Genomic DNA, 53244 nt, shown 5'->3' with positions numbered 1-53244 from the left:
CTCCGGCAACGCCAGCGGTGCGGTCCTGCGTGTCGATCAGCGCATACACCGCGCCCGCCGACATCCGCTCCGACAGCCGCGTGCCCAACTCAAGCTCCACGCCCTGCGCCCGCGCCCGCCCGATGTTGAAATAGCCGCCGTTCGGGCGATCATCGGTGAAGGCGAAATCGATAAGGGCCTCGCTGTTCCGGCGAAACGCGGTCAGCGCAAAGTGCAGCGGCCCGCCACGGGAACCTCGCTCCACGCCGATATCGAAGCTGGTGGAACGTTCCGGCTGCAACGCTTCATTGCCGAAGTCGGAAAACAGCTGGAACAGGGTGGGCGCCTTGAATCCCTCGCCAACGCTGGCCTTCACACGCCAGTCACGCGCCACGACATAGCTGACGTCCCCGCCAAAACTCCACTCGCTGCCGAACCGTTCGTGCGCGTCGATCCGCGCTCCGGCATGGACCGCCAGTCCTCCCAGCACCCAGCCGAGCTGGGTGTAAGCACCGGTGATGGCTGTCTCTGCCCGCTGGGTGAAGGTGGTGCGGTAGTCAGTCCACTCCCGCTCCGCTCCGAAGGAGAGGGCCAGCCCGCCGATCAGCCGGTACTCGCCCCGCAGGCTGAGCCTCTCGGAGTGACCGTCGCTGGCAAAGTCGGGCTGCGGCGCGGCCGGCGATGCGAAGTTCTCGCGTGCGGTATCGGCCAGCGACCAGAAGCCGCGCAGGGTCAGGTCCGTTCCGTAATAGGCAGCACCGACCGCACCGGAATACTGCCGCGTCACCTGCCGCTCGCTGGTGTCCACCGGCAGGAACGGTGGTGCGAACGAAAACCCGTCGATGTCGAGATTGCCGCGCGCGTAGCGGCCGGTTGCGAACACCTCTATCTGGTCGGTCGCGTCAAAGAACACGGCGCCGCCCAGCGAACCCTGCCGAAAACCGTCGCGTTCGGTTCCGCCCGCGGCGGCGGAGAAGCCGCCGGTCCGCAGCCACCCGCCCGTCACGCTGGCGAAGTAGCGGTCGCCTTCCAGGCCGGCGGCCGCGTTGCCGAACAACGTGCCCCGCGAACCATATTCCACCGCCGCTTCCGCGCCCGATGTGCGCCGGGTGGTCACGTCGACTACCCCGCCCACTGCGTCGGAGCCCCAGATCGTGCTGTTCGAACCGCGCAGGATGTCGAGCTTGTCCATCGTACCGGTCAGCAGGTTGCCGAAATCGAACCCGCCCGCCGGAGCCGCCGGGTCCGCAACGCGCACCCCGTCAACCAGCACCAGCAACTGATCACCCGAAGCGCCGCGCAGCGACAGCGAGGTGAACGCCCCGACAGGCCCGCTGCGGGTGAGGGTGGCGGACGGAACGCGGCGCAGAACCCTCTCCACATCGGCGCCCTGGACCTGCTCGATCTCGGCCCGCCCGATCAGCGTGATCGCCTGCCCGGTGTTCGCAATGTCGGTGCGAACGCCCGTGGCGGTCACGGTGATCGTGTCCGGCGAAACTCGGTCCAAGGCAAAGATTATGGGTTCGCCATCTTGCGCCCAGGCAGGCGCGGCCAACGCGGATGATACCGCCAGCAGGCAGGCAAGTTTTCGCATTTCCAATCTCCATCACACGCGCGAAAGTCGCCCATGACGAAGACCCGCCGCGTCAGGCGGGCAATCGCTGCCTCCGGTACACCCCGCCCGGCAAGCGGTACGACAGTCACGGGCAGGTCTCCTGACTCGCCGGGTCAACGCATCCGCCCCGCCTTCCCGTCCCGGCTGCGGCGCAGGAACAGTGGCATGATGAGACGGTGCTCGCCGGTCACAGTTGCGGGGGCAGCGCGGGTCTCGCACCCGCTTCCCTCTTCGGCCCGCGTAGCCGCAGGCAACCCATGACGTGCCTCTCCTTAGCTCTGCCTCCGGCAACGGGCAAGTGGCCCGGAATGGCCGCTTAACCTTCTCGAAACCTCTTTGCGGAACAGGAAATTAGCACCGATGCGCCTACAACCCGCCGGACGCCCGCACTGCAACAAAAGGTATCCCCCTCTTTATGTCGAAGCGTAGTGACTCCGCACCTTTTGGCGGAGCCAGTTCCCCGCACTCCGCATTTCGACGCACAGCGCGCCCGCATGCTGCCAATGACAACGATGCCGGCGTGTGGCCGGCATCCCTGACAGAAGCGCTGCGCCTGTTCGCGCGCTATGGCGCGGCGGCCGGCAACATCGCCCGGCTGGCGTGCTGGCAGGCGGAACGGCACGGCGACCGGCCGGCAGAAGAACGATGGCTGGCGATCCGCGAACACTTCGATGCGCCGGCCCGCCACAACCGTTCAGACCGGCAAAGATACGATAATGACGCCGCCCCCGCAGGAGAGCGGCAATTGTAGTAAGAGCCGTTATTGCAACCGCGTCGCAACAGCAACCACTCTGCTTCGAGCGGCTTGGATTGGCGGTTGCAATCCCCACTTCACCCGCCTAGTCCGCTACGGCATTCAGCTATCGCGATGCCACGTGCGGGGGCGTCGCTTGCGGACATAGCCCGGCGATCCCGCCCGCCGGACGCAGACGGATCGAAGATATGGCTCGCAAGAAAATCGCCCTGGTCGGCGCCGGCATGATCGGCGGCACCCTTGCCCATCTCGCCGCGAAGAAGGAAATGGGCGACATCGTCCTGTTCGACATCGCGGAAGGTATTCCTCAGGGCAAGGCGCTGGACCTGGCGCAGTGCGGCCCGGTCGAAGGGTTCGACGCGAAGATGACCGGCACCAACGATTACGCCGACATTGCAGGCGCGGACGTGGTGATCGTCACCGCTGGCGTCCCCCGCAAGCCGGGGATGAGCCGGGACGACCTGCTTGGCGTCAACCTCAAGGTGATGAAGGCGGTGGGCGAGGGCATCCGCGACAATTGCCCCGACGCCTTCGTGATCTGCATCACCAATCCGCTGGACGCGATGGTCTGGGCGCTGCGCGAATTCTCCGGGTTGCCGCACAACAAGGTGGTCGGCATGGCCGGCGTGCTCGACAGCGCGCGCTTCGCGACGTTCCTCGCCTGGGAGTTCGGTGTCAGCGTCAAGGATGTGAACGCCTTCGTGCTGGGTGGGCATGGCGACACGATGGTGCCGGTGCTGTCCTACTCCACCATCAGCGGCATCCCGGTGGGCGACCTCGTCAAGCAGGGCCGCTCTTCGCAGGAGAAGCTCGACGAGATCGTCAAGCGCACCCGCAATGGCGGCGGCGAGATCGTCGGCCTGCTAAAAACCGGCAGCGCCTATTACGCCCCCGCGACCAGCGCCATCGCCATGGCCGAAGCGTATCTGGGCGACCAGAAGCGGATCCTGCCCGTGGCGGCCTTTGTCGATGGCAAGTACGGTCTCGACGGCCTCTATGTCGGCGTGCCGGCTGTGATCGGCGCGAACGGCATCGAGGAGGTGGTGGAGATCGCCCTGTCGGACGAGGAGAAGGCGAACCTCAAGGTGTCGACCGACGCGGTGGAGGAACTCCTGGAGGCGTGCCGGGGGATGGACAGCTCGTTGTGATGCCGCGAAGGTGCGCCTTGATGTTCCTTTCCCCGCTCGTGGCGATCGGATGCGATGATGTCGGCAGCAACCGTCCCACAGATCTTCAGGTGATCGAGGCGTGTCTTGCAGCGGCGCACGAGCAGGAAACAGGCATTGACTTAAACGCGTCTGCCTGGGTCGAGCGCGATACCACTGTCAACTTTGACGCGAAATTGCTCGTCGCTCGTTGGCCCACGTCCGGTGAGACGGATTTACCTTTTACTTGCGAGTATCGTTTCGGGCGAAGCACGCCCGACGTTTTGGTCACTTTTACGGGAAATCGTTAATGTCTATCCTCGTCGACAAGAACACGAAGGTAATCACCCAGGGGATGACCGGCGAAACCGGCACTTTCCACACGCAACAGGCGCTCGGTTACAGGACGCAGATGGTGGCCGGGGTGACGCCGGGCAAAGGCGGCACCACGCATATCGGCCTGCCGGTGTTCAACACCGTGGCCGAGGCGAAGGCGGAAACCGGCGCGACGGCATCCGTGATCTACGTCCCGCCGCCGTTCGCCGCGGACTCGATCCTGGAAGCGATCGACGCGGAAATCCCGCTGATCGTGACCATCACCGAAGGCATCCCGGTGCTCGACATGGTTCGGGTGAAGCGGGCGCTGACCGGCTCCAGCTCGCGGCTGATCGGCCCGAACTGCCCCGGCGTGCTGACGCCGGGCGAGTGCAAGATCGGGATCATGCCCGGCTCCATCTTCAAGAAGGGCAGCGTGGGCGTCGTCTCGCGTTCCGGCACCCTGACCTACGAAGCGGTGCACCAGACCACCGCCGTGGGTCTTGGCCAGACGACGGCGGTCGGCATCGGCGGCGATCCGGTGAACGGCACCAATTTTATCGACGTGCTCGACCTGTTCCTGTCGGACGACGAAACCAAGTCGATCATCATGATCGGCGAGATCGGCGGCTCCGCGGAAGAAGAGGCAGCCGCCTTCATCAAGGAACAGCGCGCCAAGGGCCGCTCCAAGCCGATGGTCGGCTTCATCGCCGGGCGCACCGCACCTCCGGGACGCCGCATGGGTCATGCCGGCGCGATCGTCTCGGGCGGCCAGGGCGGTGCGGAGGACAAGATCGCCGCGATGGAGGATGCCGGCATCCGCGTTGCGCAATCGCCGTCGGAACTGGGCACCACGCTGGACGCTCTGTTGAAAGAGCTGGCCTGAGGGCTGGCGCAGCCGGCGAACGATCGCCGGAGACGGCGGTTGAAAAGGTATGACCATGGGTAACGAAGCGCACGATTTCCTCCCCGCCCTGACCGATCAGGAAGCGGCGCAGGCCGGCCCTTCGTGGGGCAATCCGCGCTGGCCGCTGACCGGCGCCGACGCGGCCGACGATCTGACGGCGGCGCTTGACCCCACCGCCATGAAGCTGGCGGTCGCGAAGGCGGCCGCCAAGGCGGGCAAGACGGTTGATCCCAAGGCTATCGAGCAGGCGGCGGACGACAGCATCCGCGCCATGCTGATGATCCGCACCTACCGCGTGCGCGGTCATCTCGCGGCCGATCTCGACCCGCTGGGCCTCGCACGGCGCGAGTTGCCTGACGACCTCAAGCTGGAATGGCACTTTCCCAAGCATGCGCTGGACCGCGACGTGTATGTCGGTGGCAACCTCGGGCGCGAGTGGGTGACTCCGCGCGAGTTGTGCGAACTGCTGCACCGGGATTACTGCGGAAAAGTCGGCCTTGAATATATGCACATCGCCGATGTGGAGGAACGACGTTTCCTGCAAGAGCGCTTCGAAAGCCCCGAAGACACCATTCAGTTCACGCCGGAAGGCAAGAAGGCCATACTGGCCGCGGTGATCCGGGGCGAGGAGTTCGAGAACTTCCTTGGCCGCAAGTACGTTGGCACCAAGCGGTTCGGCCTCGACGGCGGGGAAAGCATGATCCCGGCGCTGGAGGCGGTGATCAAATACGGTGGCCAGCTGGGCGTACGCGAGATCATCTACGGCATGGCGCACCGGGGCCGCCTGAACGTGCTCGCTAATGTCATGGGCAAGCCGTACCGGGTCATCTTCCACGAATTCCAGGGCGGCAGCGCAAACCCCGATGATGTCGGCGGGTCGGGTGACGTGAAATACCACCTCGGCACGAGCACCGACCGCGAATTCGACGGCATCTCGGTGCACATGAGCCTGGTTCCCAACCCGTCCCACCTGGAGGCCGTGAACCCTGTGGTGCTGGGCAAGGCGCGCGCGCAGCAGGCGATCCGCGACGATCTGACCCGCCATCAGCAGGTACTGCCCGTTCTCATCCATGGGGACGCCGCCTTCGCCGGACAGGGCATCGTCTGGGAATGCCTCGGTTTCTCGGGCGTGCCTGGTTACGATACGGGCGGTTGCATCCACTTTATCATCAACAACCAGATCGGCTTTACCACCTCCCCGCAGTTCGCCCGTTCGTCCCCTTACCCCAGTGACGTGGCCAAAGGCGTGCAGGCGCCGATCCTGCACGTTAACGGCGACGATCCCGAAGCCGTCACTTTCGCCTGCAAGCTGGCCGTCGAGTACCGGCAGAAGTTCGGGCGCGACATCGTGATCGACATGTGGTGTTACCGCCGGTTCGGCCATAACGAAGGCGACGAGCCGAGCTTCACCCAGCCGGTAATGTACGATGCCATCCGCAAACACCCCAAGGTCAGCGTTCTGTACAATGAGCGGCTGGTCGAACAGGGCGTCGTTGACGAACAGTTCGCCGCCGCCGCCGCGGCAGACTTCACCGGGCGCCTGAACGAGGAGTTCGCCGCATCGCCCGATTACCGCGCCAACGCGGCGGATTGGTTTGGGGGACGCTGGGCCGGCCTAAACAAGCCGGCGGATCCGGAAACCTCGCGCCGGAACGTCGACACCGCCATCGAGAAGAAGTTGTTCGACAGCCTCGGCAGGACGCTCGCAACCGTGCCGGACGATCTGGACGTCCACCGCACGTTGCGCCGGGTTCTCGATGCCAAGCGGGAGATGTTTTCGACCGGAGAGGGTATCGACTGGGCCACTGCCGAAGCGCTCGCCTTCGGTAGCCTGGTTGCCGAAGGATACGGTGTGCGCCTGTCGGGCCAGGACAGCGGCCGGGGCACCTTCAGCCAGCGGCACGCCGTCTGGGTGGACCAGCGGGGCGAGCGCAAGCACGTGCCTCTTGCCACCCTGCCCCACGGCAAGTTCGAGGTTTATGACAGCCCGCTGTCGGAATACGGCGTGCTGGGATTCGACTACGGATTTGCGCTGGCCGATCCAAAGACACTGGTTCTGTGGGAAGCGCAGTTCGGCGACTTCGCCAATGGCGCCCAGATCATGATCGATCAGTTTATCGCCAGCGGCGAATCGAAGTGGCTGCGCGCGAACGGCCTCGTGATGCTGTTGCCCCACGGGTACGAGGGGCAAGGGCCGGAACACTCGTCGGCGCGGCTTGAACGGTTCCTGCAACTGTGCGCAAGCGACAATATCCAGGTGTGCAACATCACCGTACCGTCGAACTACTTCCATGTATTGCGGCGGCAGATGTTGCGACCCTTTCGAAAGCCGCTGATCATCATGACGCCGAAGTCGCTGCTGCGTCACCCCATGGCGAAGTCGGCGGCGGCGGAGTTCATGGGGCAGAGCCACTTCCGCCGCATTGTCAGCGATACGAAAGAAATGGCTGACGACAAGGTTCGCCGCCTGGTGCTGTGTTCCGGAAAGGTCGCCTATGACCTGCTGGAACGGCGCGACAAGGAGGAACTGGAGGATGTGTCCGTCGTCCGCATCGAACAGCTCTACCCCTGGCCCGGCGAACCGCTGGCCAAGCGGCTGGCGCGGATGACGAACCTGCGCGAAATCGTCTGGTGTCAGGAAGAACCGAAGAACAACGGTGCCTGGTTCTTCGTCGATCGTCTGCTCGAGGACGCAGCCACACAGGCCGGGCACATCGGACTGCGACCGATCTATGCCGGGCGCGAAGCCGCTGCCTCCCCCGCCACCGGTTATGCCAAGCGGCACCAGGTTGAACAGGACGCGCTCGTGACCGCGGCCTTGGGTCTGGGTGAGGACAACGCGCCGCGCGAACTGCAGACAAATCCCGAACGGGCTTGAGGAAACATCATGGCAACTGAGATCAAGGTGCCCGCGCTGGGCGAATCCGTCACCGAAGGAACGATCGCCGAATGGCTCAAGCAGCCCGGCGATGCGGTGGCGGTCGACGAACCGATCGCCAGCCTTGAAACCGACAAGGTTGCCGTGGAAGTGCCCTCCCCCGTGGCTGGCGTGCTGCAAGAACATCGGGTCGAGGTCGGCGCAACCGTCGAAGTCGGCGCGGTGATCGCGAGTGTCGAGGAAGGCGCGACGGCTGGAACGAAGGGCGGCGACACCGCCAAGGCGAAGAGCGGCGACAGCGCGCAGACCACGGCAACGGCGCCATCGGCCCCTCCAGCCGAACCGGCGGGTGGCCAAGGCGATAGTGCGCAGGGCATGTCGCCAGCGGTTCGGCGTGCGGTGATCGAACATGGGATTGATCCCACCACCATCAAGGGCACTGGCCGCGACGGTCGGCTGACCAAGGAAGACGTGCTCGCCGCCGCCGAAGCGAAAAGGCAGGGTGGTGACGCGGAAGCCGCTCAGGCTCAGGCTTCAGCCCAGGCTCCGTCCGTCGCGGGCGGGCGGCGCGAGGAGCGGGTGAAGATGACCCGCATGCGCCAGACGATCGCCAAGCGGCTCAAGGCGGCACAGGACAATGCTGCCCTGCTGACCACCTTCAACGACTGCGACATGAGCGCGGTCATCGAAGCCCGCGCGAAGTACAAGGACCTGTTTGCCAAGAAACATGACATCCGCCTCGGCTTCATGGGCTTCTTCGCCAAGGCAGCCTGCCTTGCCCTCAAGGATGTTCCGGCGGCAAATGCCTACATCGAAGGCGACGAGATCGTGTACCACGATTACGTCGACATTTCCGTCGCGGTCAGCGCGCCGGGCGGTCTGGTGGTGCCGGTGGTCCGCGATGCCGACAAAAAGGGTTTCGCGCAGATCGAAAAGGATATTGCCGACTTCGGCGCGCGCGCCAAGGAAGGCACGCTGACGATGGACGATATGCGCGGTGGCACGTTCACCATTTCCAACGGCGGCGTGTTCGGCTCCCTGATGTCGACACCCATCATCAACCCGCCGCAGTCGGCGGTGCTGGGCCTCCACCGGATCGAGGACCGGCCGGTGGCGGTGAATGGGCAGGTCGTGATACGGCCGATGATGTACCTGGCGCTGTCGTACGACCATCGCCTGATCGACGGGCGCGAAGCGGTGACTGCGCTCAAGATCATCAAGGAGGCGATCGAGGATCCCACGCGCTTGCTGATCGACCTGTGATAACCCATTTACCTCACACGATGAAATCACCCGCTCTCTTCACCGCTGCGGCTCTCGCGCTGGCCGGCTGCGAAGCGGCTGGGCCGGCGGTGGAAGCGCAGGCGCGGCAAAGCTTCATTGCCCAGTGCCAGCAGTTCGCCGCCGACTACGGGATCGCGCCCGCCCTGGTGCAGCCGGTTTGCGAGTGCGGCGCGGATGAGGTTATCGAAGGCGGTGCGGCGGGCATCGTCCAGTTCAGCACGGCACGGGTTCAGGACATTGTGAACTCCTGTGCCCGGCGCTTCGGGCAGACGGATTCCGCGCCCTTGACGGAGAACGAGATTGGCTGACCAACCTTACGACTATGACGTCCTCTTCATCGGCGGCGGCCCCGGCGGATATGTCGCGGCGATCCGCGCGGCGCAGCTTGGCCTGAAGACCGCCTGCGCCGAAAGTCGCGGCACGCTTGGGGGCACGTGTCTCAACGTCGGCTGCATCCCTTCCAAGGCGCTGCTGCACGGGTCCGAACTGTTCGACGAAGCGGCAAACGGCCACTTCGCCACCTGGGGTATAACGGCCAAGGTGGAACTCGACCTTGATCGCATGATGGCGGAAAAGGTGAAGGCCGTGGGCGAGCTGACCGGCGGGATCGAGTTCCTGTTCAAGAAGAACAAGGTCACATGGCTGAAAGGTCATGCCAGCTTCGAGGACGCGCATACCGTCAAGGTGGGCGACACCACTGTTACCGCGAAGGACGTGGTAATCGCCACCGGCTCTTCCGTGACGCCGCTGCCGGGCATCGCGATCGACAACGAGGGTGGCCGCATTGTGGATTCGACTGGCGCGTTGAAGCTCGACCGCGTTCCGGAACATCTGGTGGTGATCGGCGGCGGGGTGATCGGGCTTGAACTGGGCAGCGTATGGCGCCGGCTTGGCGCAAAGGTCACCGTGGTTGAATACCTCGACCAGTTGCTGCCCGGCATGGACGGCGACGTGCGCAAGGAAGCGGCCAAGATATTCAAGAAGCAGGGCATGGAATTGCGCCTGAAAAGCAAGGTCACTGGCGCCAGCGACAATGGCGAAGGCGTTACCGTGACCATCGAGCCTGCCGACGGAGGCGAGCCGCAGGCGCTGGAGGCGAGCCACGTTCTTGTCGCCATCGGACGGCGGCCAAACACAGAAGGGCTCGGCTTGGAAAAGATCGGCCTTCAGACCAACAACCGCGGTCAGATAGAAACGGGCCACGATTTCCGCACGAAAGTGGAAAATGTGTGGGCGATCGGCGACGTCATTCCCGGCCCCATGCTGGCGCACAAGGCGGAAGATGAAGGCATTGCCGTTGCGGAAAACATCGCCGGACAGACCGGCATCGTCAACCACGCTGTCATCCCGAGCGTCGTTTACACCAACCCGGAGTTCGCTGGCGTTGGGCTGACGGAAGAAGAGGCAAAGGACAAGGGCCACAGCATCAAGGTCGGCAAGTTTCCCATGATGGCTAACAGCCGGGCCAAGACCAACCGCGAAACCGACGGCTTCGTCAAGGTGGTGGCCGACGCTGAGACCGACCGCGTCTTAGGCGTCTGGATGGTGAACACGCTGGCCGGCACGATGATCGCTCAGGCCGCGCAGGCGATGGAATTCGGCGCGACGAGCGAGGATATCGCCTATACCTGTCACGCCCACCCAACTCATTCCGAAGCTTTGAAGGAAGCGGCAATGGCGGTGCAGGGCAAACCGATCCACGCCTGACCGGCTGGCAGCCTGTCCCGGCAGCAGCGGGGAATCGGATCGGTGCACGGTGAACCCGCTCGCGCCGTGCACTTCCCGCGGCATGAGGTGGGCTTCAAGCTGCCATGCCGCTATCCTGCCGCTGGAGACGTTATGACCTTGCCGCCATTTCACCTTGCCTTCCCCGTCGATGACCTTGCCGCCGCGCGCCGCTTCTGGGGCGAGGTGATGGGCTGCGCCGAAGGTCGGTCGTCCGCTGAGTGGATCGATTTCGACTTCTACGGCCACCAGATCGTCGCCCATCTGTCGGCGAACCGCGGCGCGGAAGCGGCCAACCCGGTGGACGGCCATGCCGTGCCCGTACCGCACTTTGGCGTGGTACTGAGCATGGCAGAGTGGGAGGCGCTGGTGCAGCGCCTCACCGCACGCGGAGTTGCCTTTGTCATCGAACCCCACATCCGCTTCAAAGGCCAGGCAGGAGAGCAGGCGACCATGTTCTTCCGCGACCCTGCCGGCAACGCGCTGGAGATCAAAGCGTTTGCCAACCCCGCCCAGTTGTTCGCCACTGACTGAACCGCGCCCGCTGTGATGGCCCCTGCCCTTCCGCCTCTGCTGGACCTTGGCGGCACCGCGGTGTTCGCGCTGACGGGCGCGCTCCTGGCGGCGCGGCTGCGGCAAACCTTTGTCACGATGAGCTTCTTTGCGCTCGTCACCGGCGTCGGCGGCGGAACGGTCCGCGACATGCTGCTCGGCGTGCCGGCGTTCTGGCTGCACAGCCCGCTGATCGCGCCAGTGATCCTGGCGACCGCTCTCATTGCCTGGTTCACGCCGGCACGGTGGTGGGAAGGTCGTCTGCTGGAATGGGGCGATGCCGCCGGCCTCGCCGCGTTTTCGGTGCTGGGGACTGCCAAGGCGCTGGCATTCGGCGTGCCTCCCCTGCCCTCCGCGATACTAGGCGTTGTGACCGGTTGCGTCGGCGGCATCATTCGCGATGTGCTGGCCGGTCAACCATCGATCCTGATGCGGCCGGAACTGTATGTCACTGCCGCGGCATTATCGGCAGGCCTCTGCGCGATCGGCACACTGGCTGGTCTGCCCGACGCGCTTGTCTGGAGCGTTGCGGCCACCGCCGGCTTCGCGTTGCGCGGAGCGGCGATCACATGGCACATCAACCTGCCGTCTTATGAGAAAGAGAAAAGCTGATGCGGGCTCTATCACGCTGGCACGTCTGGCTGGGCTGGATCATCGGTCTGCCCCTGCTGATGTGGACACTGACCGGCCTGCTCATGGTATCGCGCCCGATCGAAGAAGTCCGGGGCGAACACCTCCGCCGCGACGCCGCGCCGGCCACCCTGCCCGCGAACCTTGCTGCCGAACTAAGGCTGCCCGGCGGAATGACCGCCGCGACTGAAGTGACCATCCGCATGGTTGACGACCGCCCGATCGTCTTCGTTAAGGATGCCGCGGCAATCCGGCGCTACGACACGCAGGGTTCGCCGCTTGCGCCGGTCAGCGAAGCGGACGCGCGCAGCATTGTAGCCCGGCAGATCGTAAACGGAGCGGCGCAGACGGATGTCCGGTTCTATCCCGCCGACGCTGCACCGCTGGATTTTCGCCGGGAGGTTCCGGCCTGGCGCGTGGCGCTGGAGGATGGAACGCATGTTTATGTGGGTCAGGAAACCGGAGCGATCGAGGCGGTGCGCACGCCGTTCTGGCGCCTGTTCGACGTAGCCTGGGGGCTGCACATCATGGACCTGAAGGGTCGGAGCGACACGCACCACCCCATTCTGATTGCCTTCGCCGCGCTGGCGGCAACAGGAACCTTGATCGGGGTGGTGCTGCTGTTCCGGCGACGTGGCAGGAAACGGTGAGCTAAACCGCTCACCATCACCCATCAACTCAGGCCACGAATGCTCCGGTAGTTCATGCTGCGGATCCGGCCATTGTCGACGTCGCACCGGAACCGCCCAGCATCGGAAAAGCCGCCGCTGTAGCGGTCATAGCGGCTGTTGCGGTCCCACCGATCACGGCCGTAATTGCCGCGCGAGGCATAGCCTGCCTGCTCGACCTGCAGCCGCCCTTCGACTCTGAACCCGCGGCGGGTGCGGTTCACGTCGGTTATCTGAGTCACGTCGGCGTATCTATACCCCGCCCGGCGGGCGTCCGTTTCAGCGGCCCTGACACAGCGTTCGACGGCAAGCCGCGGATCGTCGTAGCGGCCGTACCGCGGGTCATACCGGTCGCGATCACGCGTGGCGGAGGACAGGATTGCCGCCAGCCCGCCGAGAACGACTGCTCCGGCAATCACCTCGCCGGCGCTGATGCCCCGGTCGCGGTCATGGTCGCGCCAGCGGTCCTGCGCAGCTGCGGGTGCAACTGCGGTCATGGTCAAGGCGCCCGTTGCCAACGCGCCAAGCAGCGTATTGCCAATCTTCTTCATCTGTCTGTCTCCTCGCAGCGGTCGTCACGGCCCACCTTCCGCGATGCTGCGCCGGGTATAGCCCCGCCCCGCTGGAGCGAGGCTGAACCCGGCCGACAGATACTGTTAATTTGACCGTGCGCTTGCCTGAACGGAAGCCTGCCCGGCAGAAGGCACCTCCAAGCCGGTGAAGTGACCCAGGAATGCCAGCACGTCCGCATATTCCTCGATGATCTTGTCCGTGGGCTTGCCCGCCCCGTGCCCTGCACGCGTTTCGACACGGATCAACTGCGGATAACCGCCCGGATCGGCAGCCTGCAAGGCAGCGGTGTATTTGAAGCTGTGCCCCGGCACGACGCGATCGTCGGTGTCTGCGGTCGTGACCAGCACCGGCGGATAGTCCACATCATCGCGGATGTTGTGGAGCGGAGAATAGGCCCGCAGAACGCGGAAGTCCGCTTCCCGGTCGGGGTATCCGTAGTCATCGACCCAGTAGCGGCCTGCGGTGAACTGATCGAAGCGCAGCATGTCCATCACGCCGACCGACGGATTGGCGGCGTCGATCAGATCCGGCCGCTGATTGACAACCGCTCCGACCAGCAGGCCGCCATTCGACCCGCCCTGAATGGCCAATCCGTCAGACGGTGTGTAACCGTTGGCTTTCAGATATTCGCCTGCCGCGATGAAGTCGTCGAATACGTTCTGCTTGTTCGCCAGACGCCCGCCATCGTGCCAGGCCTTGCCGTACTCGCCGCCTCCGCGAATGTTGGCGACAACATAGGTGCCGCCAGCCTCCAGCCAGGCCATGCGCGTGGCGGCAAAGCCCGGAGTGAGCGAGATATCGAAGCCGCCATAACCATACAGCAGCGTCGGGGCCGGCCTGCCGCTGGCTGCCGATGCCTTGCTGCGTACCACAAACATCGGCACGCGGGTGCCGTCCTTGGAATTGTAGAATACCTGCTCCACCAGATACTGTTCGGGATCGAAGGTCAGCTTCGGCGCGGCGAAGGTGTCCGTCTGATTGCTGTTGACGTCGAGCCGGTAGATGGTTGGCGGACGATTGAAGCTGGAAAAGGCATAAAAGGTCTCAGGGTCGCCCGGCTCCCCGATGAAGCCGCTGGCGCTGCCCAACCCGTCCATCGCGATTTCGCGCACCGGCTGTCCTTGCAGGTCGAACACCTGCGCACGTGACGCCGCATCGCGAAGATACTGGACGATCAGCTTGTCACCGATCAGGGAAGCGCCGGCGATTGGCTGCTCTGTCTCGCTAACAACAGTCCGCCACGCCGGTGTCGGGGCGGACAGATCCGTCGCGACCAGTCGGTACCGCGGCGCATCTTTGTTGGTCACGAAATAGGCAGTTGTGCCGAGCGTCGCGATCGGGTTCCATTCGTTTTCGAAACCGCTGACGAGCGGCCTTGCCCGCCACCCCTGCGTCTCGCGTGCCATCAGATCCACGACGTGCACCTCGTATTTGGCATCGGTGCCGAGTGAGCTGATGACAAAGCCCCAGCGACCATCATCGCTGACAGCCATGCCATGACCGCGTTCGGGATGGTCCGGGGTTGCGAACACTACCTCATCCGCAGACTGCGGCGTGCCCAGCCGGTGATAGTACACCGTCTGGTTGTAATTGCGCGCCTGAAAATCCTGGCCTTCTTCGGGTTCGGGGAAGCGGGAGTAGAAAAATCCGTTATCCCCGTCCCACGAGATGCCGGTGAACTTGGCCCAGCGGATTTCGTCCCCAACCGTCTGCCCGGTTTCGGTGTCGAGCACACGGATCGTGCGCCAGTCGCTGCCGCCGTCCTGGATGGCGTAGGCAACGAAGCGGCCGGATTTCGACGGTGCCCAGTCGGCCAAGGCGGTGGCGCCGTCCTGCGCCCAGGTGTTCGGATCGATCAGGAGGCGCGGCTCGCCCGTCAGTCCTTCGCGGACGAACAACTGTGCTTGATTGAGCAGGCCGGGATTATAGGAATAGAAGTACCTGCCGCCCTTCTTGACCGGCAGACCATAGCGTTCGTAGTCGAGCAAACCCGCAAGCTTCTGTCTGTACCAGTCACGCGCCGGCAGGCTGCTTAGAAACTCCTGCGTCACTGCGTTCTGCGCTTCTACCCACTGGGCGACCTGCGGATTGGTACGCACATCGTCTTCGAGCCAGCGATAGGGGTCTTCTATGCGTTCGCCGAACCGTTCCTCCGCGACATCGCCACGGAATGTTTCGGGATACGTCGGCACGGCGATGTCCTGGGCTGAAACGGGTGCCGCGAACAGGCATGCGGCAACACCGGTGAGAAGGGCAAGGCGGTTCATGGAAGTCCTCTCGTCAAAATGCTTGGCCACCGATGTAGCCAGCTAACGACAGGATGCAACGGTCCTTCGCGTCGCAACAGGTGGGAAGGGCGGCCAGGGCATCTAGTCTGGCCCCCTTCCACTAGTCAGCTGACGATCAGGCGTCTTCCAGCTCGTCCTCGTCTGCCGTCTGCACCGGACCGCTGTCCTGCCCCTTGGCGGCGACGTCGCGATCCACGAGTTCGATTACCGCCATCTGGGCCGCGTCGCTCGCGCGGTAGCCCGCCTTGATGACGCGGGTGTAACCGCCCTCGCGGTCGCCATAACGCTCTGCGAGAGTGTCGAACAGCTTGCGCAGCTGCGCCTCGTCGCCCAGCCTGCTCATGGCCAGCCGGCGGTTGGACAAGCCCCCGCGCTTTGCCAGCGTGATCAGCTTTTCGATGTAGGGGCGCAGTTCCTTCGCCTTGGGCAGGGTCGTCAAGATCTGCTCGTGCTTGATGAGTGCGGCCGCCATGTTGCGAAACATGGCTGTGCGGTGGCCGGACTTGCGGCCCAGCTTGCGCTGAGAAATACCGTGACGCATTGTTCTACTCCGTTCGTAAAGGGGCCGTGCGAGGTACCCCGTTCCAGGTGGCCGTTCGAGGCCGCCACCCTGCGCCTTGATTGAAACCATGCATCAGCCGAACACGTCCCGCCGATGCAGGAAGCCGGGCTGGCCCGCCCGACCGCCTCCTCAGCCAAGCAGTTCCTGCTCCAGCTTCTTGGCCATGTCTTCGATGTTCTCCGGCGGCCAGCCGGGGATGTCCATGCCGAGGCGCAGACCCATGCTCGACAGCACTTCCTTGATCTCGTTAAGCGACTTGCGGCCGAAGTTCGGCGTGCGCAGCATCTCGGCTTCCGTTTTCTGGACCAGATCGCCGATGTAGATGATGTTGTCGTTCTTGAGGCAGTTGGCGCTGCGGACCGACAGCTCCAGCTCGTCGACCTTCTTGAGCAGATAACGATTGAGCTGGTTGGTGTCGGACTCTGTCGGCTCCGCCGCCTGGCCGATCATGGGCGAGCTGGCCCGTGGCACGCCCTCCTCGAAGTGGACAAAGAGGCTCAGCTGGTCCTGCAGGATGCGTGCAGCGTAAGCCACCGCGTCTTCAGGCGACACGGTTCCGTCGGTTTCGATCGTCAGCGAAAGCTTGTCATAATCGAGTTCCTGCCCAACGCGGGCGTTCTCGACCTTGTAGCTGACCTGCCGCACGGGCGAGTAGAGCGAGTCCACCGGAATAAGCCCGATCGGCGCGTCGATAGGCCGGTTCTGAACTGCCGGAACGTAACCTTTTCCGGTGTTCGCGGTCAGCTCCATGTTGAGGCTGGCACCCTCGTCGAGGTGACAGATGACCAGCTTCTTGTTCATCACCTCGATGTCGCCACTCATCGCGATATCGCCTGCGGTCACCGGGCCAGGCCCGGTGGCGGACAGCTGCAGCCGCTTTGGACCTTCGCCCTCCATCCGCAAGGCGATCTGCTTCACGTTGAGAACAATGTCCGTCACATCCTCACGTACACCGCCGAGCGAGGAAAACTCGTGCAGGACGTTCTCGATCTTGATGGACGTGATTGCAGCGCCTTGTAGCGAGGACAGGAGCGTCCGGCGCAGCGCGTTGCCGAGCGTCAGGCCAAAGCCGCGTTCCAGCGGTTGCGCGATAAAGGTCCGGCGGCGCTTGTCACCGGCGTCCTTGATCTCGAGGTTATTGGGCTTGATGAGTTCCTGCCAGTTCTTGCTGTTGATGGCCATGAAATTCCCCTGGGGTTGTTCTGGCGGATCAGGTGCGATGTGGCCGCCCTGCTCCTGTGTGGGTAAGATAGTTGGCCGACGCGTTCAGCCAACCATCCGGCAGGATCGCTTAGACGCGGCGACGCTTGGAAGGACGCACGCCGTTGTGCGGGATGGGCGTGACGTCGCGGATCGAGGTGATGGTGAACCCAACGGCCTGCAACGCGCGCAGCGCGCTTTCGCGGCCCGACCCTGGCCCCTTAACCTCGACCTCCAAGGTGCGCACACCGTGCTCGGCAGCCTTTTTCCCCGCATCGTCGGCCGCTACCTGAGCGGCGTAGGGAGTGGACTTGCGACTGCCCTTAAAACCCATCATCCCGGCGCTGGACCAGCTGATCGCGTTGCCCTGGGCATCGGTGATGGTCACCATCGTGTTGTTGAAACTGGCATTCACATGCGCGACGCCGCTGGAAATGTTCTTGCGCTCGCGCCGCTTGATGCGGCCTGGTTCGCGTGCCATGATTTTCGGTTCCTGCTACAGAAGTATGGGAACAGGGCGGCCCTGTTCCAAAGGGAAAAAGCGGGCGAGATTACTTCTTCTTGCCGGCGATCGGTTTGGCCTTGCCCTTGCGGGTGCGCGCGTTGGTATGCGTGCGCTGTCCCCGAACGGGCAGACCCGAGCGATGGCGCAGGCCGCGGTAGGAGCGCAGGTCCATCAGCCGCTTGATGTTCATCGCAGTTTCGCGGCGCAGGTCGCCTTCCACCGAATGATCGGCGTCGATCGTCTCGCGGATCTGCAGCACTTCGGCATCGGTCAGATCCTGCACCCGGCGGCTGTGGTCAATGCCGAGCTTGGTTGCGATCTGCTCCGCCGTGGTGCGGCCAATTCCGTGAATGTAGGTGAGCGCGACGATCACGCGCTTGTTGGTGGGGATGTTCACCCCGGCAATACGAGCCACTTATGCTTTCTCCATGCTCCACAGGGTCTTACGATCGGATCACCGGATCCGCCGCCCTATCTCAACGCTTGTCCGGCCAGCTGCCTGCCATACGGCAAAAAGCCCGGTCGGCTCGCCACTGCGGAGAACCTGCCGGACATGACATGAACCTGTCGGATAGAGCGCGCTTAGGCCGATTCGCTACAGGCGTCAACCGGGATCGGCCGATGTCAACCTTGTCCGCTGCTTCGGCTCGCTCTTGCCGGTCGGGCGCGCAGCTGCGCGTTCGCCAAAATCTGTTCGATATCGGCCGTCACCTGGCTGATCGGCTGCATTCCATCAACCCGGCGCACGATGCCGCGCTCCTCGTAACCTGGCAGGATTGGCGCCGTCTTGGCGCGATACTCCGCCATCCTGTGGCGCACCGTTTCCTCGTTGTCATCGGGCCGTCGCTTGAATTCCGTAGCGGCGCAGATGTCGCACACGCCAGCAACCCGGGGCAGCCGATACCGGTCGTGATAGCTTTCCCCGCAATTTGCGCAGGTAAACCGGCCAGTGACGCGGTCCACAAGGGTTTCCTCGTCCACTTCCAATTCTATGACGTAATCAAGTTTGCGGCCATGCCGGGCGAGGATCGTATCCAATTCCGCCGCTTGCACGGCAGTTCGAGGGTAACCGTCGAAAATGGCGCCGGTTGCTGGCCCCATTGCAAGCAGTTCCGCATCGATGAGCGCAGACACGATATCATCGGAGACGAGCCCGCCCCGCTCCATGATGCCCTTCGCTTCAAGACCTATCGGCGTGTTCGCCTTTACGGCAGCCCGCAGCATGTCGCCTGTCGAAAGCTGCCGCATCCGGTGATGCTGGACCAGGTGGTGCGCCTGCGTGCCCTTGCCCGCTCCGGGTGGGCCGAGAAGGATGATGTCCATAAGCTCCCCCTGAAGCCGCCGCGCCTAGCGGAGCCGCCCTTTCAACTTGGCCTTCTTGATCAGGTCGCCATACTGGTGAGCCAGCAGATGCGACTGGATCTGCGTAATGGTATCCACCGTGACGTTGACCACGATCAGCAGGCTTGTCCCTCCCAGGAAGAGCGGAATGCCGGTTTGGCGGATCATGTACTCGGGTATGACGCATACCAGCGTCAGGTAGATCGCGCCGATCACAGTAATGCGGGTCAGGACGTAATCGAGATAATCCTCAGTCCGCTTACCCGGTCGGATCCCCGGAATGAACCCGCCGTTCTTCTTGAGGTTCTCGGCCGTCTCTTCAGGATTGAACACCACCGCCGTGTAGAAGAACGCGAAGAAGATGATGCCTGCGGCGTAGAGAGCCAGGTAAAGCGGCTGCCCTGGAGCAAGGTAAAAGTTCAGTGTCTGGATTATTCCGCCAGTGGTGCTGTCCGCGGCCACCGAGTTGCCGGCAAACTGGCTGATGGTCAGCGGCAAGAGCAGCAACGAACTGGCGAAGATCGGGGGGATGACGCCTGCGGTATTCAGCTTGAGCGGAAGATGCGACCGGTCCGCCTGCATCATGCCGCGCGCCGTGGAACGCTTGGGATACTGGATCAGCAACCGGCGCTGCGCCCTTTCCATGAAGCAGATGAAGAGGATCAACCCCACGATCATCAGAATAAAAGCAACGATGAGCGCAGGCGAGATGGAGCCGGTCCGCCCGCCCTCGAAGAAGTTACCAACAAAGCTTGGAAACTGCGCCACGATGCCGGCCATGATGATGAGCGAGACGCCGTTCCCAATACCGCGACTGGTGATCTGTTCGCCCAGCCATAGGAGGAACATGGTGCCGCCGACGAGGCTGATAACCGCACCTATCCGGAATGTAATGCCCGGGTCCACGACGGCTGCAAGCCCGTTTTGCGCGGCAAAGCTCTCCAGTCCCGAGGCAAGGAACCAACCCTGGATCGCGCACAGGAACACTGTGCCATAGCGGGTGTATTGATTGAGCTTTTGCCGCCCCGTCGAGCCTTCCTTTTTCAGCGCCGCAAGCGTTGGGTGGAGAGAGGCCGCCAACTGCACCACGATAGACGCAGTGATGTAGGGCATCACGCCGAGCGCGATCAGGCTCATGCGCTCCAGGCTGCCGCCGGAAAACGTGTTGAACAGATCGAGAATGCCGCCGCGTGCCTGATCGTACAGTTGATTGAGGATCAGCGGATTGACGCCGGGCAGCGGCACGAAGCTCAGGAACCGAAAGACCACCAGCGCGCCGATGGTGAACCAGATGCGCTTCTTAAGCTCGGTCGCCTTGGAAAAATTGGCGAAGCTCAGATTGGTGGCTAGACTGTCGGCGCGTGATGCCATGTCGATACAAAAGCCTTACAACAGGCCGGCCCCTCCCGGCGATTGGCTGCACAGATAAGGGCGGCGACCGGAATTGTCGAACCCCTCCGGCAAGATTTTGCGCCGTGGTGAACGCCGCCTTCTCCGCCAAGAGGGGTCAGTCAAGGGCAGCAGAGCCTCAGCGACCCTGCTGTTCCGTCGACATCAGTCAGAAACGCCTGCCGGAGCAGCGCGTTTGGCAACCACTTCAACAGAGCCACCAGCGTTTTCAACGGCGTCGAGAGCGCCCTTGGATGCGCCGGTCACCTTCAGCTGCACTTTGACGGAAATCGTACCTTTGCCAAGCAACCGCACGCCATCCTTGCCGCCACGCGCCAGACCTGCCGCCTTGAGCGCATCGTGGTCGATCACCCCGTCCGTGGACAGCTTGCCAGCGTCGATCATCTTCTGGATCATGCCCAGGTTCACCTCGGCGTAGTCCTTGGCGAAGATGTTGTTGAAGCCGCGCTTCGGGAGGCGCATGTGAAGCGGCATCTGCCCGCCTTCGAAGCCGTTAATGGCCACACCAGAACGAGCCTTTGCGCCCTTCTGACCGCGCCCCGCGGTCTTGCCCTTGCCCGAGCCGATGCCGCGCCCGACGCGCATTCGCCCCTTGCGGGCGCCATTGTTGTCGCGGATTTCGTTGAGTTTCATAGTCTGCACTCGCTTTCGCTTTGTTCGCGCTGTCAAACCGCCCTGACGAGGCGGCAGCTTTAATCTACGATAGCTACCATGTGCGGCAGCTTCGCGATGGCACCCCGCACCTCAGGCGTATCCTGAACTTCCACCACCCGGTGCATCTTTCCCAGACCTAGCCCGGTCAGGATCTTCTTCTGCTCGGCCGGCCTGCGGATCGGGCTGCCGATCTGCTTGATCTTGATCGTTGCCATGTCGCTTACTCCGTCAACGCCGCGGCTTCAGCTTCTGCTTCGGCCGTACTGGTGCCGCCGCGGCCAAGCAGATCCGCGACCCGCTTGCCGCGACGCTGAGCCACCGATTTGGGCGAGGTCTGATCCGTGAGCGCGTCAAAGGTTGCCCGGATCATGTTGTAGGGGTTCGAGGTTCCCACTGACTTCGTCACCACATCCGCAACGCCAAGGCTCTCGAATACTGCGCGCATCGGACCACCCGCGATGATGCCGGTTCCAGGAGGAGCGGTTCGCAGGGTGACCTTGCCTGCGCCAAAGCGGCCATTGCCGTCATGATGCAGAGTGCGTCCATCCTTCAGCGGAACGCGGACCATTTTCTTCTTGGCGGACGCGGTCGCTTTTGTGATCGCCTCAGGAACTTCGCGCGCCTTGCCATGGCCGAAGCCGACGCGGCCCGTGCCATCGCCAACGACCACCAAAGCCGCGAAGCCAAAGCGCTTGCCGCCCTTCACCGTCTTGGAGACGCGGTTGATATGAACCAGCTTCTCGATGAGGCCGTCATCTTCTTCCTCGCGCCGTGCACGTCGGTCGTCACGTCCACCACGACCCCGACCCCGCTGCGCCCCACGATCACCGCGGTCGCCACGGCCACGGCGGGCCGGCTGGGACGGGTCACCTGCCTCGGCGGACTGGTTCTCGCCCGCTTCAGTCGGCGCAACCGTCGATGTCGGGGTGGAGCCAGCGTTGTCGATTACCGGCTGCTCATTGACAGGGCTGGACGTTTCAATCGCGGCCACCTGCTCTTGCGTCACCTCGGTTGTCCCGTCGGTCTTGTTTTCATCAGCCATCATCAGAACTCCAACCCACCTTCACGGGCAGCATCGGCCAGCGCCTTGACACGGCCATGATAGAGGTAACCCCCGCGATCGAACACGACACTTGTCACGCCTGCCTGCTTGGCGGCGTCGGCAATCGTCTTGCCCACCATGACCGCCGCATCGACATTCGCGCCAGATTGCTCGGTGCCCAGAGTGGAAGCGGACGCAACGGTGCGCCCTGCAGTGTCGTCGATCACTTGGGCATAGATGTGCTTGTTCGTGCGGTGCACGGAAAGACGCGGACGAGCCCCTCCGCGGCTGCGAAGAGCGGTGCGCACCCGGCGCCGGCGGCGCTCGAAAAGAGATAGCTTGGCCATGTTACTTCTTCTTCCCTTCCTTGCGGAAGATGTACTCGCCGCGGTATTTGATGCCCTTGCCCTTGTAAGGCTCAGGCTTGCGCCACTCGCGGATTTCCGCCGCGAACTGTCCGACCTGCTGCTTGTCGATGCCGCTGATTTCGACCGTGGTCTGGTCTGGCGTTTTCACTTCGACACCCTCGGGTACGTCCAGTTCAACGTCGTGACTGTAGCCAAGCTGAAGCCGCAGCTTCTTGCCCTGCGCCTGCGCACGGTAGCCAACGCCGGTAATTTCCAGCGTTTTGGTGAAGCCTTCTGACACGCCCTCAACCAGGTTGGACACCAGCGTCCGCTGCATGCCCCAGAACGCGCGTGCACGCTTGCTGTCGTTGGCGGGCAGAACGGAGATGCCCCCGTCTTCGATTTTGTAGGCGATGTCATCCGACAGGCCCATCGACAAAGTACCCTTGGGTCCTTTGACGACAAGCGTGCTGCCGTTGATGTCGGCGTTCACCCCACCGGGGATCGCGACCGGCCGCTTTCCAATCCGGCTCATCAGAATACCTCCGCCAGAACTTCGCCGCCGACCTTCTGCGTCCGCGCCTCCGCGTCAGAAAGAACGCCGCGGGGCGTGGACACGATGGTGATACCAAGGCCGTTGCGGACTGTCGGCAGTTCGCGGCTGCCGGAATAAATGCGCCGTCCCGGCTTCGACACGCGGGCGACATGCTTGATCGCCGGTTCGCCTTCGAAATACTTCAGTTCGATGCGCAGCGCCTTGTGCTTGCCGCTGCTGTCTTCGGAATAGCCGCGGATGTAGCCTTCGCGCTGGAGCACCTCCAGCACATTGGCGCGCAGCTTGGACGCAGGGCTGAGGACGGAGTCCATCTTCGCACGCTGTCCGTTACGGATGCGGGTGAGCATATCACCCAGTGGATCGGTCAATGCCATCTCGTCAGATCCTTACCAGCTCGACTTGGTGAGGCCGGGAATAAGTCCCTTGTTGCCCAGGTCGCGAAGTTCGATTCGGTTGAGCCCGAACTTCCGGTAATAGCCGCGAGGGCGGCCGGTGGTGGTGCAGCGGTTGCGCACCCGCGTGGGATTGGCGTTGCGCGGTATCTCCGCCATCTTGAGGCGCGCAATCATCCGCTCGCCTTCGTCAAGCGACTTGTCGTCAGCCACGGCCTTCAGCCGCTCGTACTTGGCCGCATACCGCTTCACCAGCGCCTTGCGCCGCTCGTTTTTGTTGATGGAACTCAGTTTCGCCATGGACTTAAGCTCTCCTTAGCGGCTCACGCCGCCTCCTTCTGCTCTTCCTGCTTCTGCTCGGAAGGGAACGGGAAACCGAACAGACGCAGCAGTTCGCGCGCCTCTTCATCGGTCTTCGCCGTGGTGGTTACAATGATGTCCATCCCCCGGACCTTCTCGATCTTGTCGTAGCTGATCTCGGGAAAGATGATCTGTTCTTTAAGGCCCATGGCATAATTGCCGCGTCCGTCAAAGCTCTTAGCATTCAGGCCACGGAAATCGCGGATGCGTGGCATCGCCACCGTCACCAGGCGGTCCAGAAACTCGTACATCCGCTCGCGGCGCAGAGTGACTTTGCACCCGATCGGCATACCTTCGCGGAGCTTAAACTGCGCGATGGACTTCTTGGCCTTGGTGATCACCGGCTTTTGTCCGGCAATCAGCGCCATCTCTTCAGCGGCGGTCTGAACCTTCTTCTTGTCCTGGCTGGCTTCACCAACGCCCATGTTGAGCGTGATCTTCTCCAGCTTGGGGACTTCGAGCCGGTTCTTGTAGCCGAACTTCTCAGTCATCACCTTCACGATTTCATCGTCGTAGCGCTGCTTGAGGCGGGGGGTGTACTCAGCCATTGATCGTCTCCCCGGAACGCGCCGCAACGCGAACCTTCTTGCCGTCGCGCTCTTCAAAGCGGACGCGAGTGGGCTTGCCATCCTTCGGATCCGCCAGAGCCACCTTGGCGATGTGCATAGGCGCTTCGCTGCGCTCGATCCGGCCTTGCGGGTTCTGCTGGCTTGGCTTGCGGTGACGCGCGGCAATGTTCACGCCGTCAACCACAACTTTGCCGTCCTTCGGCATCACTTGACGCACCGTGCCGGTCCGGCCCTTGTCCTTGCCGGACAGAACCACCACGCTATCACCCTTCTTGATCTTGGCAGCAGCCATCACAACACCTCCGGCGCGAGCGAAATGATCTTCATGAAGCCGCGCCCACGCAGTTCGCGCACAACCGGGCCAAAGATCCGGGTGCCGATCGGCTCTTCGTTCTTGTTTACAAGCACGGCGGCATTACCGTCGAAGCGGATCACCGTGCCATCGGGGCGGCGAACATCCTTCTTCGTGCGGACGATCACTGCGCGGTGCACGTCGCCCTTCTTCACGCGTGCGCGCGGCTGTGCCTCCTTCACGGACACCACTATGACGTCGCCCACAGATGCGGTGCGCCGCTTGGAGCCACCCAGCACCTTGATGCACTGTACGCGCTTGGCGCCGCTGTTGTCGGCCACGTCCAGGTTGGATTGCATCTGAATCATTGATCCAGTTCCTTCTCGTTTGGCTTGCCGGAACCGGTCCGGCAGTTCCTTCTAATTTCTTGCCGCAAGGTTCAGGCGGCGCGACCTGCTTCTTCGATGTCAGCTTCCACGACTTCGCCGCGGCTCGCCCGCACACGATCGAGCACGGCCCATGTCTTCGTCTTGGAGATAGGCCGGGTTTCCTCGATCCGCACGGTGTCGCCGACGCGATACTCGTTACCGTCGTCGTGTGCGTGATACTTCTTCGAGCGGCGGATAATCTTGCCGTAAAGCGGATGGCGCACCTTCCGCTCGACGAGAACCGTCACCGTCTTGTCGGTCTTGTCGGATGTCACCGTGCCGATGAGAATACGTTTGGGCATGATCTTGTCCTTACGCCTGCGCAGTAGAGCGAGTGCGCTCTTGCTGCAGGGTCTTGATGCGGGCGATGGTCCGGCGGACCTCACGGACACGCGACGGTGCCTCGAGCTGGTTGGTTGCCGCCTGAAAACGCAGGTTGAACTGTTCACGCTTCAACTCGGTAAGCTGCTCGGCGAGTTGGTCGTCCGAACGGGCCCGCAGATCAGCAACTTGATCAATAGCCATTATTCGCCTCCGAGATGTGAAGTGTCGCCAAGCCGGGCCACGACTTTCGTCTTGATCGGCAGCTTCATGGCAGCGCGTTCGAATGCTTCTGCCGCGAGCGGTCCGCCGACCCCGTCCAGTTCGAACAGAATGCGGCCTGGCTTTACCCGTGCCGCCCAGTACTCGACGGAACCCTTGCCCTTGCCCTGCCGGACTTCGGCAGGCTTCTTCGATACCGGCACATCGGGAAACACGCGGATCCAGAGACGCCCCTGACGCTTAATATGCCGCGTGATCGCACGCCGCGCCGCTTCAATCTGGCGGGCGGTAATCCGCTCCGGCTCCAGGGCCTTCAGACCATAGGAGCCGAAATTGAGGTCAGTCCCGCCCTTGGCATCGCCATGGATGCGGCCTTTAAAGGCCTTGCGGAACTTGGTTTTCTTTGGTTGCAGCATCGCCTTACCCTAACCTGCGTCAGCGCGCCGGCCGCACGCCGGAAGTCTGTGCTTCCAGCATGAGCCGATCCTGCGCTGTAGGATCGTGGGCGAGAATTTCGCCTTTGAAGATCCAGCATTTGATCCCAATGATGCCATAGGCGGTCAGCGCCTCGGCTTCGGCATAATCGACGTTGGCGCGCAAGGTATGCAGCGGCACGCGACCTTCCCGGTACCATTCCACCCGCGCAATTTCAGCGCCGCCAAGCCGGCCACCGCAAGTGATCCGAATGCCTTCCGCACCAAGCCGCAGCGCGGATTGCACCGCCCGCTTCATGGCCCGCCGGAACGCCACGCGCCGGATAAGCTGATCGGCAATGCCTTGCGCAACCAGTTTCGCATCGACTTCAGGCTTGCGGATTTCCACGATGTTGAGCTTGACCTCGCTCTGCGTCATGGTTGCCAGCTTGCCGCGGAGCTTCTCGATATCCGCGCCCTTCTTGCCGATAATCACGCCAGGACGGGCGGCATATATCGAGATGCGGCACAGCTTGGCCGGCCGCTCAATGACCACCTTCGAAATCGCTGCCTGGGGCAGAGACGCGATGATGTACTTGCGGATCTCGATGTCTTCCTTGAGCAGCTGCGCGTAGTTACGCCCTTCGGCATACCACCGGCTGTCCCAAGTACGGTTGATCTGCAGGCGCAGACCGATCGGATTGCTCTTCTGACCCATCGATCAGGCCTCCTCTTGCTCGCGGACTACGATGCGCAGTCTGCTGAACGGCTTCAGAATCCGCGTCGACTTACCGCGCCCACGGGTGTGGAACCGCTTCATCGTGATGGATTTGCCGACCGATGCTTCCGCTACGATCAAGGAATCCACATCGAGGTTGTGGTTGTTCTCGGCATTCGCGATCGCCGACGCGAGCACCTTCTGCGCGTCGCGCGCCATAGCCCGCTTCGAGAAGGTGAGGATGTTCAACGCTTCCTCAGCCCGGCGTCCACGGATCAGCGCGGCCACCAGGTTCAGTTTCTGGGCCGATCCACGAATAGTCGTGCCGACAGCCAGAGCTTCGTTATCCGCAACACGGCGCGGTGCCTTGACCTTGCCCATCAGCGCTTGCCCTTCTTGTCGGCGGCGTGGCCGGGGAAAGTCCGGGTTGGCGAGAACTCGCCAAGTTTGTGCCCGACCATTTCCTCGCTGACCGCTACGGGAATGAATTTACGACCGTTGTAAACGTTGAACGTCAGCCCGACGAACTGCGGCAGGATGGTCGACCGGCGCGACCATGTCTTGATCGGCGCGCGAGCACCCTTGTCATGCGCCTCCTCGGCCTTTTTCAAAAGGCTGAGCTCGACAAACGGGCCTTTCCAGACGGAACGAGCCATGTGCCCTTACCCCTTCTTCTTAGTGTGGCGCGAGCGGATGATGTACTTATCCGTGCGCTTGTTGTGACGAGTGCGGGCACCCTTGGTCGGCTTGCCCCAAGGCGTGACCGGATGCCGCCCACCAGACGTCTTGCCTTCGCCGCCACCGTGAGGGTGATCGACCGGGTTCTTGGCCACACCGCGTGTCAAGGGACGTCGGCCCTTCCAGCGGGTGCGGCCCGCCTTTCCGAAATTCTGGTTCTGGTTGTCGGGATTTGACACCGCGCCGACCGTACCCATGCAGCTGGCCGGCAGATAGCGCTGCTCGCCCGAGTTGAGGCGCACGATCACCATTCCGCGATCGCGACCCACAAGCTGCACATATGCACCCGCACTACGGGCGATCTGGCCGCCCTTGCCCGGCTTCATCTCCACATTGTGGATAATGGTCCCAACTGGCATCTGTCCCAGCAACATAGCGTTGCCAGGCTTGGTGTCGACCCGCTCACCGGCGACCACCTGATCACCGACAGCAAGACGCTGCGGCGCCAAGATATAGGCCAGTTCGCCATCTTCATACTTGATAAGCGCGATGAACGCGGTGCGGTTCGGGTCATACTCCAGCCGTTCCACAGTTGCGGGAACATCCCACTTGCGACGTTTGAAGTCGACGATGCGGTAGCGCTGCTTATGCCCGCCACCGATCCCGCGCGAGGTCACATGGCCCTTGTTGTTGCGGCCACCCGTCTTGCGCTTGCCTTCGGTCAGGGCCTTGACCGGACCGCCCTTGTGCAGGACCGACTTGTCGATCAGGATCAGACCGCGCCGTGCGGGACTGGTCGGATTGTAGTTCTTCAGTGCCATCGGATCAGCTCACACCCTCGGTGACGTCGATCATCTCGCCTTCAGCAAGGGTTACGATCGCCTTCTTCATGTCACTGCGCCGATAGGGCTTACCCTTCCAGCGCTTGCTCTTGCCCTTGACGACAAGCGTGTTCACGCCCGCCACCTTCTTGTTGTAGATGGCTTCGACCGCTTCCTTGATCTGCGGCTTGCTTGCGTCGCCCGCCACCTTGAAGATCACCGCATTGTGCTCTGCCAGCAGCGACGCCTTTTCGGTGATGTGCGGCGACAGCAGCACATCATAATGCCGCGCGGCTGCGGTTTGCTGCTTCTTAGCCATTGAAACGTGCCTCCAGCTTCGCGACCGCATCTTTGGTGAGAACCAGCGTGTCATGCTTCAGGATGTCGTAAACATTCGCGCCAACTGCCGGAAGCACGTTGATCCCCGGCAGGTTACGCGCGGCAAGGCGGAAGCTTTCGCTGGCGTTGTCACCGTCGATCACCAGCACCTTGCCATTCAGACCGGACTGCTCGAATCGGGCCTTCAGTGCCTTCGTCTTGGCATCCGACAAGTCCAGGCTGTCGACCACGACCAGACCATCGCGGGCCTTGGTCGACAAAGCCATTTTGAGACCGAGCGCGCGAACCTTCTTGTTGAGCGAAATGTGAAAGTCGCGCTTGCGTGCGCCATGCGCCTTGCCGCCACCGATAAAGATCGGCGCGCCGCGGTTGCCGTGACGGGCGCCGCCGGAACCCTTCTGCTTGCCGAACTTCTTGCCGGTGCGCGCAACATCGGACCGCTCACGCGTCGGGCGCGCCGTCTCGCGGCGGTTCCACAGCTGCCAAGTGACAACCCGGTGGAGAATGTCGGCGCGCGGCTCCACGCCGAACACTTCGTCGCTCAATTCCATCTCACCCGCGGCTGCGCCGCTCAGGTCCTGAACCTGTACCTTCACGGCTCAGCCCTCCTTGTTTTCGGTTGTATCCGCACCAGCCGGCGGCGTGGTGTCGGTTCCGGCACCAGCTTGCTGCTCTTGTGCGAGCTGCTCCTGCTGAGCTGCGTCGACCTGCAAGTTCACCTCGGGAGCGGCGCCGGCCTCTACGATGCCCGCGGGCGCTTCATCATGCTGCGGTGCGTCAGCCTTTCGCTCAAGCACAACCCCGGGGGTCGGCACACCTTCGGGGAGCGGCAACTTGACCGCATCGCGGACAACCAGCCAGCTGTTCTTCGACCCGGGTACCGAACCCTTGACAAAGAGAAGGCCACGCTCAGCGTCGGTGCGGACGATTTCCAAGTTCTGCTGCGTGCGCTGACGGTCGCCCATGTGGCCGGCCATCTTCTTGCCCTTGAACACCTTGCCGGGGTCCTGCCGCTGTCCGGTGGACCCGTGCGAGCGGTGGCTGAGCGAAACACCGTGCGATGCGCGAAGACCTCCAAAGCCCCAGCGCTTCATCGCGCCGGCAAAACCCTTGCCCTGTGTATGGCCGGTGATGTCGACCTTCTGCCCGGCGACGAAGTGCTCCGCGGAGATCGTTGAACCGATGGGCAGAAAGCCTGCCTCGTCGTTCACGCGAAACTCAGCCACTTTCATCTTCAAGCCAACTTCAGCCTTCGCGAAGTGTTCACGCTGTGGCTTGTTGACGTTCTTCTGCTTGGCCGTTCCTGCGCCGACCTGAACAGCAGAATAGCCGTCGCGATCGGCGGTGCGATGGGACACTACCTGGCACTCTTCCAGAGCGAGAACAGTCACGGGCACGTGCCGTCCATCCTCCTGGAACAGGCGGGTCATCCCCACTTTCTTTGCGATAACGCCAGTGCGCATCGTCATACTCCTAAACAGAGGCACACGGAGCCTATCTCCGCGTGCGTGCAAACCCCGCCTCATGGCGCAGTTCACGGCCCAGATTGTCTGACATCACCCCGCCCGGGCCACACGCTCCGCCAGTATGGCGGGAGCAAAAGACGGGGGACGCTGCCCGGCAGAGCGCCGGCGGTATCCCTTCCTATTCGAGGTCCTCCATGGACCTCGGGGCATCGCCCCTTAGCGTACCGCCCCTGCCATGGCAGGGGCACCCGCATGCCGGCTCAGGCCAGCTTGATTTCCACGTTCACGCCGGCAGCAAGGTCCAGCTTCATCAGAGCATCGACCGTCTGCGCGTTCGGCTGAACGATGTCCAGCAGCCGCTTGTAGGTGCGGACTTCGAACTGTTCCCGTGATTTCTTATCGATGTGCGGACCACGGTTCACGGTGAACTTCTCGATCCGCGTGGGCATTGGAATGGGACCACGAATAAGCGCACCGGTACGGCGTGCTGTGTCCGCGATTTCGCCAGTCGCTTGGTCGAGAACGCGGTGATCGAACGCCTTCAGGCGAATGCGGATGTTCTGTGCTTCCATGTCCAACTACCGATAAGAAAGAGCCGTGAGCATCAGATGCTCTGACAAAAAGAAAGGCCCGCCCCGCTATCCGGCTACACCGGTGAAGGGCGGCCCCTCTGATAAATTCCTGTCAGCGGGCGATGATTCCCGCTGACAGGCGCGCCTATATTACTTTGTGATCGAGCTGACAACCCCAGAACCGACGGTCCGGCCACCTTCGCGAATGGCGAAGCGGAGACCTTCGTCCATGGCGATGGGCGCGATCAGCTTGACACCGATGGTCACGTTATCACCCGGCATCACCATTTCCGTGCCTTCAGGAAGGATCACTTCGCCGGTCACATCGGTGGTGCGGAAGTAGAACTGCGGACGATAGTTGGCGAAGAACGGCGTGTGACGGCCGCCTTCGTCCTTCGAAAGAACGTAGACTTCGGCGCTGAAGTCGGTGTGCGGGTTTACGCTGCCCGGCTTAGCGAGCACCTGGCCGCGCTCAACCTCTTCACGGCCGACGCCGCGGATCAGGGCGCCGATGTTATCACCCGCCTCACCGCGATCGAGCAGCTTGCGGAACATTTCGACGCCAGTGACGGTGGTCTTCTTCGTGTCCTTGATACCGATGATCTCGACTTCGTCGCCCACGTTCACAACGCCGGTTTCGACGCGGCCGGTAACAACGGTGCCGCGGCCCGAGATGGAGAACACGTCTTCAATCGGCATCAGGAACGACTTGTCGACCGGACGATCCGGGGTCGGGATGTGCTCATCCACGGCAGCCATCAGCTCCAGAATCTTCTGCTCGCCGATTTCCGGGTCGCGACCTTCGAGAGCGGCAAGGGCAGAACCCTTCACGATCGGAATGTTGTCGCCGTCAAAATCGTACTTGGAAAGCAGTTCACGCACTTCCAGCTCGACCAGCTCCAGCAGCTCTTCGTCGTCAACCTGATCAACCTTGTTCAGGAACACGACCAGCGCCGGCACGCCAACCTGGCGGGCAAGCAGGATGTGCTCACGCGTTTGCGGCATCGGACCGTCAGCGGCATTCACCACCAGGATCGCGCCGTCCATCTGCGCCGCGCCGGTGATCATGTTCTTCACATAGTCAGCGTGGCCCGGGCAGTCGACATGGGCATAGTGCCGGTTGTCGGTTTCATATTCGACGTGTGCGGTCGAAATGGTGATGCCCCGCTCGCGCTCCTCGGGAGCCTTGTCGATATTGGCGAAATCAACCGGTGCGCCGAGCACCTTGGTGATCGCCGCCGTCAGTGTGGTCTTGCCATGGTCGACGTGACCGATGGTGCCGACGTTCACGTGCGGCTTGTTCCGCTGAAACTTTTCCTTGGCCATGATTTGAATAACCTCTGCTGTATGGTGAATTGATGCGGGCGAAAGGCGGCCCCGCGCAATCAGGCGCCGCCCCTAACCCTAACGCCTGCCTTACGCAAGCTTCTCCTTGACTTCCTGTGCCACATTTGCCGGCACTTCATCGTAGTGCGAGAATTGCATGGTGTACTGGGCCCGGCCCTGAGTGAACGAGCGCAGCTCGTTCACATAACCGAACATGTTGGCCAGCGGCACCATCGCCTCAACCGCCTGAGCATTGCCCCGCGTATCGGTGCCCTGGATCTGCCCGCGCCGGGAGTTCAGGTCGCCGATCACATCGCCGAGATAATCGTCGGGCGTGACCACCTCCACCTTCATGATCGGCTCCAGCAGCTTGATGCCCGCTTTCTGTGCCACCTCTCGCATGGCTCCGCGGCCGGCGATCTCGAACGCGATCGCGCTGGAGTCGACGTCGTGGTATGCGCCGTCTGTCAGGCGAATGGTAAAGTCGATGATCGGGAAGCCAATCAGATGGCCACTTTCAGCCTGCTCACGGAAGCCTTTCTCAATGGCCGGAATATATTCGCGTGGAATGTTCCCGCCCTTGATTTCGTCTTCGAACAACACGCCCTGGCCGCGTTCGCCCGGAATAACCGTGACCTTGACCCGGCCGAACTGACCCGAGCCGCCCGACTGCTTCTTGTGGGTGTAGTCGACGTCCACCTGCTTCGCGAGCGACTCCCGGTAGGCAACCTGCGGCGCGCCGACGTTCGCCTCGACTTTGAACTCGCGCTTCATGCGATCGACCAGGATGTCGAGGTGAAGCTCACCCATTCCCTTGATAATCGTCTGACCTGACTCATGGTCAGTGGACACGCGGAACGAGGGATCCTCGGCCGCCAATCGGTTCAGCGCCACGCCCATCTTTTCCTGGTCGGCCTTCGTCTTGGGCTCCACCGACAGTTCGATTACCGGCTCGGGAAACTCCATCCGTTCCAGAATGATCGGCTTTGCCGGGTCGCACAGCGTGTCTCCGGTCGTAGTTTCCTTCAGCCCGGCCAGCGCAACGATATCGCCGGCCGATGCCTCATCAATGTCCTCGCGGTTGTTGGAGTGCATCAGCAGCATGCGGCCGATCTTCTCCTTCTTGTCCTTCACCGAGTTAAGCACCGAACCCTTGGTCAGCTTGCCCGAATAGATTCGGGTAAAGGTCAGGGTTCCGACGAAGGGATCGTTCATGATCTTGAACGCCAGGGCCGAAAACGGCGCGTCATCCGAGGATGGGCGGCTGTCCTCTTCGTCGCTGTCCGGCTTCACACCCTTGATCGCAGGAACATCGACCGGGCTTGGCAGGTAGTCGACAACGGCGTCGAGCAACGGCTGCACGCCCTTGTTCTTGAACGACGAGCCGCACATGACCGGCACGAACGCATGGTTCAGCGTGCCCTTGCGGATCAGGCTCTTGAGCGTGGCGGCATCGGGAACCGTACCTTCGAGGTACTGCTCCATGATATCATCATCCTGTTCCACCGCCAATTCAATCAGACGCTCGCGATATTCGGCCGCCTTCTCCGCCATGTCGTCGGGAATGGCCACATAGTCGTACTTCGCACCCAGGCTCTCGTCCTGCCAGATGATGGCCCGGTTATTCACGAGGTCGACCAGCCCCTTGAAGTCGCCTTCGGCGCCGATCGGCAGGTAAAGCACGGCGGGAACGGCGCCGAGGCGATCGATGATCGTCTGCACGCAGTAGTAGAAGTCAGCTCCGGTACGGTCCAGCTTGTTCACGTAGCACATTCTTGGAACGCCGTATTTCTCGGCCTGGCGCCACACGGTTTCCGACTGCGGTTCCACCCCGGCCACGCCGTCGAAGGCGGCCACGGCGCCGTCCAGCACGCGCAGGGAGCGTTCCACTTCGATGGTGAAGTCCACGTGCCCCGGAGTGTCGATGATGTTCAGGCGGTGTTCCGGCCCTTCGCCGTCTTCGGCCTTCCAGAAGGTGGTCGTCGCCGCCGAGGTGATGGTGATCCCGCGCTCCTGCTCCTGCTCCATCCAGTCCATGGTCGCAGCGCCGTCGTGCACTTCGCCGATCTTGTAGGACTTGCCGGTGTAATACAGGATCCGTTCGGTCGTGGTCGTCTTGCCGGCGTCGATATGCGCCATGATCCCGAAGTTGCGATAGCGTTCGATCGGATGGCTGCGTGCCATAATCAATTCCTCAAAGAATGGTGGAGGCCGCCAGCAACAGCGGACGGCGCTCCATATAGTTGCCTTTATGGCAGGTTAAAGACGGCGCGGAGCCGATCCGCCCCCCCCGCTTACCAGCGGTAGTGCGAGAACGCCCGGTTCGCGTCGGCCATGCGGTGCGTGTCCTCGCGCTTCTTCACCGCATTGCCGCGGTTGTTCGCCGCGTCCATCAGTTCGGCCGAAAGGCGCGCCGCCATGGTCGTTTCCGCCCGTCCGCGCGCGGCGGAGATCAGCCAGCGGATGGCCAGCGCCTGGGCGCGTTCGGGCCGCACTTCGACCGGCACCTGATAGGTCGCCCCGCCCACGCGGCGGCTGCGCACTTCGACCTGCGGCTTCACATTGTTGAGCGCGTCGTGGAACATCTGCAGCGGGTCGGCCTTGGCCCGCGTTTCCACCGTGTCGAGCGCGCCATAGACGATCCGCTCGGCAACCGACTTCTTCCCGTCCAGCATGAGGTTGTTCATGAACTTGGACAGCACCTGATCCTTGAACTTGGGATCGGGCAGGATTTCCCGCTTTTCGGGACGACGACGACGTGACATTTTCTTCTAACTCCTTTGGAGTGGTTCGGCACCAGCCCTCTCCCCCACCCGGCCACCCACAGGGTATCTTATCGGGTGGCCGGGTGGGGGAGAGGGCTGGTGCCGCGAGCTGCGAACGGATATCCGCAGCGCACCCAACGAAAACCCTTACTTCGGCCGCTTGGCCCCGTACTTGGACCGGCTCTGCTTGCGGTCCTTGACCCCTTGCGTGTCGAGCACGCCGCGCAGCACGTGGTAACGCACGCCGGGCAGGTCGCGCACACGCCCGCCGCGGATCAGCACAACGCTGTGTTCCTGCAGGTTGTGGCCTTCGCCGGGGATGTAGGAGATGACTTCGCGCTGGTTCGTCAGGCGCACCTTGGCCACCTTGCGCAGCGCCGAGTTCGGCTTCTTGGGCGTCGTGGTATAGACGCGGGTGCAGACGCCGCGCTTCTGCGGGTTCTGCTCCATCGCAGGGACCTTGGACTTGGCCTTCTGCGGCTCGCGGCCCTTGCGGACCAGCTGGTTGATAGTGGGCACTTGTGTTCCTTCACCGTGTGTGGCGCGCGGCGGACAGGGGAAAAGAAGGAACCGTCTTGCACCGCCCGTCCCGACCCGAAGGGGCCGGACAATCCGCCCGCCGCCGGCACACCGCCCGCGGCACACGGCCCCTGCCGTGGCAGGAGCGACGCAATGACTGAAACACTCCACCCCGCGCCGCCTGGCACCGGATTACTTTGCCGACCATCCCCGCGCCCGCGAAAGGCACCCGCATGACCGCCAATGTTCAGCTATATCGCACCGGCGCGGACCATGGCACGCACCGGGTTGTGGGCGGCCCTTTATGTTGGATTTGGCGCGGGGTCAAGGTCAACGAACGTCCTTGAGGAGCTGATCGACTACCGGCTTGAACACTCGATACAACTTTACCTGACCTCCTTCACCCACACCATGAGTGCCGTCCGTTGGATGCAGTCCGTCAGTGTAAAGGGCTTTGTTGAGCGCAGCTTCATCAGGTCCCATTTCAGGATCTGCTGCAAAGTCCACCAGGCCATCGACCCAAGTGGCCTGCCGGAGGAAGTTGGCTAACTCCTTACGCATGACGTTGTGCTTCGCACTTCTATTCACGTCAGTTAGCTGCTGTGGGAGAACAGTTGCGATCACAACCTTAGCGCCCGTGGCCTTTATCTTTTCTATATATGATCTAAGAGCCATCAAGTAAGCCGACGCGTTTTCATAAGAAGCTAGGTCATTAGCGCCTATAAAGATCGTGACCATATCAGGTTCAAGAGCAAGAATCGTCGGAAGACGTGTCTCTAAGTTCCGTATTCCAGAACCGCCAACTGCCTTCCCGTGGAAGACGATGTCGGGTCTGGCGGCCTTGTACATGCCAGTATAATTACCTCCCCAAGTAATTGAGATGCTATCACCTTCTGTGACCAGAACGATTTTTCCATCCCCCTTTACTGATGAAGTTGGCGTAGGGGCAGGCGGTGGTGTGGGAGAAGCAGTTGCCGTGGGGCTCGGCGTAGGAGTTGGTTGAAGAGCAACAACTGCGACGGGCGGGGGACTGGCGCTTATCGCCGGAGCACCATCGTCGCTTCTGCACCCAGAGACGAGGGTCGTTATGAGCACGATGGGTAAAGATGAACGGAACTTCAACATGGGTCTCCTCCCAAACTTGCCGACGTCCTCTCTAGCAATCTTTGGTAAACAGCAGGTAACATTCCCGGGATCGAGCGCAATTTACTCCAGCCCCTTAGGTCTCAAAGGTCCGACTGGCTGGAGTCCGACCTTAAGCTTTTTGCGCCAAGCAAGTGGCGGAAGCTCCACAAAACGGCGCACGAGAACAGCAAATAAAAAAGACGCGGCCGCACCTAACAGAAAACGAAGTGGTTCTGGCAGAAAAGTCGCACTGCTATGCGCAGTCATCATCATGGGAAGATGAATGAGATAGAGCACATAAGAAAGGTCGGCGACACTCTTCGCGACAGAACTGCTCAGCAATGGTGTTATAACCGGCAAATAGGTTCGGAGAAGAACATACAATATCACAGAAATCGCTACGCCTTGAAGTGAATAGCGGATTGTCTCGCGGAACCAATCGTCTCGTATGAGCAATGTGGCGAGCAAGACCATGGTCGCGAGTATAAGGGCGCCGATGCCGACACCTCTTTTTGTCCGGTCGATGACACCAGACCGCGCAGCGACAGCAAGACCCACTCCGTATAAGATCATGTCGAAGCGGGTGTGCGTCCAATAGTATATACCTGCCCCGTTTCCTCGCTCATACTCCCAGAAGCGAATTAGCAAAGCCAAGAACAGGAAGATCAAGATTAACTTTCCAAACCTTCCAATCACACTATTTGCAACAGCCAGAAAGATAAACGGAAATCCCATGTAGAAATGTTCTTCTATATTTAAAGACCAAAGGGGAATTGGGATGCCGGATGCGACGCCAATCAAATCTGAATAGTTGCTCAAGAAAAAGAGATCTACAATGATGCCAGATGCATCGAACGCGGAAGGCAAGAGACCACCGGCGACTAACAGGACAGCAGCGGCATACGAGATGAGCATAGGAGGAATGATTCGCACCGCTCTCCTCATGTAAAATCCTTTAAGCGAGATGAACCCATTCACATCGCGTTCAACGAACAGAAGAGTCGTGATGAGAAAGCCGCTGAGTACGAAAAAAATGTTCACTCCAAGGCCGCCAGGAACGATATGCCCTAATCCCGCATGTGAAATCATTACCAGCAACACCGCGCCTGCCCTGAGCCCATCCAAAACTTTCAAGCGATCCATCGAGCCCCCCGACAACTTTTCTTCTCAATTCCTTCGCTTACACGCGGTTTAGAAGAGAACAAGAAACCATTTTCCTACTGTCCCGCTTTGTGCAATCTGCCTGCGGGTCATGCCCAGCAAGCCCGCTCCTCCCGCCGCCAGCCCGCCTCACCACGAACCCGCCCCCACCTGCACGCGCAAGCTGCGCAAGCAGGCGACGTCGCGCACCGCGTGGCGCGTGGCGGCGGTGGCGGAGGATGATCCGCTGCTGGATTTCGCGCCCTATCTCCACCCGCGCCCGCGCGGCAATTCGATCACGCCCGAACGCCAGCGCGCCTTTGTCGCCCATCTCGCGGCGACGGGCATCGTGAACCAGGCGGCGCGGCACATCGGCAAGAGCATGGAGGCGCTGTACAAGCTGCGCGCGCGGCCGGGCGCCGAAGGGTTCGCGGCGGCGTGGGACGCGGCGATCGAACGCGGGGTCGCGCGGCTGGAGGATTGCGCGCTGGAACGCGCTATGAAAGGGACGCCGACGCCGATTGTGGGGCGGGGCGGGATCCTTGGCTGGTGGGACAAGCCGGACAATGCGCTGCTCCGTTTCCTGCTGCAGCACCGCCTGCCGCAGCGTTACGGGGTGCAGCACCTCAAACCCGGCCATCCGGTGTACGACAGCATCGCGCGCGAGGTGGTGGAAGCGTACCGGCAGGCGCAATACCCGGCCGAGGAACGGGTGCTCGCCTCCATCAACGCCAAGATCGAGGCGTTCCGGTTGAGCAAGGAGCGTGGCCTTGCCCCGCGCATGGGGGCTGAGGGGGAGGCGGGCGCGTGAGGCGGGCGGTTCAGGGCGCGGTGGCGACGGCGGACAGGGGGAAGAAGGGGATGCGCACTTCCAGCGGGTCGCCGGCCTCGTCCTCCAGGCCGTAGAACCCTTCCATCGAGCCATACGGCGTGCCGAGCGGGCAGCCGGACACGTAGTCGTGGCTGCCACCGGGCAGGATCACCGGCTGTTCGCCCACCACGCCCTCGCCATCGACATGCGCCACCGCCCCGCGCCCGTCGGTGATGCGCCAGTGGCGGGTGAGGAGCTGGATGCGGCCGGCGGTGCGGTTCTCGATGCGGATGTGGTACGCCCAGAACCAGCGGCCGGCCGCCGGGTCGGACTGTTCGGGCAGATAGCTGACCGCGACGCGGACAGTCACGTCGTTGGTGGTGGCCGCGTGCTGGAAGAATTCGTGCATGGGCGGCAATGTAGGGGCTGTGCGGTCCCCCCGCCAGCCCTGGCCGTCTGCCGGTCCACCCTCCCTCCGGATTAGTCAGCTGGCCGGATCAGTCAGCCGGGTTGTGCCGGGCAAGGAACGTGGTGAGGGCGTCGTACCACGCCTGTTCGTTCTTGGGGTTGATGAAGGAATGGCCCTCATCCTCCAGCAGCAACTCGACCGGTTTCACCTTGGCTGCGGCGGCGGCCTTGCGGAAGCGGTGGTACTGGAACGGCGGCACGATCGTGTCCGCCGTACCCTGGCCCAGCAGGACAGGGCGCTGCAGCGTGTGGGCAAGGCGATAGGGCGACACTGCGTCGAGGTCGAACCCACCCTCCCCTTCGATGCGCTGGCGCCATTTGCGGTTTCCGCGCGGGCTGAAGAACTTGCGATCGTAGCGCAGCATGCTGTCCCAGTCCGTCACGCCCGCCCAGCTCGCGGCGCAGCGATAGCGTTCCGGGTTGCGGATGACCGCCCACAGCGCGGCATAGCCGCCGTAGCTGCCGCCGACCATGCACACGCGGGCTTGGTCCGCGATCCCTTCGGCCACGGCCCAGTCCATTGCGTCGTCGAGATCGTCCTGCATCCCGCGGCCGATCTGGCCGTCCCCCAGCTTCTCGAACGCAACGCCATGACCGCCCGAGCCGCGGTAGTTCGGTTGCAGCACGGCATAGCCCCGGTTGGCGAGCAGCTGCACCCAGTCATCGTAGCGCAGGCTGTCGCGCACGCCATAGGGGCCGCCGTGCGGCATGATGATGAGCGGCAGGCCCGTCGCGGCCCGGCCGCGCGGCAGCGTCAGATACGCCCGGATCGGGGTGCCGTCGCGCGCGGTGTAGGTGACTGCCTTCCCAGGCGCGAGCTGGCGGAAATCGACAGTGGGCCGCTGCTCGCTGAGCTGGTCCAGCTTCCGTTCCGCCGGCGAGTAGACGTAGAACGCTCCGGGATCGGCTTCGTTGCCGGCCCACACCAGCATCCGCGAATTGTCGCGCGCGCGGGACGAGATGAACACGTCAGACTGGCGCAGGGCGGTCTGCAGCTGCGCCTGCAGGCGGCGATCGTCCTCACCGGTCCAGTGCACGCGGGACCGATCATCGGTGAAGGCGACCGCGCGCAGCCGCCCGTCGCTGGTGAACAGGACATCGTCGACGTCGTGGTCGGGCGAAGCATAGATGGGTTCGATCGCTCCGCGCTGCGCGAAGTCCATTCGGCCGAGACCCAGCCGCCCGGCGGGCGTTTCGTAATACACGTGGGCCACGTCGCTGCCGGGTTCCAGACGGGCCACCCACCAGTCGCGCTGTTCCAGGTCGGCTTCCTTCAGCCGCTCGACCCGCTTGAGTTCGCCGCCGGCCGCGGAACGATAGTAGATGCTGAAGCGGCCGCTGCTCCATCCCTGCCCGATGCGGACCTGCCCGCTCTCGTCCGCGAACCAGTCCCAGACGCCCTCCCTGGGCTTCTCGACAATGGCGGCCGCCCCCTTCTCGCGCAGTTCGAAGCGCCATACGGCGGGATATTCGTAGATCGTGCGCTGCATGGAAATGAGCGCGTATTCGCCGGCGGGATCGACGAAGATCACGTCATCGCCGATCACCACGGGCTCCTTGCGGGCGATGGGCACATGCGCCCCGCTGACAAGGTCGAGGAGGATGACCCGCGTGTACCGCACGCCTTCTGCGAGCTGAGCGCTTGGCTGAGCGACGGAGATAAGCAGCTTGTCCGGGCCGGCCCAGCGAACCCAAGCCAGTTCGGTCTTGTCGGGCAGACCGAAGGTGTTGGTGGCGGCGCGGGTCGCGCTGTCGATTACGACGACGATTTCCTTGTTCGCGCGAACCATGCGCGAGACGATGCGCCGGCCGTCTGGCGACATTTGCGGGTCCAGCAGCATCCCGCGCGCAGCGAACGCCTGCGTGGCGATCAGCGGCGGCCGTTCCTGCACCGGCGCGGCCCCGGCAACATCCTGCTGAACCGGGTCTGAGGCGTGTGCCGGTGCGGCAACAACTGCCAGCGCCGTTGCTGTCAGCAGCAAACGCAGACCCACCCGTCTGTTCATATGGTTCATGCGCCCCCCGAAAACTGCTCCCCCGCCAGGGATACTATCATTGGCCGAACAGAAGTAAATCCCGCCCTAACAGCAGGATACCCGGCGGATTGCGGAGGGTCGCCGGTCAAGGTGCCGAAGCCTGCAACTGCGGCCGGCAGCGGGACCGGCCGAAATCACCTCCGACCAGACGGTCGGCAGGCCCAACCGCGGCAGGAATCATGGCAGGCAACAAAAAAGCGGGGCAGAAACGCCCCGCTTTTCCGTTTTTCCGATTACGGTCGCCTCAGGGGCTGACCGCACGATCGTTGTCGTCATTGTCCACGAGCAGGAGCACGGCCATGGCAATGCCCGCAATCGCGGCGATGATGAAGGCGGGCGTGATGTCACCGGCCAGTTCGCTTTCACCAGCAAGCGGAGCGCTTGCCCGCGTATTGGCGGACTGTGCGGCAACCGGCATGGCTACCAAAGCCGCGGCGGCAATGGCCAGGCTTGTCTTGTGCAACTTCATTATCAGCGACCTCCTTGACTGCGTCACTTGTTCAAGTGTGCACGAGTTAAATGGTTCCGGGTTCAACGCAAGCGGGATTCATACTTAAGCAGTCGTTCGGATTGATTTTATCCGCAGACCGGTACTTGCCGGACACAGGTGGTCCCGCTACTTCGCGGCCCGCAATGCAGCAGCCGCACGGCCAACTTCGCGACCCCGTCGGCTGGACATGGATCATCGCGGGCGCTTTCCTGGCGCTCGTCCTGATGCGGCTGAACGTACCCGGCCATACCTTCTTTGATGAAGTCCACTACATTCCTGCGGCCCGCGCGTGGCTGAACGGGCAACTGCTCAATCTCGAACACCCGCCGCTTGGCAAGCTGATCCTGGCGGGCAGCATGCACCTGCTGGGCGACAATGTCTGGGGCTGGCGCCTGCCCGGCGCTCTGGCCGGCGCGGTCACGCTGTTCGCGGCCATGCGCGCCCTGTGGTTCGCCAGCTGCCGGCGGTTTGCGACGCTGGCCTACGGAGTGCTGCTGGCGACGGGGTTCATGCTGTTCGTGCAGAGCCGGGTCGCCATGCTGGACATGCCGATGGTCACGTTTTTCGCGGTTGCCCTGTGGCAGGGGTCGGCGGCGTGCCGCGAACCGGAAACCGGGCGCTGGCGATTGGCACTGTGCGGTGTGATGCTGGGACTGGCGCTTGGCACCAAGTGGAATGTCGCGCCCCTGCTGCCGCTGCCGGGTGCGGCGTTCTTCATCTGGCGCCTGCGCGCAGGCCGGCGGCGCCTGCTGACCAGCCGCCGCGGCTTGCCCGTGCCGGGGGTCTCGCTGCGCGAAGCGGGGGTGTGGCTCGGCGTGGTGCCGCTCATCGTCTATGCCGCGACCTTTGCGCCCGCATTCTGGCTGGCGTCCGATCCGCTGCAAGGCGACTTCTGGACGCACCAGATGCGGATGCTGGCACTGCAGGAATCGGTCACTACCCCGCACAACTACCAGAGCGTGTGGTGGCAGTGGGCGCTGAACCTGCGCCCGATCTGGTACATGTACGAATTCACCGACGGGGCGCAGCGCGGCATCCTGATGCTGGGCAATCCGCTGACCATGCTGCTGGGGCTGGCCGCGCTTGCCTGGTGCGTGTGGGCGGCGGCGGTGCGGGCGGACCGCGCGGCGCTGGCGGTGGTGGTGCTGTATGCCGTTGGCTTCGGCTTCTGGATCGTGGCCGCAAAGCCGATACAGTTCTTCTACCACTACCTGTTGCCGCATTGCTTCCTGCTGGCCGCACTGGCGCTGGCGCTCGACGCGCTGTGGCGGCATGGCAGGCGCTGGGCGGCGCTGCTGCCGCTGGGGGCCAGCATGGCGCTGTTTGCGTGGTTCTGGCCTGTCCTCAGTGCGGGTCCGCTGGCCGAGCGTGACGGTTTTCAGCGGTGGATGTGGCTGGCAAGCTGGATCTAGGCGATCATCCGTTCCAGCCTGCCAAGCAGCACCTCGCGCGCGGCGATGGCATCGCCTGGTGCGTCGGCGAGGAGGAAGCGCGCCACCGCCCGCCCCTGCCGAGCGAACACCGCCAGCTGCCCTGGCGCATCGGACGGCACCGGCACCCGCGCCTCGCCATAGCCGAGTTCGCGCAGCAGCAACCTTTCGTAAACGATCAGCGCCGGCAGCCACAGCCGCGCCGCCGGGGCCGAGCAGACCGCAGCCAGCAGCCCGTCCAGCGCCTCGTACAGCGAAGGATAGGCGTTGCGTTCCGGCAGGGCTGCGGTGGTCAGAGCCGCCACCCAGGCGATGGCGGCGGCGGGCAGCGGTTCGGTGAGGAACGGCGCGCGGCTTTCCACCAGTTCCAGCCGGGCAAACGGCAACTGACTGTCGGACCGGGCGGTGATCTCTGCGGCGACGCGGTTGCCGGGCAGGACTATGGGCCGGATATGCCGGCCGCGTCCGCCGGCGACATAGGCGGCGACCACCCCCGCCTCCGCCGTGAGCAGCCGTACGACGCTACCTGTTTCGCCATGAGGCCGCGCGGCAAGCAGAATGGCAGGAGCGGACAGGCGCAGCATCGGCCGTGTTCATGGGCCTTGGCACCACTCGGCGCAAGGCAAGGGGATCGGCGCTCAGCAGCCGTCCTGACGTGCCAGGCTTTCCTGCGACGCCTTGACCGCCATCGGCTTTTGCCGGTCCATCGACCAGTTGCCCTGCATCCGCACCTGCGGATTGGGTGCGCACCATATTTCGCCGGTCGCATTGATGGCCGTGACCCACAGAAGGTTGTGCTCCGCCCCGTAGTCGATGACGCCGAGGGCATGACCGTCGCCCCGTCCCAGAACATGCAGCGGAATGGGCGGATTTAGCTGTGTGAACATGTGCTTCACTTTCCTGCTCGCCGGTAGAGTAGAAACGGCTGCTGCAGAAAAGATGTTCCTGAATTGCGGTAAGTTAGGCGGCCGCAGGCGCGCTGTCGTCGCGGCCTTGCGCCTGCGTCGGAGCGTTGCCCTCCGCCGTCCGGCTGCCGCTATGGATTGCCTCGAGCGCGGCGACCCGTTCGGCCAGCCGGTCGGCCTCGGCGCGTGCGTTGGCGGCCATGGCCTTGACCGCTTCGAATTCATCGCGCGACACGAAGTCCTCTCCGCCCATGGTTTCGCGCAGGCGTTCCCGTGCGCTTTCACGCGCTTCGCGCGTCATGCCCGCGAGAGTACCAGCCGCGCTGTTGGCGAGCTTGACGAAATCGGCGATGAGTTTGTTGTCGCTTTGCATGACAGCAGATGTGGTGCGCCCCGGCCGCTTTGTCCAGCGGTGCTAGAGCGCGATCCGTTCCGCCGCCTCGACCCCGCGCCCGCCGTCGGCATCCGGGTTCAGCACCAGAAACTGCCAGTTGAGCACGGTCGCGAACAGCACCCACGCGAGATAGGGCAGCATCAGCAGCCCCGCCGCGCGCCGCACCTGCCAGAACACGATGGTGGTGGCGATCACCGCGACATCCAGCACCAGCAGGAGGATTAGCGCGCCGGTGATCTGATACGCCCCGAAGAACAGCGGCGTCCAGGCAAGGTTGAGCGCCAGCTGCACCGCGAACAAGCCAAGTGCCAGTCCGCGCCGCCGGGCGCCATGCGCCGCGCCCACCAGCGCCAGCGCGAAGCCGATCAGCGCGTAAAGGATGGTCCATACGATGCCGAACGTCGCCGGTGGCGGGTAGGTGGCGGGCTTCGCCAGCGATTGGAACCACAGGGAATCCGCATCCCCGCCCACCTGGCCCGACAGGAATCCCAGCAACATCACGCCAGGCACCGTCACCAGCGCCCACCTCACGACGCTGGCGCGAAGCTGACCGTTAGAGGCGAGTGCATTCATACGCTGGCTCCTGCGCAGGCTGTTGCGCGGACGGTAGCCGGCTGCGCGCCGGCCCCGCAAGGCGGCGAGCGCAAGTTGTCCACCGATCCCGCCCCGCGCCCTATCGCAGCAGCACCAGCTCTTCCGCCATGGTCGGGTGCAGCGCCACAGTGGCGTCGAAATCAGCCTTGGTGAGGCCGGCCTTCACCGCCACCGCCGCCGCCTGCAGGATTTCCGGAGCGTCCGGGCCGATCATGTGCAGCCCGACGATCTGGTCGTTCTCTCCATGGCAGATCATCTTGTAGAGCGAGCGTTCGTTGCGCTGCGCCAGCACGTTCTTCATCGGGCGGAAGTCAGATTGATACACCTTTACCGAACCCAGCTTGTTCCGCGCCTCTCCTTCGGTCATGCCGACCCCGGCCATCGGCGGGTGGCTGAACACGGCGCTGGGAACGCAGTCATAGTTCACGCAGGACGGATTGCCGCCGAACACCGTATCGGCGAACGCCTGGCCTTCGCGGATCGCCACCGGGGTCAACTGGATCCGGTCGGTGCAATCGCCTACGGCGTAGATGTTCTCGACGCTGGTCCTGGAGAAGCGGTCCACCTTGATCTCGCCCTGCTCGCCCAGCTCGACCCCGGCATCCTCCAGCCCCAGATCGTGGGTGTTGGGCACCCGGCCGGTGGCCCACAACAGGCAATCGACCTCCACCGGGTCGTGGCCGGTCATCTCCACCCTGATGCAGCCGCTGTCCGTCCGTTCCAGCCGGGTGGGCGAGGCATGGAAGCGGAAGTTCAACCCCTTGAGAAGGCTGATCTGGAGCAGGCGGTCGCGCACGCTCTCGTCATAGCCGCGCAGGATCGTGTCGCCCCGGTTGACGATGGTGACAGTGGCCCCGAACTGGTTGAAGATGCCGGCAAACTCGTTGGCGATGTAACCGCCCCCGACGATCAGCACCCGTTCCGGCACCGCATCGAGATGGAAGCACTCGTTGCTGGTGATGCCCAGTTCCGCCCCTGGCACGTCGGGCACCCGCGGCCGCGCGCCCACGGCAACAAGGATGTGGCGGGCGGTCACGACCTTGCCGCTGTCCAGCGTGACTTCGTGCGGGCCGGTCAGCCTCGCGCGTTCGTGGATAATGTCGACCCCGTTGTTCTCCAGCGTGTCGGTGTAGGCGCCGTTCAACCGGTCGACGTCGGCCAGCACATTGTCGCGCAGCGTTTTCCAGTCGAACGAACATTCGCCCAGCGTCCATCCGAACTTCCGGGCATCCTCCAGATCCTCGGCGAAATGCGCGCCATAGACCAGCATCTTCTTGGGCACGCAGCCGCGGATGACGCAGGTGCCGCCCACCCGATACTCTTCGGCAACGGCGACCCTGGCGCCGTGGGCGGCCGACACGCGGCTGGCGCGCACGCCGCCCGAACCCGCGCCGATGGTGAAAAGGTCGTAATCGTATTCGCTTGCCATGCGCGGTGTGTTCCTGCTGCTGTATACCCGCCTATGAACAAGGCGGGCGCGGGCGGCAAGGATGGCGGGCCACCCGCATGATCAGAACGCGACCAGCCCCGCCGTCGTCACCGTGTAAACCACATAGGCAGCGAAGAACGCCGCGCCTTCGCGCCGGGCCAGTCGGCCGCCGGTCCAGGCAAAGAACATCAGGGCGGCGGACGCCCCGATCATCAACGGCAGGTCGAACGCCACGATGGACGGGGGCACCGGACCCGGCGTCACCAGCCCCGTCACCCCGCCGATGAACAGCACGTTGTAGATGTTGGAGCCAAGCACGTTCCCCAGCGCAATCTCCCCCTGCTTGCGCAGGGCGGCGATGGCGGAGGTGACGAGTTCGGGCAGGCTGGTGCCGATGGCGACGATGGTGAGACCGATCACCTCCTCCGTGATGCCCGCACCCTGCGCGATGCTGACGGCGCCGCGCACCAGCAGCGATCCCCCGCCGACCACCAGGCCGAGCCCGCCCACGAACAGCAGGATCGAGACCAGCAGGCTCCCCTGCGCCGTGGCCGAGGGCGACAGCGCCGGATCCACCTCGACCACCGCTTCGCCCCGGTCATAGGCCGCGCTGTGCGCCCCGCCGACGCGTTCCTTGCGATAGGCGTAGTAGATGTAGCCCACCAGCAGCAGCACGAACAGCGCACCCGCCGGCCGCGTCAGGCCCGTGAACCACCCGGCCAGCAGCAGCAGTGCCGCCGCCCCCAGACCGACACCGCCGTCGCGCCACAACACTCCGCGCGGCACTGCGATCGGCGCGATCAACGCGGCGATCCCCAGGATCAGCAGCGTGTTGGCAAGGTTCGATCCCACGATGTTGCCCAGGGCAATGCCCGGCGAACCAGCGGCCGCGGCCTGCACCGACGCCGCCAGTTCCGGCATGGACGTCCCCATCCCCACCACCGTCAGGCCGATCAGCATGGGCGACAGGCCCAGCCTTGCCGCGATCTTCACGGCTCCTCGCACCAGCAGTTCGCCTCCGCCGATGAGGAGAACAAGGCCGCCGATCAGGAGGAGGATGTCGGTTAGCATCAGGTGGTTCCTGTTTGATGGTAAGGAAAGCTGGCGTCGCGAAAAGGGCGCTCAGGGTTGCAGCAGACCCGCCTGGCGCAGCAGCGCGAGGGTACTCTCGTCGAAATCGCCGCCGCCCGCATCGATTTCCTTAGCCATCTGTTTGCCCAGCTCCACGCCGAACTGATCGAAGGGATTGATTTCCATCAACACGGCGTTGCAGAACGTCCGGTGTTCGTGGAAGGCGATCAGCGCGCCCAGCGTCGCTGCGTCGATGTCGTCGCACAGCATGGTGGCCGATGGCCTGTCTCCGGGATAGTTGCGCGCCGGATCCTCGCCCTTCTTGCCGGTCATCAGCGCAGCACCCTGGGCAAAGCAGTTCTGCAGCAGGATGCGGTGGTGCGCCGGGTCGAGGTCGTCTCCCGGTGCGATGGCCGCGATGAATTCCACCGGGACCAGATGCGTTCCCTGATGAAGCAGCTGGAACACGGCGTGCTGCGCATCCGTCCCGACCCCGCCCCAGGTGATCGGCGCGGTCGCACCATCCACCGGGCGCATGTCGGCGGTTACGCGCTTGCCGTTCGACTCCATTTCCAGCTGCTGAAGATAGGCAGGAAACAGGGCGAGGCGTTCGTCATAGGCGAAAACACCGCGGGTCTGGCAGCCGCGGACGCGGGCGTAGTACTGGTCCGCGAAAGCCGCGCGCAGCGGCAGGTTGTCGCGGCCATGGGTGTCGCGGAAATGTTCGTCCACGGCGCGCGCCCCGCGCAGCATCGCCGCGAAATCATCCCACCCGCTTGCCAGCGCCACCGGAAAGCCAATGGACGACCACAGCGAATAACGCCCGCCCACGCTGTCGGGGAACGGCAGCACGCGTGTTTCGTCCACGCCGAACTCAACCGCCTTGTCGGGCGCGGCGGTCAGCGCGATGACCCGCCCGTAAGCGTCCGCGACGCCGTTTTCCTCCAGCCAGCGCAGCGCGCTGCGGGCATTTGTCATCGTCTCGATGGTGGTAAAGGTCTTGGACGCGACCGCGATCAGCGTGGTTTGCGGATCGCAGGCGGCGAACGCCTGTTCCAGGGCCAACCCGTCGATGTTCGAGACGACGTGCACGGCCACTTCCGCGCCGTCGCGGGTCAGCGCGTCCACCGCCATCGCCGGACCCAGCGCGCTGCCGCCGATGCCGATGTGGATAAGGTGGCGGACTTCTCCCAAAGCGCCCTCCCCGATCGCTTCCACCAGCAGGCGCATGCGTTCGTGCAGGGCGGCGGCTTCTTCCACGTCCGCGTCCGACCCGATCCCGCGCTGCGCCGGATGGGTCGCGGCGCGGTTCTCGGTCACGTTGACCCGCTTGCCGGTCAGCAGCGCATCGCGGCGCTCGGCAAAGCCGCACGCGCCGGCCAAGTTCTCAAAGGCGGACAGGACGTCGTCGTCGAGGTGCGTCTTGGACCAGTCGAACAGGATGCCGCCCTCGCTCTGAGCCGGTTCCAGCCCATCGGTCCAGCTGATGCGGCCGGACAGCGCTTCCACCCGCGCGCTGCCGCCGGTGCCGCTGCGGCCGGCGCTGAAGAGTTGGCGCAGGGTTGGCCGCGGCAGCCTCTCCAGCTGCTCCCATGCCCGCAGTATCGCCTCGCCCATAGTGAATCCTCTTCCATGCCTGACCAGGGCCGGTTAGGAGGTCGTGTGCGCCTTGCAAAGCCTCCGTTGGCCGAGATCGCCCGCTCGTGACCGTTCGTCCGTTCATCGGCAGGCGCGCAGGACCGCTCGAGAACACCGGCACCGCTGCCAATGCGCCGGGTAACGCGGCGCAAGGCGAACACGTTCCGGCGCGCAGCTTCGCCTCCTTCCTGCTCAAGCTGCTGCTGATCGTGCTGGCGTTCCGCATCCTTGTCGCCGCGCCGTTCGCCATCCCGTCCCAGTCGATGCTGCCCACGCTGTCCGATGGGGACTTCATCATCGCATCGAAATGGCCCTATGGCTGGTCGCGCCTGTCGGTGCCGTTCGACCTTCCGCTGATCGCCGGCCGCTTAAAACCGGCCACACCCGAACGCGGCGACGTGGTGATCTTCCGCCACCCGCTGAACCGTTCCGACTACATCAAGCGCGCGATCGGCCTGCCCGGCGATGTGGTGATGCTGCGCGACGGGCAGCTCTATCTCAACGGTGGGGCGGTTATGCGCGACAAGGTGGCGGATGCGGCGGTCCACCCCGCTGTCGCCGTCGCCTGTGCCGGCCCGGCCGGGTGCCGTGTTGCGGCATACCGGGAAACCCTGCCAAACGGGCGGGGCTATGTGGTGCTTGATCTGGGCCGCACGCCGCAGGACGATTTCGGCCCGGTCCGGGTGCCGCCCGGCAGACTTTTCGTGCTGGGCGACAACCGCGACCGGTCCGCCGACAGCCGTTTCCCAGCCCGGCCAGGCGGCGGCGTGGGCCTGGTCGATCAGGAGCAGCTGGTGGGCCGCGCGGAACTGGTCGCGTTCTCCCGCGATGCGGCCGGCGACTGGCTGCGCCCCTCAACCTGGTTCGGCGCCGGACGCATCGGGCCGATCGAATGAGCACGCTGCCGCCCGAGACACTCGCCTGGCTCATGCAGCACGGCTTCCGCCCGCAAGGTGAGGAGATATGGCTAACCGCGCTCACCCATGGCAGCACGGGTGCCAACCAGAATTACGAACGGCTGGAGTTCCTGGGCGACCGGGTGCTGGGTCTGGCGATCGCGGACTGGCTGTTCCAGCGGGGCGCAGATCCTGAAGGCAAGCTGTCGCAGCGGCTGAACGCTCTGGTCAGCCGGGAAACCTGCGCGGACATCGCCCGCGCCATCGACCTGCCGCCGCATATCCGCATTTCCGCTCAGGCCATGGCGGACGGCGGGCGCGACAGCGACAACATCCTTGGCGACGTGATGGAAGCGCTGCTCGGCGCGCAATTTCTCACCCAGGGTTTCGATGCCGCGCGGGCGCAGGTCCGAACCCTCTGGCGCGATGCGGTCGAAGGCGATACCGGGCGAACCAAGCATCCCAAATCCGCCCTGCAGGAGTGGGCCGCGGCCAAGCGTCGCAAGCCGCCCGAATACGAGGTCGTGGAACGCCTCGGACCGGATCACGCGGCCCGCTTCACCGTGCGCGTGCGGGTGAAGAATGTTGGCGAGGCCGAGGCGGTGGCCGGCAGCAAGGCCGACGCAGAGAAGGAGGCGGCAAGGGCGTTCATGGAAAGGTTCGCATAATGATGATCGAAACGGCACCACAGGGCGCCTTCGCGCTGGGGGCCGGGCTGGCTGGCGGGACGGCGCCCCGGCGGGACATGTCCGACCGCCATGCTGGCGCCCGTTCGCCGGGTAGCCCGGCATGACCCGCTGCGGCCTGGTCGCCGTCATCGGGGCGCCCAACGCGGGCAAGTCCACTCTGGTCAACCAGCTGGTCGGGCAAAAGGTGGCCATCACCAGCGCCAAGGCGCAGACGACGCGCGCGCGGATGCTGGGGATTGCGCTCCACGGCGATACCCAGATGGTGCTGGTCGATACGCCCGGCATCTTTGCGCCGCGCCGGCGGCTGGACCGCGCGATGGTCAACGCCGCCTGGGAAGGGGCGGAGGCGGCCGACGCGCTGGTCCTGCTGGTCGATCCGGTCAAGCAGCGGCGGCATGAACTGGACCCCCTGCTGGAACGGCTCGCCACCCGCTCCGAACGCAAGATCCTGGTGCTGAACAAGGTCGATGTTGCCGCCAAGGAACCGCTCCTTGCCCTCGCGCAGGAACTTGGCGGAAAGGTGGAGTTCGCGGAGATCTTCTTTGTTTCAGCGCTCACCGGGGACGGTGTGGCGGAAATGAAGGACGCGATTGCCGCGATGATGCCCGAAGCGCCGTGGATGTATCCCGAAGACCAGGTGTCAGACGCGTCGCAGAGGTTGCTGGCCGCGGAAATCACGCGCGAACAATTGTACCAGCAGCTGCACGAGGAACTGCCCTACGACAGCGCCGTTCGGCCGGAAAAATATCTGGAACGCTCGGACGGCAGCGTGGAGATACACCAGCAGATCGTGGTGGGCCGCCCGACCCAACGCGCCATCGTGCTTGGCAAGGGCGGAAGCCGCATCAAGGCTATCGGAGAGGCTGCGCGCAAGGAACTGGCCGAGATATTGGGGCAGAAGGTCCATCTTTTCCTGCACGTCAAGGTGTCAGAAAACTGGGCCGAGGACCGCGAGATCTACGAGGAGATGGGCCTGGACTGGAGCCGGTGAGCTCAGAACCCCCGCGTGGGCCGCTCGCCGGACGTCAGCCGGCTGCCGATCGTTTGGGCGGCGGCCGACGCAAAGAATGCGACCCACAGCACAATGCCGAACCACTTTGCGCCATCTTCCAGCGATATCAATGAACGACCGGCAAGCGCTTCCAGATTTGCGTTCGGACAGAGATCTGACCGTCGCGCGAGAAGCCCTAGCGCTTCTTCACGATCTCGATTTTCTGCTGCTTGGCGAAATCCTTGACCGATTCTTCGCTGCGGTTCAGCGCCTTGGCGATGTCGCGCAGCCCCTTGCCTTTGGCGGCCAACGTCCGCAACTGTCCCGCCTCGTCGGCGCGCCACGGCTGCTTGTGCCGCTCGAAATGTTCTTTTGCCATGCCCCTGCGCCTAGCGCCAAAGCATGCTGAGACGCAAACGACCGGACCTTACCCGTCCAGCCCCTCCAGCTTGGCCTTGAGCGCGCTTTCTCCGAACGGTTTCACGATGTAATCGTCGGCCCCGGCGGCGATCCCTTCGTGGACGTCGCGTGCGCCGCTGTTGCTGGTGCAGAACACGACCTTGGCCCGCTCCGCTCCGGGCAGCTTGCGCAGGGCGGCGACGAATTCCACGCCGGTCATCACGGGCATGTTCCAGTCGGTGATGACCAGATCGGGCATCGCCGCCCGGCACCGGGCCAGCGCTTCTTCCCCGTTCTCCGCTTCCAGGGTGGTATAGCCTAGCTCTTCCGTGATCTTGCGCGACACCTTGCGGATGACCCGGGAATCGTCGACGATCAGGCACTGGCGCGGCGCGGCGGGAGCGGTTCCGGCGCGGCCTGTCTTGGCGGCCTGAACGATGGCGTCGATGTCGTTCAGTTCAGCCTTTGGCGTCTCACGGGCGGGCGTTGCCGGGGTCCGCAACTCCGTATGCCGCACGTGGCCGTCATCGTCCTGCGGAATGACCGAAACCGGCATCGGCGCTTCGACGCCCTCACCATCCCCTGCAACGGCTTGCCGGGCGGACAGGCGCGCCGCGTCCAGCCGCTCCCTCAGCGGTGCCCCGCCGCCTTCGCGCGGTCCCGCGTGCCGTCCGGTGGTCCGCTTGATCAGATCGCGCATGGCAGCGGCTCCCCGGTGCTTTGAAGTGCGCTGATCTCGGGCGCAGCGACCTCTCCGGGCGTCATGCGGATGTGCAGATAAGGTTCCCACACGTCGCCAAAGCCGCTGCGTTGATACCACAGGTCGAGGACATCGTAGGACGCCCAGTAGCCGTCCGGCTCGCGCAGCCGGATGCCTTCGCCGATGCGCGGCACGGCGGCAAAACGCATCCGCTGCTGTGTCTGATGCGTCTCGTTCTGAACCTCGATCTCGATCACGGCGCTACCCAATTTGCGGCATGGGCCAAGCCATAGCGCCAAAGCGTTAGCGAATTACGAACGACCCCCTGCGGATACGGTTGATGTCCCTTTGCCTTTACTCCCCGCCGTCTTCCTTGCCGGAGCCTTCTTCCCCGCCGTCTTCTTTGCGGAAGCTTTTTTCGCCGACGCCGCCTTTTTCGGCGCGGGCTTGCGGCGGCCGGCCTTCTTCGCCGGAGCCGCCGCCGCGCGCGCATCGATGAGCGCGATGGCCTGCGCCGCCTCAAGTTCCTCGGGCTTCACGTCCTTGGGGATGGTGGCGTTGGTCGTTCCGTCGGTGACGTAAGGACCGTAGCGGCCCGGCAGCACCCTGATCTCGCCCCCGGAAGTGGGGTGTTCGCCCAGCGTCTTGATCGGCTCCACCGGAGTGCGTGCGCCCCGCCCGCCCCTGCCCGCCGCCGCCTCGGCCAGCAGGGTGACGGCCGCGTTCATGCCGGTGTCGAACACATCGGCGGTGGATGACAGCTTGGCATACTTGCCGTCATGTTTCAGGTAAGGCCCGTAACGTCCGATGTTTGCTTCGATTTCCAGCCCCGTTTCGGGATGCGCACCGACAATGCGCGGGAGAGCGAGCAGCTTCAGGGCCCATTCGAGATCGAGTTCGCCGATGT

General features: G+C 63.7%; 67 protein-coding genes and 1 riboswitch (2 of these 68 cut by a window edge). Of the genes, 17 read left to right on the top strand and 50 right to left on the bottom strand.

The features are described 5' to 3' along the window. Nucleotides 1-1573: the 5' portion of a TonB-dependent siderophore receptor gene (locus tag LHJ54_RS09405; protein WP_228243627.1), read on the bottom strand. 305 nt of this gene lie to the left of the window's left edge; only the first 1573 of its 1878 coding nucleotides appear in the window; the start codon lies at nucleotides 1571-1573; its stop codon lies off the left edge, out of view. 93 nt (nucleotides 1574-1666) lie between these two features. Continuing rightward, nucleotides 1667-1868, bottom strand: a riboswitch (cobalamin riboswitch). A 141-nt stretch (nucleotides 1869-2009) separates the two neighbouring features. On the opposite strand from LHJ54_RS09405, the gene LHJ54_RS09400 reads away from it, so the two are divergent. The 11 genes from LHJ54_RS09400 (at nucleotide 2010) to LHJ54_RS09350 (ending at nucleotide 12434) form a co-directional block, all read left to right on the top strand. Next, nucleotides 2010-2345: a hypothetical protein gene (locus LHJ54_RS09400; protein WP_228243626.1), complete on the top strand. Its 336-nt coding sequence runs from the start codon at nucleotides 2010-2012 to the stop codon at nucleotides 2343-2345. 191 nt (nucleotides 2346-2536) lie between these two features. Continuing rightward, entirely contained in the window at nucleotides 2537-3496 is a 960-nt protein-coding gene (gene mdh / locus LHJ54_RS09395) for a malate dehydrogenase (protein WP_228243625.1), read from the top strand. A 20-nt stretch (nucleotides 3497-3516) separates the two neighbouring features. Next, nucleotides 3517-3804, top strand: a complete 288-nt coding sequence (locus LHJ54_RS09390) for a hypothetical protein (RefSeq protein WP_228243624.1) — start codon at nucleotides 3517-3519, stop codon at nucleotides 3802-3804. Continuing rightward, complete coding sequence (sucD, locus tag LHJ54_RS09385) at nucleotides 3804-4694, top strand: succinate--CoA ligase subunit alpha (RefSeq protein WP_228243623.1); 891 nt, start codon at nucleotides 3804-3806, stop codon at nucleotides 4692-4694. Before LHJ54_RS09390 ends, sucD begins: the two co-directional genes overlap by 1 nt. A gap of 55 nt (nucleotides 4695-4749) precedes the next feature. Beyond that, entirely contained in the window at nucleotides 4750-7593 is a 2844-nt protein-coding gene (locus LHJ54_RS09380) for a 2-oxoglutarate dehydrogenase E1 component (RefSeq protein ID WP_228243622.1), read from the top strand. A 9-nt stretch (nucleotides 7594-7602) separates the two neighbouring features. Further along, nucleotides 7603-8856 carry a 2-oxoglutarate dehydrogenase complex dihydrolipoyllysine-residue succinyltransferase gene (gene odhB / locus LHJ54_RS09375; RefSeq protein WP_228243621.1) on the top strand — a complete coding sequence of 418 codons (1254 nt, stop codon included), beginning with the start codon at nucleotides 7603-7605 and terminating at the stop codon, nucleotides 8854-8856. A gap of 20 nt (nucleotides 8857-8876) precedes the next feature. Further along, complete coding sequence (locus LHJ54_RS09370) at nucleotides 8877-9185, top strand: hypothetical protein (protein WP_228243620.1); 309 nt, start codon at nucleotides 8877-8879, stop codon at nucleotides 9183-9185. After that, entirely contained in the window at nucleotides 9178-10584 is a 1407-nt protein-coding gene (gene lpdA, locus LHJ54_RS09365; RefSeq protein WP_228243619.1) for a dihydrolipoyl dehydrogenase, read from the top strand. The genes LHJ54_RS09370 and lpdA overlap by 8 nt, the downstream gene beginning before the upstream one ends. A gap of 132 nt (nucleotides 10585-10716) precedes the next feature. Further along, a complete protein-coding gene (locus LHJ54_RS09360) occupies nucleotides 10717-11136 on the top strand; it encodes a VOC family protein (RefSeq protein ID WP_228243618.1) in 420 nt (139 codons plus the stop codon). Between the two features lie 15 nt (nucleotides 11137-11151). Further along, entirely contained in the window at nucleotides 11152-11766 is a 615-nt protein-coding gene (locus tag LHJ54_RS09355; RefSeq protein WP_228243617.1) for a trimeric intracellular cation channel family protein, read from the top strand. Next, nucleotides 11766-12434, top strand: coding sequence for a PepSY domain-containing protein (locus tag LHJ54_RS09350; RefSeq protein WP_228243616.1), 669 nt, complete (start codon nucleotides 11766-11768; stop codon nucleotides 12432-12434). The genes LHJ54_RS09355 and LHJ54_RS09350 overlap by 1 nt, the downstream gene beginning before the upstream one ends. Before the next feature lie 23 nt (nucleotides 12435-12457). Here LHJ54_RS09350 and LHJ54_RS09345 read toward each other — a convergent pair whose 3' ends face one another. The 35 genes from LHJ54_RS09345 to LHJ54_RS09175 all read right to left on the bottom strand — a co-directional run bounded on the left by LHJ54_RS09345 (nucleotide 12458) and on the right by LHJ54_RS09175 (nucleotide 37399). Then, nucleotides 12458-13003: a hypothetical protein gene (locus tag LHJ54_RS09345; protein WP_228243615.1), complete on the bottom strand. Its 546-nt coding sequence runs from the start codon at nucleotides 13001-13003 to the stop codon at nucleotides 12458-12460. Nucleotides 13004-13108: 105 nt separating this feature from the next. Then, nucleotides 13109-15292, bottom strand: coding sequence for a prolyl oligopeptidase family protein (locus LHJ54_RS09340; protein WP_228243614.1), 2184 nt, complete (start codon nucleotides 15290-15292; stop codon nucleotides 13109-13111). Nucleotides 15293-15428: 136 nt separating this feature from the next. Then, nucleotides 15429-15854 carry a 50S ribosomal protein L17 gene (rplQ, locus tag LHJ54_RS09335; protein ID WP_228243613.1) on the bottom strand — a complete coding sequence of 142 codons (426 nt, stop codon included), beginning with the start codon at nucleotides 15852-15854 and terminating at the stop codon, nucleotides 15429-15431. A 150-nt stretch (nucleotides 15855-16004) separates the two neighbouring features. Further along, complete coding sequence (locus LHJ54_RS09330) at nucleotides 16005-17057, bottom strand: DNA-directed RNA polymerase subunit alpha (RefSeq protein WP_228243612.1); 1053 nt, start codon at nucleotides 17055-17057, stop codon at nucleotides 16005-16007. A 109-nt stretch (nucleotides 17058-17166) separates the two neighbouring features. After that, nucleotides 17167-17556: a 30S ribosomal protein S11 gene (gene rpsK, locus LHJ54_RS09325; RefSeq protein WP_228243611.1), complete on the bottom strand. Its 390-nt coding sequence runs from the start codon at nucleotides 17554-17556 to the stop codon at nucleotides 17167-17169. Nucleotides 17557-17626: 70 nt separating this feature from the next. Then, a complete protein-coding gene (gene rpsM, locus LHJ54_RS09320; RefSeq protein ID WP_228243610.1) occupies nucleotides 17627-17995 on the bottom strand; it encodes a 30S ribosomal protein S13 in 369 nt (122 codons plus the stop codon). Nucleotides 17996-18204: 209 nt separating this feature from the next. After that, nucleotides 18205-18903: an adenylate kinase gene (locus tag LHJ54_RS09315; protein WP_228243609.1), complete on the bottom strand. Its 699-nt coding sequence runs from the start codon at nucleotides 18901-18903 to the stop codon at nucleotides 18205-18207. A 24-nt stretch (nucleotides 18904-18927) separates the two neighbouring features. Beyond that, nucleotides 18928-20292 (bottom strand): preprotein translocase subunit SecY, encoded by a 1365-nt coding sequence (gene secY, locus LHJ54_RS09310; RefSeq protein WP_228243608.1) that lies wholly within the window; start codon nucleotides 20290-20292, stop codon nucleotides 18928-18930. A 183-nt stretch (nucleotides 20293-20475) separates the two neighbouring features. Then, nucleotides 20476-20964 (bottom strand): 50S ribosomal protein L15, encoded by a 489-nt coding sequence (gene rplO / locus LHJ54_RS09305; RefSeq protein WP_228243607.1) that lies wholly within the window; start codon nucleotides 20962-20964, stop codon nucleotides 20476-20478. Between the two features lie 59 nt (nucleotides 20965-21023). Continuing rightward, nucleotides 21024-21200, bottom strand: a complete 177-nt coding sequence (gene rpmD / locus LHJ54_RS09300; protein ID WP_228243606.1) for a 50S ribosomal protein L30 — start codon at nucleotides 21198-21200, stop codon at nucleotides 21024-21026. 5 nt (nucleotides 21201-21205) lie between these two features. Then, nucleotides 21206-22030, bottom strand: a complete 825-nt coding sequence (rpsE, locus tag LHJ54_RS09295) for a 30S ribosomal protein S5 (protein ID WP_228243605.1) — start codon at nucleotides 22028-22030, stop codon at nucleotides 21206-21208. Further along, complete coding sequence (gene rplR / locus LHJ54_RS09290) at nucleotides 22030-22374, bottom strand: 50S ribosomal protein L18 (protein WP_228243604.1); 345 nt, start codon at nucleotides 22372-22374, stop codon at nucleotides 22030-22032. Before rplR ends, rpsE begins: the two co-directional genes overlap by 1 nt. 1 nt (nucleotide 22375) lies before the next feature. Beyond that, the gene (gene rplF, locus LHJ54_RS09285; RefSeq protein ID WP_228243603.1) at nucleotides 22376-22909 is read right to left on the bottom strand and encodes a 50S ribosomal protein L6; all 534 of its coding nucleotides are present in this window, start codon (nucleotides 22907-22909) and stop codon (nucleotides 22376-22378) included. Next, entirely contained in the window at nucleotides 22909-23304 is a 396-nt protein-coding gene (gene rpsH, locus LHJ54_RS09280) for a 30S ribosomal protein S8 (RefSeq protein WP_228243602.1), read from the bottom strand. Before rpsH ends, rplF begins: the two co-directional genes overlap by 1 nt. 12 nt (nucleotides 23305-23316) lie before the next feature. Next, nucleotides 23317-23622 carry a 30S ribosomal protein S14 gene (gene rpsN, locus LHJ54_RS09275; protein WP_228243601.1) on the bottom strand — a complete coding sequence of 102 codons (306 nt, stop codon included), beginning with the start codon at nucleotides 23620-23622 and terminating at the stop codon, nucleotides 23317-23319. A 23-nt stretch (nucleotides 23623-23645) separates the two neighbouring features. Next, nucleotides 23646-24230, bottom strand: a complete 585-nt coding sequence (gene rplE, locus LHJ54_RS09270) for a 50S ribosomal protein L5 (RefSeq protein ID WP_228243600.1) — start codon at nucleotides 24228-24230, stop codon at nucleotides 23646-23648. Beyond that, nucleotides 24223-24543 carry a 50S ribosomal protein L24 gene (rplX, locus tag LHJ54_RS09265; RefSeq protein ID WP_228243599.1) on the bottom strand — a complete coding sequence of 107 codons (321 nt, stop codon included), beginning with the start codon at nucleotides 24541-24543 and terminating at the stop codon, nucleotides 24223-24225. The genes rplE and rplX overlap by 8 nt, the downstream gene beginning before the upstream one ends. Beyond that, nucleotides 24543-24911 carry a 50S ribosomal protein L14 gene (gene rplN / locus LHJ54_RS09260; RefSeq protein ID WP_228243598.1) on the bottom strand — a complete coding sequence of 123 codons (369 nt, stop codon included), beginning with the start codon at nucleotides 24909-24911 and terminating at the stop codon, nucleotides 24543-24545. The genes rplX and rplN overlap by 1 nt, the downstream gene beginning before the upstream one ends. A gap of 71 nt (nucleotides 24912-24982) precedes the next feature. Continuing rightward, entirely contained in the window at nucleotides 24983-25273 is a 291-nt protein-coding gene (gene rpsQ, locus LHJ54_RS09255; RefSeq protein ID WP_228243597.1) for a 30S ribosomal protein S17, read from the bottom strand. A gap of 10 nt (nucleotides 25274-25283) precedes the next feature. Next, on the bottom strand, nucleotides 25284-25496 hold the full coding sequence (gene rpmC / locus LHJ54_RS09250) for a 50S ribosomal protein L29 (RefSeq protein ID WP_228243596.1): 213 nt from the start codon (nucleotides 25494-25496) through the stop codon (nucleotides 25284-25286). After that, entirely contained in the window at nucleotides 25496-25930 is a 435-nt protein-coding gene (rplP, locus tag LHJ54_RS09245; protein WP_228243595.1) for a 50S ribosomal protein L16, read from the bottom strand. Before rplP ends, rpmC begins: the two co-directional genes overlap by 1 nt. A 19-nt stretch (nucleotides 25931-25949) precedes the next feature. After that, entirely contained in the window at nucleotides 25950-26645 is a 696-nt protein-coding gene (gene rpsC / locus LHJ54_RS09240; protein ID WP_228243594.1) for a 30S ribosomal protein S3, read from the bottom strand. A gap of 3 nt (nucleotides 26646-26648) precedes the next feature. Then, a complete protein-coding gene (gene rplV, locus LHJ54_RS09235; RefSeq protein ID WP_228243593.1) occupies nucleotides 26649-27026 on the bottom strand; it encodes a 50S ribosomal protein L22 in 378 nt (125 codons plus the stop codon). Continuing rightward, entirely contained in the window at nucleotides 27026-27301 is a 276-nt protein-coding gene (gene rpsS, locus LHJ54_RS09230; protein WP_228243592.1) for a 30S ribosomal protein S19, read from the bottom strand. Before rpsS ends, rplV begins: the two co-directional genes overlap by 1 nt. 6 nt (nucleotides 27302-27307) lie before the next feature. Then, nucleotides 27308-28144, bottom strand: coding sequence for a 50S ribosomal protein L2 (gene rplB, locus LHJ54_RS09225; protein WP_228243591.1), 837 nt, complete (start codon nucleotides 28142-28144; stop codon nucleotides 27308-27310). 4 nt (nucleotides 28145-28148) lie between these two features. Next, on the bottom strand, nucleotides 28149-28463 hold the full coding sequence (locus LHJ54_RS09220; protein WP_228243590.1) for a 50S ribosomal protein L23: 315 nt from the start codon (nucleotides 28461-28463) through the stop codon (nucleotides 28149-28151). After that, nucleotides 28456-29079 carry a 50S ribosomal protein L4 gene (gene rplD, locus LHJ54_RS09215; RefSeq protein ID WP_228243589.1) on the bottom strand — a complete coding sequence of 208 codons (624 nt, stop codon included), beginning with the start codon at nucleotides 29077-29079 and terminating at the stop codon, nucleotides 28456-28458. The genes LHJ54_RS09220 and rplD overlap by 8 nt, the downstream gene beginning before the upstream one ends. 3 nt (nucleotides 29080-29082) lie before the next feature. Next, entirely contained in the window at nucleotides 29083-29946 is an 864-nt protein-coding gene (rplC, locus tag LHJ54_RS09210) for a 50S ribosomal protein L3 (protein WP_228243588.1), read from the bottom strand. 263 nt (nucleotides 29947-30209) lie between these two features. Further along, nucleotides 30210-30521, bottom strand: a complete 312-nt coding sequence (gene rpsJ / locus LHJ54_RS09205; protein WP_006831877.1) for a 30S ribosomal protein S10 — start codon at nucleotides 30519-30521, stop codon at nucleotides 30210-30212. A 150-nt stretch (nucleotides 30522-30671) separates the two neighbouring features. Then, nucleotides 30672-31847 carry an elongation factor Tu gene (tuf, locus tag LHJ54_RS09200; protein WP_228243587.1) on the bottom strand — a complete coding sequence of 392 codons (1176 nt, stop codon included), beginning with the start codon at nucleotides 31845-31847 and terminating at the stop codon, nucleotides 30672-30674. Between the two features lie 90 nt (nucleotides 31848-31937). Next, a complete protein-coding gene (fusA, locus tag LHJ54_RS09195) occupies nucleotides 31938-34031 on the bottom strand; it encodes an elongation factor G (RefSeq protein WP_228243586.1) in 2094 nt (697 codons plus the stop codon). A gap of 110 nt (nucleotides 34032-34141) precedes the next feature. Continuing rightward, nucleotides 34142-34612, bottom strand: coding sequence for a 30S ribosomal protein S7 (rpsG, locus tag LHJ54_RS09190; RefSeq protein WP_228243585.1), 471 nt, complete (start codon nucleotides 34610-34612; stop codon nucleotides 34142-34144). Between the two features lie 147 nt (nucleotides 34613-34759). After that, nucleotides 34760-35131, bottom strand: coding sequence for a 30S ribosomal protein S12 (gene rpsL / locus LHJ54_RS09185; RefSeq protein WP_019831557.1), 372 nt, complete (start codon nucleotides 35129-35131; stop codon nucleotides 34760-34762). 330 nt (nucleotides 35132-35461) lie between these two features. Beyond that, nucleotides 35462-36256, bottom strand: coding sequence for an SGNH/GDSL hydrolase family protein (locus LHJ54_RS09180; protein ID WP_277754165.1), 795 nt, complete (start codon nucleotides 36254-36256; stop codon nucleotides 35462-35464). Nucleotides 36257-36337: 81 nt separating this feature from the next. Then, the gene (locus LHJ54_RS09175) at nucleotides 36338-37399 is read right to left on the bottom strand and encodes an acyltransferase (protein WP_228243584.1); all 1062 of its coding nucleotides are present in this window, start codon (nucleotides 37397-37399) and stop codon (nucleotides 36338-36340) included. Nucleotides 37400-37508: 109 nt separating this feature from the next. Here LHJ54_RS09175 and LHJ54_RS09170 point away from each other — a divergent pair, with 109 nt between their 5' ends. Then, the gene (locus LHJ54_RS09170; RefSeq protein ID WP_228243583.1) at nucleotides 37509-38207 is read left to right on the top strand and encodes a hypothetical protein; all 699 of its coding nucleotides are present in this window, start codon (nucleotides 37509-37511) and stop codon (nucleotides 38205-38207) included. Nucleotides 38208-38217: 10 nt separating this feature from the next. On the opposite strand, the gene apaG is transcribed toward LHJ54_RS09170, so the two are convergent. The 3 genes from apaG to LHJ54_RS09155 form a co-directional block, all read right to left on the bottom strand. After that, entirely contained in the window at nucleotides 38218-38616 is a 399-nt protein-coding gene (gene apaG / locus LHJ54_RS09165) for a Co2+/Mg2+ efflux protein ApaG (RefSeq protein WP_228243582.1), read from the bottom strand. 88 nt (nucleotides 38617-38704) lie between these two features. Beyond that, nucleotides 38705-40690 carry a S9 family peptidase gene (locus LHJ54_RS09160; RefSeq protein ID WP_228243581.1) on the bottom strand — a complete coding sequence of 662 codons (1986 nt, stop codon included), beginning with the start codon at nucleotides 40688-40690 and terminating at the stop codon, nucleotides 38705-38707. A 265-nt stretch (nucleotides 40691-40955) separates the two neighbouring features. Next, the gene (locus LHJ54_RS09155; RefSeq protein ID WP_228243580.1) at nucleotides 40956-41180 is read right to left on the bottom strand and encodes a hypothetical protein; all 225 of its coding nucleotides are present in this window, start codon (nucleotides 41178-41180) and stop codon (nucleotides 40956-40958) included. A 164-nt stretch (nucleotides 41181-41344) separates the two neighbouring features. Between LHJ54_RS09155 and LHJ54_RS09150 the strand changes: the two genes are divergently transcribed. Next, on the top strand, nucleotides 41345-42613 hold the full coding sequence (locus LHJ54_RS09150) for a phospholipid carrier-dependent glycosyltransferase (RefSeq protein WP_228243579.1): 1269 nt from the start codon (nucleotides 41345-41347) through the stop codon (nucleotides 42611-42613). On the opposite strand, the gene LHJ54_RS09145 is transcribed toward LHJ54_RS09150, so the two are convergent. The 7 genes from LHJ54_RS09145 to pgi all read right to left on the bottom strand — a co-directional run bounded on the left by LHJ54_RS09145 (nucleotide 42610) and on the right by pgi (nucleotide 48641). Beyond that, complete coding sequence (locus tag LHJ54_RS09145) at nucleotides 42610-43212, bottom strand: DNA repair protein RecO (RefSeq protein WP_228244345.1); 603 nt, start codon at nucleotides 43210-43212, stop codon at nucleotides 42610-42612. The genes LHJ54_RS09150 and LHJ54_RS09145 overlap by 4 nt on opposite strands. 57 nt (nucleotides 43213-43269) lie before the next feature. After that, the gene (locus tag LHJ54_RS09140; RefSeq protein ID WP_228243578.1) at nucleotides 43270-43518 is read right to left on the bottom strand and encodes a hypothetical protein; all 249 of its coding nucleotides are present in this window, start codon (nucleotides 43516-43518) and stop codon (nucleotides 43270-43272) included. A 73-nt stretch (nucleotides 43519-43591) separates the two neighbouring features. Then, the gene (locus LHJ54_RS09135) at nucleotides 43592-43909 is read right to left on the bottom strand and encodes an accessory factor UbiK family protein (protein WP_228243577.1); all 318 of its coding nucleotides are present in this window, start codon (nucleotides 43907-43909) and stop codon (nucleotides 43592-43594) included. Between the two features lie 42 nt (nucleotides 43910-43951). Continuing rightward, the gene (locus tag LHJ54_RS09130; RefSeq protein WP_228243576.1) at nucleotides 43952-44503 is read right to left on the bottom strand and encodes a TspO/MBR family protein; all 552 of its coding nucleotides are present in this window, start codon (nucleotides 44501-44503) and stop codon (nucleotides 43952-43954) included. A gap of 100 nt (nucleotides 44504-44603) precedes the next feature. Further along, nucleotides 44604-45953, bottom strand: a complete 1350-nt coding sequence (gene gorA, locus LHJ54_RS09125) for a glutathione-disulfide reductase (RefSeq protein ID WP_228243575.1) — start codon at nucleotides 45951-45953, stop codon at nucleotides 44604-44606. An 81-nt stretch (nucleotides 45954-46034) separates the two neighbouring features. Next, nucleotides 46035-47024 (bottom strand): calcium/sodium antiporter, encoded by a 990-nt coding sequence (locus LHJ54_RS09120; protein ID WP_228243574.1) that lies wholly within the window; start codon nucleotides 47022-47024, stop codon nucleotides 46035-46037. Nucleotides 47025-47075: 51 nt separating this feature from the next. Then, a complete protein-coding gene (gene pgi / locus LHJ54_RS09115) occupies nucleotides 47076-48641 on the bottom strand; it encodes a glucose-6-phosphate isomerase (RefSeq protein ID WP_228243573.1) in 1566 nt (521 codons plus the stop codon). Nucleotides 48642-48727: 86 nt separating this feature from the next. Between pgi and lepB the strand changes: the two genes are divergently transcribed. From lepB to era, 4 genes are read left to right on the top strand one after another with little or no spacing between them, the layout of a single operon-like run. After that, the gene (lepB, locus tag LHJ54_RS09110) at nucleotides 48728-49558 is read left to right on the top strand and encodes a signal peptidase I (RefSeq protein ID WP_228243572.1); all 831 of its coding nucleotides are present in this window, start codon (nucleotides 48728-48730) and stop codon (nucleotides 49556-49558) included. After that, a complete protein-coding gene (gene rnc, locus LHJ54_RS09105) occupies nucleotides 49555-50226 on the top strand; it encodes a ribonuclease III (RefSeq protein ID WP_228243571.1) in 672 nt (223 codons plus the stop codon). The genes lepB and rnc overlap by 4 nt, the downstream gene beginning before the upstream one ends. Further along, the gene (locus LHJ54_RS09100) at nucleotides 50226-50351 is read left to right on the top strand and encodes a hypothetical protein (protein WP_277754164.1); all 126 of its coding nucleotides are present in this window, start codon (nucleotides 50226-50228) and stop codon (nucleotides 50349-50351) included. Before rnc ends, LHJ54_RS09100 begins: the two co-directional genes overlap by 1 nt. Then, the gene (era, locus tag LHJ54_RS09095) at nucleotides 50348-51238 is read left to right on the top strand and encodes a GTPase Era (protein WP_228243570.1); all 891 of its coding nucleotides are present in this window, start codon (nucleotides 50348-50350) and stop codon (nucleotides 51236-51238) included. The genes LHJ54_RS09100 and era overlap by 4 nt, the downstream gene beginning before the upstream one ends. A gap of 196 nt (nucleotides 51239-51434) precedes the next feature. On the opposite strand, the gene LHJ54_RS09090 is transcribed toward era, so the two are convergent. The 4 genes in view from LHJ54_RS09090 to topA are tightly spaced (at most 54 nt apart) and all read right to left on the bottom strand, a layout consistent with a single transcriptional unit that may run on beyond the window. Further along, nucleotides 51435-51617, bottom strand: a complete 183-nt coding sequence (locus LHJ54_RS09090) for a phage terminase small subunit-related protein (RefSeq protein ID WP_228243569.1) — start codon at nucleotides 51615-51617, stop codon at nucleotides 51435-51437. A gap of 48 nt (nucleotides 51618-51665) precedes the next feature. Next, nucleotides 51666-52337: a response regulator gene (locus tag LHJ54_RS12715; RefSeq protein WP_306437067.1), complete on the bottom strand. Its 672-nt coding sequence runs from the start codon at nucleotides 52335-52337 to the stop codon at nucleotides 51666-51668. Further along, a complete protein-coding gene (locus tag LHJ54_RS09080; RefSeq protein ID WP_228243568.1) occupies nucleotides 52325-52594 on the bottom strand; it encodes a hypothetical protein in 270 nt (89 codons plus the stop codon). The genes LHJ54_RS12715 and LHJ54_RS09080 overlap by 13 nt, the downstream gene beginning before the upstream one ends. Before the next feature lie 54 nt (nucleotides 52595-52648). After that, a protein-coding gene (gene topA, locus LHJ54_RS09075) for a type I DNA topoisomerase (protein ID WP_228243567.1) crosses the window boundary here: on the bottom strand, nucleotides 52649-53244 show its end. 2038 nt of this gene lie beyond the right edge of the window; only the last 596 of its 2634 coding nucleotides appear in the window; its start codon lies off the right edge, out of view; it ends in the stop codon at nucleotides 52649-52651.

This window comes from Porphyrobacter sp. GA68 (assembly GCF_022605525.1).
GTDB lineage: Bacteria > Pseudomonadota > Alphaproteobacteria > Sphingomonadales > Sphingomonadaceae > Qipengyuania_B.
The sequence above is the reverse complement of the archived record's forward strand: the minus strand, read 5'-3'. Positions and strand labels throughout refer to the sequence as shown.

What these genes read in the sequence shown, in the direction of transcription:
- LHJ54_RS09180 (WP_277754165.1), bottom strand. Translation starts at nt 36,256, where the DNA reads ATGTTGAAGTTCCGTTCATCTTTACCCATCGTGCTCATAACGACCCTC.
- odhB (WP_228243621.1), top strand. Translation starts at nt 7,603, where the DNA reads ATGGCAACTGAGATCAAGGTGCCCGCGCTGGGCGAATCCGTCACCGAA.
- era (WP_228243570.1), top strand. Translation starts at nt 50,348, where the DNA reads ATGACCCGCTGCGGCCTGGTCGCCGTCATCGGGGCGCCCAACGCGGGC.
- LHJ54_RS09380 (WP_228243622.1), top strand. Translation starts at nt 4,750, where the DNA reads ATGGGTAACGAAGCGCACGATTTCCTCCCCGCCCTGACCGATCAGGAA.
- LHJ54_RS09340 (WP_228243614.1), bottom strand. Translation starts at nt 15,292, where the DNA reads ATGAACCGCCTTGCCCTTCTCACCGGTGTTGCCGCATGCCTGTTCGCG.
- rplR (WP_228243604.1), bottom strand. Translation starts at nt 22,374, where the DNA reads ATGGCCAAGCTATCTCTTTTCGAGCGCCGCCGGCGCCGGGTGCGCACC.
- LHJ54_RS09160 (WP_228243581.1), bottom strand. Translation starts at nt 40,690, where the DNA reads ATGAACCATATGAACAGACGGGTGGGTCTGCGTTTGCTGCTGACAGCA.
- rplF (WP_228243603.1), bottom strand. Translation starts at nt 22,909, where the DNA reads ATGAGCCGGATTGGAAAGCGGCCGGTCGCGATCCCCGGTGGGGTGAAC.
- rnc (WP_228243571.1), top strand. Translation starts at nt 49,555, where the DNA reads ATGAGCACGCTGCCGCCCGAGACACTCGCCTGGCTCATGCAGCACGGC.
- secY (WP_228243608.1), bottom strand. Translation starts at nt 20,292, where the DNA reads ATGGCATCACGCGCCGACAGTCTAGCCACCAATCTGAGCTTCGCCAAT.
- LHJ54_RS09370 (WP_228243620.1), top strand. Translation starts at nt 8,877, where the DNA reads ATGAAATCACCCGCTCTCTTCACCGCTGCGGCTCTCGCGCTGGCCGGC.
- rplC (WP_228243588.1), bottom strand. Translation starts at nt 29,946, where the DNA reads ATGCGCACTGGCGTTATCGCAAAGAAAGTGGGGATGACCCGCCTGTTC.
- LHJ54_RS09220 (WP_228243590.1), bottom strand. Translation starts at nt 28,463, where the DNA reads ATGGCTAAGAAGCAGCAAACCGCAGCCGCGCGGCATTATGATGTGCTG.
- LHJ54_RS09345 (WP_228243615.1), bottom strand. Translation starts at nt 13,003, where the DNA reads ATGAAGAAGATTGGCAATACGCTGCTTGGCGCGTTGGCAACGGGCGCC.
- LHJ54_RS09135 (WP_228243577.1), bottom strand. Translation starts at nt 43,909, where the DNA reads ATGCAAAGCGACAACAAACTCATCGCCGATTTCGTCAAGCTCGCCAAC.
- rplP (WP_228243595.1), bottom strand. Translation starts at nt 25,930, where the DNA reads ATGCTGCAACCAAAGAAAACCAAGTTCCGCAAGGCCTTTAAAGGCCGC.
- gorA (WP_228243575.1), bottom strand. Translation starts at nt 45,953, where the DNA reads ATGGCAAGCGAATACGATTACGACCTTTTCACCATCGGCGCGGGTTCG.
- tuf (WP_228243587.1), bottom strand. Translation starts at nt 31,847, where the DNA reads ATGGCCAAGGAAAAGTTTCAGCGGAACAAGCCGCACGTGAACGTCGGC.
- rpsC (WP_228243594.1), bottom strand. Translation starts at nt 26,645, where the DNA reads ATGGGTCAGAAGAGCAATCCGATCGGTCTGCGCCTGCAGATCAACCGT.
- rpsK (WP_228243611.1), bottom strand. Translation starts at nt 17,556, where the DNA reads ATGGCACGCGAACCAGGCCGCATCAAGCGGCGCGAGCGCAAGAACATT.
- LHJ54_RS09155 (WP_228243580.1), bottom strand. Translation starts at nt 41,180, where the DNA reads ATGAAGTTGCACAAGACAAGCCTGGCCATTGCCGCCGCGGCTTTGGTA.
- rpsS (WP_228243592.1), bottom strand. Translation starts at nt 27,301, where the DNA reads ATGGCTCGTTCCGTCTGGAAAGGCCCGTTTGTCGAGCTCAGCCTTTTG.
- rpsN (WP_228243601.1), bottom strand. Translation starts at nt 23,622, where the DNA reads ATGGCGAAACTGAGTTCCATCAACAAAAACGAGCGGCGCAAGGCGCTG.
- rplQ (WP_228243613.1), bottom strand. Translation starts at nt 15,854, where the DNA reads ATGCGTCACGGTATTTCTCAGCGCAAGCTGGGCCGCAAGTCCGGCCAC.
- LHJ54_RS09360 (WP_228243618.1), top strand. Translation starts at nt 10,717, where the DNA reads ATGACCTTGCCGCCATTTCACCTTGCCTTCCCCGTCGATGACCTTGCC.
- rplV (WP_228243593.1), bottom strand. Translation starts at nt 27,026, where the DNA reads ATGGGCAAGGTCAAGGCACCGCGCCGTGTTGCGGATAACGAAGCTCTG.
- LHJ54_RS09100 (WP_277754164.1), top strand. Translation starts at nt 50,226, where the DNA reads ATGATGATCGAAACGGCACCACAGGGCGCCTTCGCGCTGGGGGCCGGG.
- LHJ54_RS09315 (WP_228243609.1), bottom strand. Translation starts at nt 18,903, where the DNA reads ATGGACATCATCCTTCTCGGCCCACCCGGAGCGGGCAAGGGCACGCAG.
- fusA (WP_228243586.1), bottom strand. Translation starts at nt 34,031, where the DNA reads ATGGCACGCAGCCATCCGATCGAACGCTATCGCAACTTCGGGATCATG.
- rplX (WP_228243599.1), bottom strand. Translation starts at nt 24,543, where the DNA reads ATGGCTGCTGCCAAGATCAAGAAGGGTGATAGCGTGGTGGTTCTGTCC.
- sucD (WP_228243623.1), top strand. Translation starts at nt 3,804, where the DNA reads ATGTCTATCCTCGTCGACAAGAACACGAAGGTAATCACCCAGGGGATG.
- pgi (WP_228243573.1), bottom strand. Translation starts at nt 48,641, where the DNA reads ATGGGCGAGGCGATACTGCGGGCATGGGAGCAGCTGGAGAGGCTGCCG.
- mdh (WP_228243625.1), top strand. Translation starts at nt 2,537, where the DNA reads ATGGCTCGCAAGAAAATCGCCCTGGTCGGCGCCGGCATGATCGGCGGC.
- rpsE (WP_228243605.1), bottom strand. Translation starts at nt 22,030, where the DNA reads ATGATGGCTGATGAAAACAAGACCGACGGGACAACCGAGGTGACGCAA.
- LHJ54_RS09130 (WP_228243576.1), bottom strand. Translation starts at nt 44,503, where the DNA reads ATGAATGCACTCGCCTCTAACGGTCAGCTTCGCGCCAGCGTCGTGAGG.
- LHJ54_RS09170 (WP_228243583.1), top strand. Translation starts at nt 37,509, where the DNA reads ATGCCCAGCAAGCCCGCTCCTCCCGCCGCCAGCCCGCCTCACCACGAA.
- apaG (WP_228243582.1), bottom strand. Translation starts at nt 38,616, where the DNA reads ATGCACGAATTCTTCCAGCACGCGGCCACCACCAACGACGTGACTGTC.
- LHJ54_RS09390 (WP_228243624.1), top strand. Translation starts at nt 3,517, where the DNA reads ATGTTCCTTTCCCCGCTCGTGGCGATCGGATGCGATGATGTCGGCAGC.
- rpsJ (WP_006831877.1), bottom strand. Translation starts at nt 30,521, where the DNA reads ATGGAAGCACAGAACATCCGCATTCGCCTGAAGGCGTTCGATCACCGC.
- rpmD (WP_228243606.1), bottom strand. Translation starts at nt 21,200, where the DNA reads ATGGCAACGATCAAGATCAAGCAGATCGGCAGCCCGATCCGCAGGCCG.
- rplB (WP_228243591.1), bottom strand. Translation starts at nt 28,144, where the DNA reads ATGGCACTGAAGAACTACAATCCGACCAGTCCCGCACGGCGCGGTCTG.
- LHJ54_RS09090 (WP_228243569.1), bottom strand. Translation starts at nt 51,617, where the DNA reads ATGGCAAAAGAACATTTCGAGCGGCACAAGCAGCCGTGGCGCGCCGAC.
- rpsQ (WP_228243597.1), bottom strand. Translation starts at nt 25,273, where the DNA reads ATGCCCAAACGTATTCTCATCGGCACGGTGACATCCGACAAGACCGAC.
- LHJ54_RS09120 (WP_228243574.1), bottom strand. Translation starts at nt 47,024, where the DNA reads ATGCTAACCGACATCCTCCTCCTGATCGGCGGCCTTGTTCTCCTCATC.
- LHJ54_RS09350 (WP_228243616.1), top strand. Translation starts at nt 11,766, where the DNA reads ATGCGGGCTCTATCACGCTGGCACGTCTGGCTGGGCTGGATCATCGGT.
- LHJ54_RS09175 (WP_228243584.1), bottom strand. Translation starts at nt 37,399, where the DNA reads ATGGATCGCTTGAAAGTTTTGGATGGGCTCAGGGCAGGCGCGGTGTTG.
- LHJ54_RS09355 (WP_228243617.1), top strand. Translation starts at nt 11,152, where the DNA reads ATGGCCCCTGCCCTTCCGCCTCTGCTGGACCTTGGCGGCACCGCGGTG.
- LHJ54_RS12715 (WP_306437067.1), bottom strand. Translation starts at nt 52,337, where the DNA reads ATGCGCGATCTGATCAAGCGGACCACCGGACGGCACGCGGGACCGCGC.
- rpsH (WP_228243602.1), bottom strand. Translation starts at nt 23,304, where the DNA reads ATGGCATTGACCGATCCACTGGGTGATATGCTCACCCGCATCCGTAAC.
- LHJ54_RS09330 (WP_228243612.1), bottom strand. Translation starts at nt 17,057, where the DNA reads ATGGCCATCAACAGCAAGAACTGGCAGGAACTCATCAAGCCCAATAAC.
- LHJ54_RS09150 (WP_228243579.1), top strand. Translation starts at nt 41,345, where the DNA reads ATGCAGCAGCCGCACGGCCAACTTCGCGACCCCGTCGGCTGGACATGG.
- LHJ54_RS09140 (WP_228243578.1), bottom strand. Translation starts at nt 43,518, where the DNA reads ATGTTCACACAGCTAAATCCGCCCATTCCGCTGCATGTTCTGGGACGG.
- rplE (WP_228243600.1), bottom strand. Translation starts at nt 24,230, where the DNA reads ATGGCTGAGTACACCCCCCGCCTCAAGCAGCGCTACGACGATGAAATC.
- LHJ54_RS09400 (WP_228243626.1), top strand. Translation starts at nt 2,010, where the DNA reads ATGTCGAAGCGTAGTGACTCCGCACCTTTTGGCGGAGCCAGTTCCCCG.
- rpsG (WP_228243585.1), bottom strand. Translation starts at nt 34,612, where the DNA reads ATGTCACGTCGTCGTCGTCCCGAAAAGCGGGAAATCCTGCCCGATCCC.
- rpmC (WP_228243596.1), bottom strand. Translation starts at nt 25,496, where the DNA reads ATGGCTATTGATCAAGTTGCTGATCTGCGGGCCCGTTCGGACGACCAA.
- rplN (WP_228243598.1), bottom strand. Translation starts at nt 24,911, where the DNA reads ATGATTCAGATGCAATCCAACCTGGACGTGGCCGACAACAGCGGCGCC.
- rplO (WP_228243607.1), bottom strand. Translation starts at nt 20,964, where the DNA reads ATGAAACTCAACGAAATCCGCGACAACAATGGCGCCCGCAAGGGGCGA.